At 68.7% G+C, this 55,826-nt stretch carries 55 protein-coding genes (2 of these 55 cut by a window edge); 26 read left to right on the plus strand and 29 right to left on the minus strand.

From position 1 onward, the window contains the following. The 9 genes from hprK to kdsD all read right to left on the minus strand — a co-directional run. A protein-coding gene (gene hprK, locus E9536_RS26420; protein ID WP_011353227.1) for an HPr(Ser) kinase/phosphatase crosses the window boundary here: on the minus strand, window positions 1–849 show its 5' portion. The gene continues 120 nt to the left of window position 1, outside the view; only the first 849 of its 969 coding nucleotides appear in the window; the start codon lies at window positions 847–849; the stop codon falls past the left edge of the window. Window positions 850–980: 131 nt separating this feature from the next. Next, window positions 981–1,520 carry a PTS sugar transporter subunit IIA gene (locus E9536_RS26425; RefSeq protein WP_034195946.1) on the minus strand — a complete coding sequence of 180 codons (540 nt, stop codon included), beginning with the start codon at window positions 1,518–1,520 and terminating at the stop codon, window positions 981–983. Between the two features lie 168 nt (window positions 1,521–1,688). Next, window positions 1,689–2,048, minus strand: coding sequence for a ribosome-associated translation inhibitor RaiA (gene raiA, locus E9536_RS26430; protein WP_006477786.1), 360 nt, complete (start codon window positions 2,046–2,048; stop codon window positions 1,689–1,691). Between the two features lie 158 nt (window positions 2,049–2,206). Beyond that, window positions 2,207–3,712 carry an RNA polymerase factor sigma-54 gene (locus E9536_RS26435; protein ID WP_042977154.1) on the minus strand — a complete coding sequence of 502 codons (1,506 nt, stop codon included), beginning with the start codon at window positions 3,710–3,712 and terminating at the stop codon, window positions 2,207–2,209. A 171-nt stretch (window positions 3,713–3,883) separates the two neighbouring features. After that, window positions 3,884–4,660, minus strand: coding sequence for an LPS export ABC transporter ATP-binding protein (lptB, locus tag E9536_RS26440; protein ID WP_021162599.1), 777 nt, complete (start codon window positions 4,658–4,660; stop codon window positions 3,884–3,886). Then, window positions 4,657–5,322 carry a lipopolysaccharide transport periplasmic protein LptA gene (gene lptA / locus E9536_RS26445; RefSeq protein WP_021162598.1) on the minus strand — a complete coding sequence of 222 codons (666 nt, stop codon included), beginning with the start codon at window positions 5,320–5,322 and terminating at the stop codon, window positions 4,657–4,659. Before lptA ends, lptB begins: the two co-directional genes overlap by 4 nt. Before the next feature lie 20 nt (window positions 5,323–5,342). Then, window positions 5,343–5,957 (minus strand): LPS export ABC transporter periplasmic protein LptC, encoded by a 615-nt coding sequence (gene lptC / locus E9536_RS26450; protein ID WP_027789105.1) that lies wholly within the window; start codon window positions 5,955–5,957, stop codon window positions 5,343–5,345. A gap of 3 nt (window positions 5,958–5,960) precedes the next feature. Continuing rightward, a complete protein-coding gene (locus E9536_RS26455) occupies window positions 5,961–6,497 on the minus strand; it encodes an HAD family hydrolase (protein ID WP_060084186.1) in 537 nt (178 codons plus the stop codon). Beyond that, window positions 6,497–7,480, minus strand: coding sequence for an arabinose 5-phosphate isomerase KdsD (kdsD, locus tag E9536_RS26460; RefSeq protein WP_027789106.1), 984 nt, complete (start codon window positions 7,478–7,480; stop codon window positions 6,497–6,499). The genes E9536_RS26455 and kdsD overlap by 1 nt, the downstream gene beginning before the upstream one ends. A 126-nt stretch (window positions 7,481–7,606) precedes the next feature. On the opposite strand from kdsD, the gene E9536_RS26465 reads away from it, so the two are divergent. The 5 genes from E9536_RS26465 (at window position 7,607) to purU (ending at window position 12,748) form a co-directional block, all read left to right on the plus strand. Beyond that, window positions 7,607–9,613: a monovalent cation:proton antiporter family protein gene (locus tag E9536_RS26465; protein ID WP_027789107.1), complete on the plus strand. Its 2,007-nt coding sequence runs from the start codon at window positions 7,607–7,609 to the stop codon at window positions 9,611–9,613. Between the two features lie 82 nt (window positions 9,614–9,695). Next, the gene (locus E9536_RS26470; RefSeq protein ID WP_011353218.1) at window positions 9,696–10,262 is read left to right on the plus strand and encodes an adenine phosphoribosyltransferase; all 567 of its coding nucleotides are present in this window, start codon (window positions 9,696–9,698) and stop codon (window positions 10,260–10,262) included. 41 nt (window positions 10,263–10,303) lie between these two features. Next, the gene (locus E9536_RS26475; protein ID WP_021162592.1) at window positions 10,304–10,918 is read left to right on the plus strand and encodes a LysE family translocator; all 615 of its coding nucleotides are present in this window, start codon (window positions 10,304–10,306) and stop codon (window positions 10,916–10,918) included. Window positions 10,919–10,923: 5 nt separating this feature from the next. Next, on the plus strand, window positions 10,924–11,790 hold the full coding sequence (locus tag E9536_RS26480; RefSeq protein WP_136471196.1) for a DUF4743 domain-containing protein: 867 nt from the start codon (window positions 10,924–10,926) through the stop codon (window positions 11,788–11,790). 73 nt (window positions 11,791–11,863) lie between these two features. After that, window positions 11,864–12,748, plus strand: a complete 885-nt coding sequence (gene purU, locus E9536_RS26485) for a formyltetrahydrofolate deformylase (RefSeq protein ID WP_021162590.1) — start codon at window positions 11,864–11,866, stop codon at window positions 12,746–12,748. 85 nt (window positions 12,749–12,833) lie between these two features. Here purU and E9536_RS26490 read toward each other — a convergent pair whose 3' ends face one another. After that, entirely contained in the window at window positions 12,834–13,919 is a 1,086-nt protein-coding gene (locus E9536_RS26490; RefSeq protein ID WP_027789110.1) for an AI-2E family transporter, read from the minus strand. 253 nt (window positions 13,920–14,172) lie between these two features. Then, the gene (gene uvrA, locus E9536_RS26495) at window positions 14,173–17,058 is read right to left on the minus strand and encodes an excinuclease ABC subunit UvrA (protein WP_027789111.1); all 2,886 of its coding nucleotides are present in this window, start codon (window positions 17,056–17,058) and stop codon (window positions 14,173–14,175) included. Between the two features lie 264 nt (window positions 17,059–17,322). Between uvrA and E9536_RS26505 the strand changes: the two genes are divergently transcribed. From E9536_RS26505 to E9536_RS26525, 5 genes are all read left to right on the plus strand, one after another. After that, entirely contained in the window at window positions 17,323–18,510 is a 1,188-nt protein-coding gene (locus E9536_RS26505; RefSeq protein WP_027789112.1) for an MFS transporter, read from the plus strand. 101 nt (window positions 18,511–18,611) lie between these two features. Next, window positions 18,612–19,169 (plus strand): single-stranded DNA-binding protein, encoded by a 558-nt coding sequence (locus E9536_RS26510; RefSeq protein ID WP_021162583.1) that lies wholly within the window; start codon window positions 18,612–18,614, stop codon window positions 19,167–19,169. A gap of 120 nt (window positions 19,170–19,289) precedes the next feature. Beyond that, window positions 19,290–19,838: a G/U mismatch-specific DNA glycosylase gene (gene mug, locus E9536_RS26515; RefSeq protein WP_136471198.1), complete on the plus strand. Its 549-nt coding sequence runs from the start codon at window positions 19,290–19,292 to the stop codon at window positions 19,836–19,838. Continuing rightward, a complete protein-coding gene (locus E9536_RS26520) occupies window positions 19,825–20,448 on the plus strand; it encodes a DNA-3-methyladenine glycosylase (protein WP_124918475.1) in 624 nt (207 codons plus the stop codon). The genes mug and E9536_RS26520 overlap by 14 nt, the downstream gene beginning before the upstream one ends. Before the next feature lie 101 nt (window positions 20,449–20,549). Beyond that, a complete protein-coding gene (locus tag E9536_RS26525) occupies window positions 20,550–21,314 on the plus strand; it encodes a ParA family protein (protein WP_027789114.1) in 765 nt (254 codons plus the stop codon). A 34-nt stretch (window positions 21,315–21,348) separates the two neighbouring features. Here E9536_RS26525 and E9536_RS26530 read toward each other — a convergent pair whose 3' ends face one another. Beyond that, window positions 21,349–21,534, minus strand: coding sequence for a hypothetical protein (locus tag E9536_RS26530; protein WP_124544371.1), 186 nt, complete (start codon window positions 21,532–21,534; stop codon window positions 21,349–21,351). A 285-nt stretch (window positions 21,535–21,819) separates the two neighbouring features. On the opposite strand from E9536_RS26530, the gene phaP reads away from it, so the two are divergent. The 4 genes from phaP (at window position 21,820) to E9536_RS26555 (ending at window position 25,151) form a co-directional block, all read left to right on the plus strand. After that, window positions 21,820–22,404, plus strand: a complete 585-nt coding sequence (gene phaP, locus E9536_RS26540) for a TIGR01841 family phasin (protein ID WP_136471200.1) — start codon at window positions 21,820–21,822, stop codon at window positions 22,402–22,404. Window positions 22,405–22,695: 291 nt separating this feature from the next. Further along, window positions 22,696–23,877 (plus strand): acetyl-CoA C-acetyltransferase, encoded by a 1,182-nt coding sequence (locus tag E9536_RS26545; RefSeq protein WP_069253953.1) that lies wholly within the window; start codon window positions 22,696–22,698, stop codon window positions 23,875–23,877. 216 nt (window positions 23,878–24,093) lie between these two features. Further along, window positions 24,094–24,837, plus strand: a complete 744-nt coding sequence (phbB, locus tag E9536_RS26550; protein WP_027789117.1) for an acetoacetyl-CoA reductase — start codon at window positions 24,094–24,096, stop codon at window positions 24,835–24,837. Between the two features lie 107 nt (window positions 24,838–24,944). Next, window positions 24,945–25,151 carry a hypothetical protein gene (locus tag E9536_RS26555; RefSeq protein ID WP_059699863.1) on the plus strand — a complete coding sequence of 69 codons (207 nt, stop codon included), beginning with the start codon at window positions 24,945–24,947 and terminating at the stop codon, window positions 25,149–25,151. Between the two features lie 99 nt (window positions 25,152–25,250). Here E9536_RS26555 and E9536_RS26560 read toward each other — a convergent pair whose 3' ends face one another. The 10 genes from E9536_RS26560 to E9536_RS26605 form a co-directional block, all read right to left on the minus strand. After that, window positions 25,251–25,598: a hypothetical protein gene (locus E9536_RS26560; protein ID WP_049096912.1), complete on the minus strand. Its 348-nt coding sequence runs from the start codon at window positions 25,596–25,598 to the stop codon at window positions 25,251–25,253. Then, the gene (locus tag E9536_RS26565; RefSeq protein ID WP_124532970.1) at window positions 25,582–26,085 is read right to left on the minus strand and encodes a hotdog family protein; all 504 of its coding nucleotides are present in this window, start codon (window positions 26,083–26,085) and stop codon (window positions 25,582–25,584) included. The genes E9536_RS26560 and E9536_RS26565 overlap by 17 nt, the downstream gene beginning before the upstream one ends. Next, entirely contained in the window at window positions 26,085–26,900 is an 816-nt protein-coding gene (locus E9536_RS26570) for a beta-ketoacyl synthase chain length factor (protein ID WP_124918477.1), read from the minus strand. The genes E9536_RS26565 and E9536_RS26570 overlap by 1 nt, the downstream gene beginning before the upstream one ends. An 8-nt stretch (window positions 26,901–26,908) precedes the next feature. Further along, on the minus strand, window positions 26,909–28,120 hold the full coding sequence (locus E9536_RS26575; protein ID WP_060313543.1) for a beta-ketoacyl-[acyl-carrier-protein] synthase family protein: 1,212 nt from the start codon (window positions 28,118–28,120) through the stop codon (window positions 26,909–26,911). Window positions 28,121–28,183: 63 nt separating this feature from the next. Beyond that, the gene (locus E9536_RS26580; protein WP_136471202.1) at window positions 28,184–29,077 is read right to left on the minus strand and encodes a polysaccharide deacetylase family protein; all 894 of its coding nucleotides are present in this window, start codon (window positions 29,075–29,077) and stop codon (window positions 28,184–28,186) included. Continuing rightward, complete coding sequence (locus E9536_RS26585) at window positions 29,074–31,557, minus strand: MMPL family transporter (protein WP_136471204.1); 2,484 nt, start codon at window positions 31,555–31,557, stop codon at window positions 29,074–29,076. The genes E9536_RS26580 and E9536_RS26585 overlap by 4 nt, the downstream gene beginning before the upstream one ends. Continuing rightward, window positions 31,557–32,216: an outer membrane lipoprotein carrier protein LolA gene (locus E9536_RS26590; protein ID WP_027789125.1), complete on the minus strand. Its 660-nt coding sequence runs from the start codon at window positions 32,214–32,216 to the stop codon at window positions 31,557–31,559. Before E9536_RS26590 ends, E9536_RS26585 begins: the two co-directional genes overlap by 1 nt. Beyond that, entirely contained in the window at window positions 32,213–33,196 is a 984-nt protein-coding gene (locus E9536_RS26595) for an acyl-CoA synthetase (protein ID WP_060194472.1), read from the minus strand. Before E9536_RS26595 ends, E9536_RS26590 begins: the two co-directional genes overlap by 4 nt. Further along, on the minus strand, window positions 33,193–34,953 hold the full coding sequence (locus tag E9536_RS26600; RefSeq protein WP_136471206.1) for an acyl-CoA synthetase family protein: 1,761 nt from the start codon (window positions 34,951–34,953) through the stop codon (window positions 33,193–33,195). Before E9536_RS26600 ends, E9536_RS26595 begins: the two co-directional genes overlap by 4 nt. Before the next feature lie 64 nt (window positions 34,954–35,017). Further along, window positions 35,018–35,671: a membrane protein gene (locus E9536_RS26605; protein WP_027789128.1), complete on the minus strand. Its 654-nt coding sequence runs from the start codon at window positions 35,669–35,671 to the stop codon at window positions 35,018–35,020. 570 nt (window positions 35,672–36,241) lie between these two features. Here E9536_RS26605 and E9536_RS26610 point away from each other — a divergent pair. From E9536_RS26610 to E9536_RS26630, 5 genes are all read left to right on the plus strand, one after another. Continuing rightward, window positions 36,242–36,502 carry a phosphopantetheine-binding protein gene (locus tag E9536_RS26610; protein WP_027789129.1) on the plus strand — a complete coding sequence of 87 codons (261 nt, stop codon included), beginning with the start codon at window positions 36,242–36,244 and terminating at the stop codon, window positions 36,500–36,502. A 110-nt stretch (window positions 36,503–36,612) separates the two neighbouring features. Continuing rightward, window positions 36,613–37,329: a 3-oxoacyl-ACP reductase FabG gene (gene fabG / locus E9536_RS26615; protein WP_059699991.1), complete on the plus strand. Its 717-nt coding sequence runs from the start codon at window positions 36,613–36,615 to the stop codon at window positions 37,327–37,329. Window positions 37,330–37,431: 102 nt separating this feature from the next. After that, entirely contained in the window at window positions 37,432–38,736 is a 1,305-nt protein-coding gene (locus tag E9536_RS26620) for an endoribonuclease L-PSP (protein ID WP_247873509.1), read from the plus strand. A 125-nt stretch (window positions 38,737–38,861) separates the two neighbouring features. Further along, on the plus strand, window positions 38,862–39,644 hold the full coding sequence (locus E9536_RS26625) for a glycosyltransferase family 2 protein (protein WP_119339031.1): 783 nt from the start codon (window positions 38,862–38,864) through the stop codon (window positions 39,642–39,644). Between the two features lie 195 nt (window positions 39,645–39,839). Next, window positions 39,840–40,601, plus strand: coding sequence for a M48 family metalloprotease (locus E9536_RS26630; RefSeq protein WP_021160648.1), 762 nt, complete (start codon window positions 39,840–39,842; stop codon window positions 40,599–40,601). Window positions 40,602–40,711: 110 nt separating this feature from the next. Here E9536_RS26630 and E9536_RS26635 read toward each other — a convergent pair whose 3' ends face one another. From E9536_RS26635 to E9536_RS26650, 4 genes are read right to left on the minus strand one after another with little or no spacing between them, the layout of a single operon-like run. Beyond that, window positions 40,712–42,424, minus strand: a complete 1,713-nt coding sequence (locus E9536_RS26635) for a lactate permease LctP family transporter (protein ID WP_136471209.1) — start codon at window positions 42,422–42,424, stop codon at window positions 40,712–40,714. Between the two features lie 57 nt (window positions 42,425–42,481). Then, window positions 42,482–43,927, minus strand: coding sequence for a LutB/LldF family L-lactate oxidation iron-sulfur protein (locus E9536_RS26640; RefSeq protein WP_136471210.1), 1,446 nt, complete (start codon window positions 43,925–43,927; stop codon window positions 42,482–42,484). After that, on the minus strand, window positions 43,924–44,652 hold the full coding sequence (locus tag E9536_RS26645; protein ID WP_136471212.1) for a lactate utilization protein C: 729 nt from the start codon (window positions 44,650–44,652) through the stop codon (window positions 43,924–43,926). Before E9536_RS26645 ends, E9536_RS26640 begins: the two co-directional genes overlap by 4 nt. Then, on the minus strand, window positions 44,649–45,449 hold the full coding sequence (locus E9536_RS26650; RefSeq protein ID WP_119338896.1) for a (Fe-S)-binding protein: 801 nt from the start codon (window positions 45,447–45,449) through the stop codon (window positions 44,649–44,651). Before E9536_RS26650 ends, E9536_RS26645 begins: the two co-directional genes overlap by 4 nt. Before the next feature lie 134 nt (window positions 45,450–45,583). Here E9536_RS26650 and E9536_RS26655 point away from each other — a divergent pair, with 134 nt between their 5' ends. The 5 genes from E9536_RS26655 (at window position 45,584) to E9536_RS26675 (ending at window position 50,891) form a co-directional block, all read left to right on the plus strand. Beyond that, window positions 45,584–46,300: a FadR/GntR family transcriptional regulator gene (locus tag E9536_RS26655; RefSeq protein ID WP_027789137.1), complete on the plus strand. Its 717-nt coding sequence runs from the start codon at window positions 45,584–45,586 to the stop codon at window positions 46,298–46,300. Window positions 46,301–46,521: 221 nt separating this feature from the next. Continuing rightward, the gene (locus E9536_RS26660; protein WP_091923622.1) at window positions 46,522–48,144 is read left to right on the plus strand and encodes a phospholipase D family protein; all 1,623 of its coding nucleotides are present in this window, start codon (window positions 46,522–46,524) and stop codon (window positions 48,142–48,144) included. Window positions 48,145–48,292: 148 nt separating this feature from the next. After that, window positions 48,293–49,066: a class II aldolase/adducin family protein gene (locus tag E9536_RS26665; protein WP_006497398.1), complete on the plus strand. Its 774-nt coding sequence runs from the start codon at window positions 48,293–48,295 to the stop codon at window positions 49,064–49,066. A 338-nt stretch (window positions 49,067–49,404) separates the two neighbouring features. Continuing rightward, window positions 49,405–49,839, plus strand: coding sequence for a CHRD domain-containing protein (locus E9536_RS26670; RefSeq protein WP_060357036.1), 435 nt, complete (start codon window positions 49,405–49,407; stop codon window positions 49,837–49,839). Window positions 49,840–49,928: 89 nt separating this feature from the next. Continuing rightward, complete coding sequence (locus E9536_RS26675; RefSeq protein ID WP_136471214.1) at window positions 49,929–50,891, plus strand: alpha/beta hydrolase; 963 nt, start codon at window positions 49,929–49,931, stop codon at window positions 50,889–50,891. Here E9536_RS26675 and E9536_RS26680 read toward each other — a convergent pair. Continuing rightward, on the minus strand, window positions 50,861–51,703 hold the full coding sequence (locus E9536_RS26680) for an EcsC family protein (protein ID WP_027789140.1): 843 nt from the start codon (window positions 51,701–51,703) through the stop codon (window positions 50,861–50,863). The two genes, E9536_RS26675 and E9536_RS26680, sit on opposite strands and share 31 nt — an antisense overlap. 107 nt (window positions 51,704–51,810) lie before the next feature. Here E9536_RS26680 and E9536_RS26685 point away from each other — a divergent pair, with 107 nt between their 5' ends. Both E9536_RS26685 and E9536_RS26690 read left to right on the plus strand, forming a co-directional pair. After that, window positions 51,811–53,406 (plus strand): MDR family MFS transporter, encoded by a 1,596-nt coding sequence (locus tag E9536_RS26685; protein WP_059699892.1) that lies wholly within the window; start codon window positions 51,811–51,813, stop codon window positions 53,404–53,406. Between the two features lie 26 nt (window positions 53,407–53,432). Next, window positions 53,433–53,879 carry a MarR family transcriptional regulator gene (locus E9536_RS26690; RefSeq protein WP_021161333.1) on the plus strand — a complete coding sequence of 149 codons (447 nt, stop codon included), beginning with the start codon at window positions 53,433–53,435 and terminating at the stop codon, window positions 53,877–53,879. Between the two features lie 81 nt (window positions 53,880–53,960). Here E9536_RS26690 and E9536_RS26695 read toward each other — a convergent pair whose 3' ends face one another. Then, window positions 53,961–54,542: a DJ-1/PfpI family protein gene (locus tag E9536_RS26695; RefSeq protein ID WP_021161332.1), complete on the minus strand. Its 582-nt coding sequence runs from the start codon at window positions 54,540–54,542 to the stop codon at window positions 53,961–53,963. A 157-nt stretch (window positions 54,543–54,699) separates the two neighbouring features. After that, window positions 54,700–55,826 carry the 3' portion of an amino acid deaminase gene (locus E9536_RS26700; protein WP_048023194.1) on the minus strand. Its footprint extends 154 nt past the window's final position, so the window shows 1,127 of its 1,281 coding nt (coding positions 155–1,281); its start codon lies off the right edge, out of view; the stop codon is at window positions 54,700–54,702.

Below are 55,826 nucleotides of genomic sequence, written 5' to 3' on the forward strand. Positions count from 1 at the left end.
CTCGACGAGCACCGCGAGGTTGCGGCCGGCCGCAACCTGGATCGTGACCTTGCTGATCGGCAAGCCGAGCACGTCGACGGTCTGGCTTTCGAGCGGCAGGCGCTGGAATTCGCCGTCGGGGCGCCGCACGAGCTGGACGATCAGCTTCAGCTTCATTTTCCGCCGCACGGCGGTTTCGCCGAAGATCGTCTTGATGTCGAGCAGGCCGAGGCCGCGCACTTCGAGCAGGTTCTGCAGCAGCGGCGGGCAGCGCCCTTCGACGAAATCGGGGCCAAGTCGGACGAAATCGACCGCGTCGTCGGCGACGAGGCCGTGGCCGCGGCTGATCAGCTCGAGGCCGAGTTCGCTCTTGCCGAGGCCCGAATCGCCGGTCAGCAGCACGCCCATCCCGAGGATGTCGATGAACACGCCGTGCAGCGTCGCGCGCGGCGCGAGGATCCGCGACATGTAGAGCCGCAGGCTGTCGATCACCGCAGCGGCCGACATCGGCGTCGTGAACAGCGGGGTCGACGAGCGTGTACAACGCAGCACGAGTTCGGGCGGGGCGGCGGCGCCGCCCGCGACGACGAGGAACGGCGGTTCGAGGGCGATCAGCTCGGCCATGTGGCGCGAGCGGTCTTCGTCGGTCTGCCGCTGGTAGTAGTCGATTTCGGCTTCGCCGAGCACCTGGATCCGGTTCGGGTGGATCAGGTTCAGGTGGCCGACGAGGTCGGCGCTCGAGGTTGCATTGCCGACGGTGTCGGCCGAAAAGCCGCGTTCCCAGCCTTCATGCCCCGTCAGCCAGCTCAGTTTCAGCGTGGCCGCGTTGTCGTCGAAGATGCTCTGGGCGTTGATGCTGGACGTATCCATGACTGCTCCGTCACTCCAATGGGCCGGTGCATGCGCGCGGCGACGGACGTCGCCATGCCGGGCCGGCGCCGGGCGGCCCTGGACGGCGGCGTGCGCCGCCTCGTACGGGAAAATAATCCGCCCGGATCAACTCAAGGTTGCCACTGAGTGAGCAGGCGATGCAACTCGGCGATGTCCGTTTCGTTGTGCAGACGCTCGCGCGCGTCGCGATCGGACAGCAGTTGCGCGATTTCCGACAGGATCTCGAGGTGTTGCTGGGTGGCTTGCTCGGGCACGAGCAGGAAGATCAGGAGGCCGACCGGCTGGCCGTCGGGGGCTTCGAACGGGATCGCATCGGCGAGCCGGACGAACGCGGCGAGCGGGTGCTTGAGACCCTTGATGCGTCCGTGCGGAATCGCGACGCCTTCGCCGAGCCCGGTCGAGCCGAGGCGCTCGCGCGCGAACAGGTTGTCCGTGACGGTGCTGCGGGCGATGCCGTTCTGATTCTCGAACATCAGCCCGGCTTGTTCGAACACGCGTTTCTTGCTGGTGACTGAGAGGTCGATGACGACGTTCTCTATGGGCAGGATTTTGGCTAGGCGATTCATGTTGGCAGGCGATTGGGCGGCCTGGGGTCTCCTTGCGGCGGCAGACTGATCATCCATGTTCGGCGATATCAAGGCGTTCTGCATCGGCAATCTGCAAGGCAGCTACCGCATCCAGCGCCCCCCGGCGATAACCGGAACATTATAGAGCACAGCTGCGTGCGTGGCGCAGCGTGGACGGACCGGTTGCACCACCGCGAGGATTCGCAAAAAAAACGCCCGGCGAGCCGGGCGACGTGTGTGTTGCGGTGAAGGTTACTGCGGCGGCAGTTCGATCTGGTCGATCGACGGTTGAAGCTTGATCGGGTCGTGCGCGTGCGTTTGCAGGCGCTCCATGTGCTTGACGACCTGACGGTCCAGCTTGTCGATCAGCAGGTCAATCGCCGCATACAGGTTACCGTTCGCGCTTTCGACGAAGATGTCCTTGCCCTTCAGATGCAGATTGATTTCCGCGCGCTGCTGCTTGTCCTTTTCCTTGTGATTGTCGACCGAGAGGATCACAGTGCCATCGATCACCTGATCGCTATGCCGTAGCACCCGGTCCAGCTTGGTGATCACGTATTCGCGAATTGCAGGCGTGACTTCGAGATGATGTCCACTGATCTTCAGGTTCATAGTGCTTCTCCAAGCGAGTGACCACCCGGCCGCATCGAGGCGGCGCTCCGGTCGACTTGCCCGTGCCGCACGAGGCGGCGTATCGCGGACAGGTCGCCCGGCCTGTTCCCCGTGTGCGCGGTGGCCGGAACACGCCTGCCGCCGGGCAGGCAGCAGGCTTAAAGAGACTTGCGCAGATTCACTGCCGGGATCTTGAGGGCTTCGCGATACTTCGCAACCGTGCGGCGCGCGACCACGAACCCCTGTTCTGCCAGCAGCTCGGCAATGCGGCTGTCCGAAAGTGGCGATTTTGGGTCTTCAGCTCCTATCAGTTGCTTGATGAGGGCTCGGATGGCGGTCGACGAGGCGGCGCCACCGGTGTCGGTCGAAACGTGAGATCCGAAGAAGTACTTAAATTCAAGCGTCCCGAACGGGGTCAGCATGTACTTCCCGGTTGTCACACGGCTGACAGTCGACTCGTGTAGGCCCAGCGTATCAGCTATTTCCCGCAAAACCAAGGGGCGCATGGCAATTTCACCGTGCGCAAAGAAGTTCTTTTGACGCTCGACAATCGCCTGCGCGACACGCAGGATCGTGTCGAATCGCTGCTGGATGTTCTTGATCAGCCAGCGTGCTTCCTGGAGCTGCTGCTTGAGCGAGCCGGCCGACGGATCGCCGCGGCTGTTGCGCAGGATGTTCGCGTAGAGGTTGTTGATCCGCAGGCGCGGCACGACCTCCGGATTGAGCTCCGCGAGCCATCCCTGGCCGGCCTTCTTCACGATGATGTCGGGCACGACGTAGTCGGCCTCGGCCTTGCCGTATGCGGCGCCGGGGAACGGCTCCAGCGAGCGGATCAGCGTGTGCGCGTCGCGCAGCGCGTCGTCGCTCGCCTTCAGGTGCTTGCGCAGCCGCGTGAAGTCGCGGGCGGCGAGCAGTTCGAGATGCTGCGACACGATCTCGAGTGCGAGCGTGCGTGTCGGGGACGGATCGAGGCGCAGCAACTGCAGCTTCAGGCATTCGGATGCCGAGCGGGCGCCGACCCCGGCCGGGTCGAAGCTGTGCAGCAGCGCGAGCGCCGCGTTCAGTTCGTCGCAGTCGATTTCCAGCTCGGGCGGCAGGTCGGCGAGCACTTCGTCGAGCGTGGCGGTCAGGTAGCCGTCGTCGTCGAGCGATTCGATCAGGAACATCACGAGCGCGCGATCGCGCGGGCTGGCCTGCGTGACGCGCAACTGCGCGGACAGGTGGTCGCGCAGCGACGTCGCCGCTTCCTGCACCTGCAGCGGCGGGAGGTCGTCGTCGTCGGACGCGCCGCTCGCGCGGCCGAATTCGTCGAGATTCCACTGCGGGCCGTCGTTGCCGTCGCCGGACGCGTAACCGTCGTATTCGTCCGCGCCGGCCGGTTCGTCGCGCTCGGCGCGCTCGCTCGACGAACTGCTGCTGTTTGTCGCAGCGGGCTCGGTGTTCTGGGCGGGAGGCGTCTGCGCGATCAACGATCCGTCCGCTGCGACACGCAGCGGGCTCGCTATCCATTCGTCGTCGTTCTCGAGCAGCGGGTTCTGCGCGACGGCCATCGCGACTTCCTGCTGCAATTCGAGCGTCGACAACTGCAGGAGCCGGATCGACTGCTGTAGCTGGGGCGTCAGCGCCAGATGTTGCGACAGGCGGAGTTGAAGGCTGGCTTTCATGGCAAGGAGGGAGTCATACCGGCAGTTTGCCACGACCCAGGCGCGTTGAGCCATCCGCGATTACGCGCGGCGCGCCGCCCGGCCGCGGGCACGGCCGCGGGCGTGGTTGCAAAGCAGGACGCGGCCCCGCGCGGCGATGCCGGGCGGGGTGCAGCCAGCCACGAAGGGGAGTTACATCCGGAAGTGTTCGCCGAGGTACACGCGGCGCACGCTTTCGTTTTCGATGATTTCGCTCGGCGCACCGGCGGCGAGCACCGAACCGTCGCTGATGATGTATGCGTGGTCGCAGATGCCGAGCGTTTCGCGGACGTTGTGATCGGTAATCAGCACGCCGATGTTGCGCTGCTTCAGGAACTTGACGATCTTCTGGATCTCGAGCACCGCGATCGGGTCGACGCCGGCGAACGGTTCGTCGAGCAGGATGAAGTTCGGGTTGGTCGCGAGCGCGCGCGCGATTTCGACCCGGCGCCGCTCGCCGCCCGACAGCGACAGCGCGGGGTTCTCGCGCAGGTGGCCGATCTGCAGCTCGTCGAGCAGCGCTTCGGTGCGCGACGCGATCGCGTCCTTCGACAGCCGCTTGCCGTCTTCGCCGTGCTGCAACTCGAGCACCGCGCGGATGTTTTCCTCGACGGTCAGCTTGCGGAACACCGACGCTTCCTGCGGCAGGTACGACAGGCCGAGCGATGCGCGCTTGTGGATCGGCAGCAGGCTGATCGAGCTGCCGTTCAGCGAGATCTCGCCCGCGTCGAGCGGCACGAGGCCGACGATCATGTAGAACGACGTGGTCTTGCCGGCACCGTTCGGGCCGAGCAGGCCGACGACTTCGCCGCTCTTCACGTCGAGCGACACGTCCTTGACGACCGTGCGCGAGCCGTAGCGCTTCTTCAGGTTGCGGACCACGAGCGAGCTCGTGGTGCCGGCCGGCTGGCGGTTCGGTAGTGCGTTCATTGGCCCGGCGCCCCCTGGATCGTGGTCGACGGCGACAGCTTCGCCGGCGCGCCGTTCAGCGGCGCGGGGCCGCCGTTCTTCGGCGACAGCATCGCGCGCACGCGGCCGTTCGGGTTGCCCGGTGCGGCGACGTCCTTGCCGCCCTTCGCGGTGTAGAAGTCGCGCTGGCCGTCGTACGTGATCACGCTGCCGTGCACGGTATCGGCGACGGTCGACGTGCCCTGCAGGCGGCGCACGGTCGCGGCGGTGGTCAGCGTGGTCAGGTCCTGCTTGCCGTCGTAGTCGATGCGCTCGGCGTCGCCGTCGATGTACTCGTCGAGGCCTTCGCGCTTCTGGCGGAACGTCGCGTGCTTCTTGCCGCTGCCGAACGAGGTGGCGTACTGATAGCCCTCCGGGTCCTGGCGCACTTCGACGCGATCGCCCTTGATGATGATCGTGCCCTTCGTGATCACGACGTTGCCGGTCGCGACCGTGACCTGCTTCAGGTCGTCATAGGTCAGGTTGTCGGCCTCGACGTTGATCGGCTTGTTCTGGTCGGCCTTCTCGGCATGGGCGAGCGGCGCCAGCCCGGCCAGCGGGAGCGCCACGAGCGCCGCGGCAAGCGCGGCGCGGACGGCGCGCGCAGCGCCGCCGGAATTCTGTCGAGGGAACGGTTCGTTCATGCAGTCACGTGAGGGATGCGTCACTTGGGTTGACCTTTCGAGCCGCCGGACGTGTCCGCCGCGGCGATCGTGCCGCGCACGTTGCCGTAAAGCTCGATGACCCGGGTGACGTTGTTGTACTTCATGCCGTCGGTCGCGTTGACGAGCGACAGGCCGCGCTGAAGTTTAACCGGCTTTTCGGTCTGGATCACATCGTCATTGACGAAGATCCGGAAATGCTGGGAATCGGCCTGCATCTGCGGATCGCCGCCGCCGGCCGCGCGCAGGATGCGCGCGTCGTCGTACAAGTCGACGATCGACACGTCGCCGTTGACGATGCCGCGCTTCGCGGTGGTCGTCACGACCGGCTTGCCGGGCTGGAACGCGCGCATGGCCGGATCGGTCAGGTCGCTGTTTTCGGTGTCTTCGTAGTGGATCAGCTTCGCGGCCGTCAGCCGGTACTGGGTCGTGCCGGACTGGTCGAGCTCGGTGACCGAGAAGTTGTCCGCGAAATAGTCGGGCGTATGGCGCTTCGGCTGCGCGGTGCCCTCGCCGGGCGGCGGCAGCGTGGCCTGCAGCAGCCACCAGGTGATGCCCGCGAGCGCGGCGACCGCGACGAGCGGCAGCAGCTGGGTCCAGCGGAAATGCGTGTTCATCCGTCAGGCTCCGCAGGCGGCCGCGAGCAGCGCGTCGTAGCGGCGCTGCGCGCGCAGGATCGCGTCGCAGACTTCGCGTACGGCGCCCTGGCCGCCGCGGGCCTCGGCCACCCAGTGCGCGCGGGCGATCACCTCGGGGTGCGCATTCGCGGGGGCAGTCGCGAAGCCGCAGCGCAGCATCACGGGCAGGTCGGGCCAGTCGTCGCCCATGTAGCCGCATTGGTCGGCGGCGAGGCCGAGCGATGCGATGAGATCGGCGAACACGGCAAGCTTGTTCTCGACGCCCTGGAACAGGTGCGCGATCTTCATTTCCTTCGCGCGTGCCGCGACGATTTCCGAGCGGCGGCCCGTGATGATCGCGGTTGCGATGCCGGCTTCGCCGAGCAGCTTCACGCCGTGGCCGTCGAGGGAATTGAACGACTTCATCGTGTCGCCGGCCGCCGTAAACAGCAGGCCGCCGTCGGTCAGCACGCCGTCGACGTCGAAAATCATCAGCTTCACGCGGCTCGCGCGTTCGGCCGCAGTCAGCGCTGCGCTCATCAGATCACCTTCTTCGAAAACAGGTCGTGCATGTTCAGCGCGCCGATCAGCACGCCGTCGGCATCGACCACCAGCATCTGGTTGATCCGGTGGCGCTCCATCAGTTCCACGGCCTCGACCGCCAGGTGATCCGGTGCGATCGTGCGCGGGTCGCGCGTCATCACGTCGGTGATCGACAACGTGCGGAAGTCGCCGTCGCGCGCGAGCACGCGGCGCAGGTCGCCGTCGGTGAAGATGCCGGCGACCTTGCCGTCGGCGTCGACCACGGCGGTCATGCCGAGGCGCTTCGCGGTGATCTGGAACAGCGCGTCCGACAGCGTCGCGTCGAGCCCGACGGACGGGACGTCGTCACCCGAGCGCATCACGTCGCGCACGTAGGTGAGCAGGCGCCGGCCGAGCGCGCCGCCCGGGTGCGAGCGCGCGAAATCTTCCGAACCGAAGCCGCGCGCGTCGAGCACCGCAACGGCGAGCGCGTCGCCGAGCGCGAGCGCGGCGGTCGTGCTCGCGGTGGGCGCGAGGTTCAGCGGGCAGGCCTCTTTCGAGACCGCGGCGTTCAGGTTCACGTCGGCGAGCGTGCCGAGGCTCGATCCCGCGCGGCCCGTGATCGCGATCAGTTTCGCGCCGATCCGCTTCACGAGCGGCAGGATCGCGACGAGTTCTTCCGATTCGCCGGAATAGGAGATGCCGATGAAGACGTCGTCGGAGGTGACCATCCCGAGGTCGCCGTGGCTGGCCTCGGCGGGGTGGACGAAGAAGGCCGGCGTGCCGGTGCTGGCCAGCGTGGCCGCGATCTTGCGGGCGATATGCCCCGATTTGCCGATACCGGACACCACCACGCGGCCGCGGCAGCCGAGCAGCAGCGCGACGGCCTGGACGAAGCCGCCGTCGAGCTGGTCGCGCAGCGCGCGCACGGCGTCCGCCTCGATGTCGAGCACGTCGCGGGCGAGCGCGAGCGCCCGATCATCATTGATTTTCGCTATCATGCGCGGAGTATAGCAAAGGCGTTTGTTCGCCGCGCCGGGCCTTCGGACTCGTCCGATGTCGCCTGTCCACCGCCACCCTGCCGCGCCCGCTTTCCCGTGGCCCCGACGAACGAGGACGCTTTGCCCGTGATTTCCCCGCTCGAAATGACGCTCCTGCTGCTGCTGGCATCGGTGGTGGGCGTCGTCGTATTCCGCTCGCTGAACCTGCCGCCGATGCTCGGCTACCTGACCGTCGGCATCCTGGTCGGCCCGCACGCCTTCGGCATCGCGGCCGACCTCGAGCGCGCGGAGCATCTCGCGGAATTCGGCGTGGTGTTCCTGATGTTTTCGATCGGCCTCGAGTTCTCGCTGGCGAAGCTGAGGGCGATGCAGCGGCTTGTGTTCGGGCTCGGGCTGCTGCAGGTCGTCGCGACACTCGTGCTCGCGCTCGTGCTCGGCATGCTGTTCGAGCACTGGGTACACATCACGTGGCAGGGCAGCATCGCGCTCGGCGGCGCGCTCGCGATGTCGTCGACGGCGATCGTGTCGAAAATGCTCGCCGAGCGGCTCGAGATCGAGACCGAACACGGCCGCAACATCTTCGGCGTGCTGCTGTTCCAGGATCTCGCGGTGGTGCCGCTGCTGATCGTGATCGCCGCGTTCGGCGCCGAATCGTCGAAGGACCTCGCGCTCACGCTCGGCTTCGCGGCCGTCAAGATCGTCATCGCGCTCACGCTGCTGCTGGTCATCGGCCAGCGTTTCATGACGCGCTGGCTCAACGTCGTCGCGCGGCGCCGCTCGCAGGAGCTGTTCGTGCTGAACCTGCTGCTCGTCACGCTCGGCGCCGCGTTCATCACCGACCGCTTCGGCCTGTCGCTCGCGCTCGGCGCGTTCATCGCGGGGATGCTCATTTCCGAGACGCCGTTCCGCCATCAGGTGGAAGAGGACATCAAGCCGTTCCGCGACGTGCTGCTCGGCCTGTTCTTCGTGACGACGGGGATGCTGCTCGATCCGCGCGTGATCTGGGAGCACCCGTTCCTCGTGCTCGGTTTCTTCGTCGGGCAGATCCTGTTCAAGGGGACGATGATCGCCGGGCTCGCACGGCTGTTCGGCGCGACGCCGGGTGTCGCGATGCGCACCGGCATCGGGCTCGCGCAGGCCGGGGAATTCGGCTTCGTGCTGCTGAACCTGATCCTCGACCGGCATCTCGTCGATTCGACGCTGCTGCAGGCGATCCTCGCGTCGATGCTGCTGTCGATGCTCGCCGCGCCGTTCCTGATCCAGAACGCCGACCGGATCGTGATGCGGCTTTCGTCTACGGAATGGATGCAGCAGTCGCTGCAGATGACGCGGATCGCGACGCAAAGCCTCAAGCAGCGCGGCCACGTGATCATCTGCGGCTATGGCCGCGCGGGCCAGAACCTGGCGCGGATGCTCGAACAGGAAGGCATTTCGTACGTCGCGCTCGACCTCGACCCCGATCGCGTGAGCGCGGCGGCGACGGCCGGCGAATCGGTCGTGTTCGGCGACGCGGCGCGCCGCGAGTCGCTGCTCGCGGCCGGTATCCATCGCGCGGCGGCGGTGGCGATCACCTATGCGAACACGCCGTCCGCGCTGCGCGTGCTTCACCACGTACACGAACTCGAGCCGACGCTGCCCGCGATCGTGCGTACCGTCGACGATGCCGATCTCGAGAAGCTGCTCGCGGCCGGTGCGACCGAGGTGATTCCGGAGATCGTCGAGGGCAGCCTGATGCTCGCGTCGCACACGCTGGTGCTGGTGGGCGTGCCGATGCGCAAGGTCGTGCGGCGCGTCGAGGAAATGCGCGACGAGCGCTACAGCCTGCTGCGCGGCTATTTCCGCGGCGCGGACGATGCGGACGACGACGACCACGAGCAGGTGCGGCTACAATCGGTGCCGGTCGATGCGCGCGCGGACGCGGTCGGGCGTTCGCTGGAAGAACTCGGGCTGTATGTACTCGGGCTCGAAGTCACGGCGATCCGCCGGCACGGCATCCGCGGCGTCGAACCCGATCCGCAGACCAAGCTGCGCGCGAGCGACATCGTCGTGCTGCGCGGGCTGCCCGAGGCACTCGCGCTCGCGGAGGAGCGGCTGTCGCGCCATCGGCGCGATCCGCCGGCCGCGGCAGCCTGAGCCGCGCATGGATTGATAACCTGACCCGTATTTATTCGAAACGGTGCCCGATCTTCGCGCACCGTTTTTTTCGGAGAGTTTCATGCCGCATTCGTCGTCGGGCGCACCGCTCGATCCGGTCGCCTTCATCCACAGCCAGATCCGCACGGTGCCCGACTGGCCGCAGCCGGGCGTGATGTTCCGCGACATTACGACGCTGCTGCAGAGCCCGAAGGCGTTGCGCATCCTCGTCGACCTGTTCGTCGAGCGTTATGTCGATGCGAAGCTCGACTACGTCGCGGGTCTCGACGCGCGCGGCTTCATCATCGCGCCGATCGTCGCGTACGAGCTGAGCGTCGGCTTCGTGCCGATCCGCAAGGTCGGCAAGCTGCCGTACAAGACGCGCTCGGAATCGTACGACCTCGAATACGGCAGCGCGACGGTCGAGATCCATGAAGACGCGTGCCGCCCCGGCGACCGCGTGATCATCATGGACGACCTGATCGCGACCGGCGGCACGATGATGGCGGGGCGCAACCTGCTGCAGCGGCTCGGCGCGGAGGTCGTCGAAGGCGCGGCGATCATCGACCTGCCCGATCTCGGCGGCTCGGCGCTGCTGCGCAACGCGGGATTGCCGGTTTATACCGTCACCGAATTCGCCGGCCACTGAGCGCCGGCACGCCTGATTCCACGTCACACAGCGAGGTCTCGATGCCCAACTTCATGCTGTTTCTCGCCACGTCGATCGCGATTACGTTCGCGCCGGGTCCCGACAACCTGCAGGTGCTCGCACGCGGCATCTCGCAGGGCCGCGCGGCCGGTTTCGTCGCCGCGCTCGGCTTCACCGCCGGGATCCTGTTCCACACGACGCTCGCGGCGCTCGGCGTCGCGGCCGTGCTGCGTTCGTCGCCGGTCGCGTTCGAGATCCTGAAGCTCGCGGGCGCCGCGTACCTCGTGTGGATCGGCATCAAGGCGCTGCGCAGCCAGGGCCTCGCGAACGCGCACGAGCGCCCGCCGCAGCCGCTCGGCACGATCTTCCGGCAGAGCGTGATCGGCAACCTGATGAACCCGAAGGTCACGCTGTTCTTTGTCGTGTTCCTGCCGCAGTTCGTCGATCCGCACGGCGGGCAGGGCGTGACGTTGCAGATGTTCGAACTCGGCGCGCTGTTCATGCTGCAGACGGCCGTGGTGTTCTCGCTGTTCGGCGTCGGCGCGGGCATGATCGGTGCGTGGCTGAAGCGCCGCCCGAAGGCCGGCGTGTGGCTCGACCGGATCGCCGGTGCGACGTTCATCGCGATCGGCATCCGCGTGGCGCTGAAGGACTGACGACGATGACGTTTCCGTGCATTGCGGCCGCGCGCCGTTTCGACCCGGCCGCGCACCTGCGTTTCGAGATGGCCGGCCAGGCGGTCGGCTGGGTGCGCCGCCAGGATGTCGCGATGCTCGCCCGCTGGCCCGACGTGTTCGAGCTGACCGACGAGCGCGTCGTGCTGGCGGCGCGCTACGACTCGGTCGACGCACGCAGCATGGCGCTGGCGAGTGCCATCGGCGCGCTCGCGGCCGAAGGCGCGATTCCCGGCTGGCGCGACGAGATCTACGCGATCCGCAACCGCTTCGACGATCCGCCGCTCGCGTACATCGAGCGCGCCGCGTCGCGCTTTTTCGGCACGCAGACTTACGCGGTGCATCTGAACGGCATCGTAGAATATGCGGCTGCGCCGGGCGAGCCGCCCGCCGCGGCCGTCCCGCAGATGTGGCTCGGCCGCCGCAGCGAGACCAAGGCAACCGACCCCGGCATGCTCGACAACGTCGTCGCGGGCGGGATCGGCTGGGGCCTGGGCGTTCACGAGACGCTCGCGAAGGAATGCTGGGAAGAAGCCGGCATTCCCGCCGAACTGGCCGCGCGCGCGATCGCGGGCCGCGCGGTGCAGGTGCTGTGCTCGCTGCCGGAAGGCACGCAGTCCGAACTGATCTTCGTGTACGACCTGCCGCTGCCGCGCGACTTCGCGCCGCGCAACCAGGACGGCGAAGTGGCCGAGCACCTGCTGGCCGGCGTGCCCGAGGTGATCGGCTGGCTGCGCGCCGGCCGCGCGACGATGGATGCGAGCCTCGCGACGCTCGACACGCTGCTGCGCCACCGCTGGATCCCGGCGGCCGACGCGGCGGGCATCGACGCCCTGTTCGCACCGGCCGCGTGACGCGTGCCGCGCACGCAGTCCGGCGGCGCGAACGGGCAATTTGACGAATACGGAAACGAAGGGAGTAGCGGTCATGCCGACCGATCACAGCTTTATCTTGAAACTGTCGTGCCCCGACCGGCACGGCATCGTCCATGCGGTCTCGGGCTTCCTGTTCGAGCGCAGCAACAACATCCTCGATTCGGCGCAGTTCGGCGACAGCCGCACCAGCGAATTCTTCATGCGCGTGCACTTCGAGCAGGACGGCGGCGGAGCGGATGCCGCGACGGCGCTCGACACGCTTCGCAAGGAATTCGCGCCGCTCGCCGAGCAGTTCTCGATGCGCTGGGAGCTGCATGACGCGGCCGTGAAGCCGCGCGTCGTGATCATGGTGTCGAAGATCGGCCACTGCCTGAACGACCTGCTGTTCCGCTATCGCACCGGCCAGCTGCCGATCGAGATCCCGGCGATCGTGTCGAACCACAAGGAGTTCTACCAGCTCGCCGCGAGCTACAACATCCCGTTCCATCACTTTCCGCTGATCGGCGGCTCGTCCGATGCCGCGAAGGCCGCGCAGGAAGCGCGCGTGCTGGAAGTGATCGACGAGCACCAGGCCGATCTCGTCGTGCTCGCGCGCTACATGCAGATCCTGTCGCCGAACATGTGCGAACAGCTCGCCGGGCGCGCGATCAACATCCACCATTCGTTCCTGCCGAGCTTCAAGGGGGCGAAGCCTTATTACCAGGCGTTCGATCGCGGCGTGAAGCTGATCGGCGCGACCGCGCACTACGTGACGACCGATCTCGACGAAGGCCCGATCATCGAGCAGGAAGTCGAGCGGGTCGACCACAGCATGACGCCCGACCAGCTGACCGCGATCGGCCGCGACGTCGAGTGCGTGACGCTCGCGCGCGCGGTGAAGTGGCACGTCGAGCACCGGATCGTGCTGAACGGGACGAAGACGGTCGTGTTCCGCTGATTCGCCGGCGCAGGCCCGGACAAGCAAAAACGCCGCACCCTTTACGGGGTGCGGCGTTTTTTGTTGCCTGAGCGCGCAGGCTGCTTCAGATCAGCCGCAGCAGGTACAACTCGCGCTTCAGGTACGCGTAGAAGATCGGCGCGGCGATCACGCCGGGCAGCCCGAACGCGGCTTCCATGATCAGCATCGCGAGCAGCAGCTCCCACGCGCGCGACTCGATCTGGCCGCCGATGATCTTCGCGTTCAGGAAATATTCGAGCTTGTGGATGACCACGAGGAATGCAAGCGACGCGATAGCGGTGCCCATGCTGACCGACAGCGACACGGCGACGATCAGCGTGTTCGAGATCAGGTTGCCGATCACGGGCAGCAGGCCGACGATGAACGTGACGAGCACGAGCGTTTTCGACAGCGGCAGCCGCTGGTGGAAGATCGGCAGCGCGACGAGCAGGTAGATGCCGGTGAACACCGCGTTGATCGCCGAGATCTTGATCTGCGCGAACACGATCCGGCGGAATGCGTCGGCGAAGCGCGACACGCGCGTGACGAGCGCGGTGGACAGCGGCCGGCGCACCTTGCCGTGCTCGACGCCGATCGCGATCATCGCGCCGATGATCATCCCGAACAGCACGTGGCCGAACCCGCGCGCGACGCTCTTGCCGCTTTGCTGAAGCTGGTCCATGTGCGAGTGCATCAGCACGGCGGCCTTCGTCTTCATCTGCTCGACGTCGACGGGCAGCAGGTTCGCGATCCAGGCCGGCGTGCGCGCGCGGGTCTGCTCGACGATCTGCATCAGCTGGTCGAGCAGGCTCTGCAGGTTCGGCACCGTGCGTTCGAAGTGCTCGATGATGCCGATCGTCAGGCCCGTCAGCGCGCCGACGATCGCGATGGCCAGCAGCACGACGGCGACCCAGCGCGCGCGCATGCTCGTGGTGTGACGTTCGATCACGGGGGCGATCGTGTGGATCAGCTGGTAGACGAGCAGGCCGGCCAGCAGCCCGCCGAGCAACTTGAGCTCGATCACGAGCCACATCGCGAGGATCGCAACCGCATAGCTGCCGATCTCGAGTGCCGACAGCTTCGGCAGGCTGAAGTCGCTCGTCAGCCGCACGCTGCGCAGGTGCGGTTCGCGATTCTGCGTATCGCGAGACGAGTCTGGTTGCTTCTCCATCGTGGATTCCTGTCGTTCGTGTGTCATGCCGCGGAATGCGCGGCAGAGCCGTGTTCGCCCGGCGCCGCACCGGATTGGTGCGTACGGCGAACCTTACGACCGTAAAGTATAGCCGCCATTATGGGCCGCAACGGGGCCGTTTGGCGCATGGTGTAAACGCAGAAGGGAAAACGAGAGGAGGCCGGTTGCGCGGTGCGCGCAGGCGCGCGCGGCCGGGCGGCCGCGCGCGGGAGGGACAGGGCGGCGCGAAGCGTCAGCCCGCCGCGACCTTGCGGGTCGGGCGCTTGAGCAGCGGCGCGAGGTACTTGCCGGTAAAGCTCGCTTTCGTCTTCGCGACCTGCTCGGGCGTGCCCTGCGCGATGATCTGGCCGCCGCCGGCGCCGCCTTCGGGGCCGAGGTCGATCACCCAGTCGGCCGTCTTGATCACGTCGAGGTTGTGCTCGATGATCACGACCGTGTTGCCCTGGTCGCGCAGCCGGTGGATCACTTCCAGCAGCAGCGCGATGTCGTGGAAGTGCAGGCCGGTGGTCGGCTCGTCGAGGATGTACAACGTGCGGCCGGTGTCGCGCTTGGAGAGTTCGAGCGACAGCTTCACGCGCTGCGCCTCGCCGCCCGACAGCGTCGTGGCCGACTGGCCGAGGCGGATGTAGCCGAGGCCGACGTCGAGCAGCGTCTTCAGCTTGCGCGCAATGACCGGCACCGCATTGAAGAACGCATACGCGTGCTCGACGGTCATGTCGAGCACTTCGCTGATGTTCTTGCCCTTGTACTGCACTTCGAGCGTTTCGCGGTTGTAGCGCTTGCCGTGGCACACGTCGCACGGCACGTAGACGTCCGGCAGGAAGTGCATCTCGACCTTCAGCACGCCGTCGCCCTGGCACGACTCGCAGCGGCCGCCCTTCACGTTGAACGAGAAGCGGCCCGGATCGTAGCCGCGTTCCTTCGAGGTCGGCACGCCCGAGAACAGCTCGCGGATCGGCGTGAACAGGCCCGTATAGGTGGCCGGGTTCGAGCGCGGCGTGCGGCCGATCGGCGACTGGTCGACGTTGATCACCTTGTCGAAGTGCTCGAGGCCCTCGATCGCCTCGTGCGGCGCCGGTTCGGCCGACGAGCCGTACAGGTGGCGCGCGACCGCGTGATACAGCGTGTCGTTGATCAACGTCGACTTGCCGGAGCCCGACACGCCGGTGATGCAGGTCAGCAGGCCGACCGGCAGCTCGAGATCGACGTGCTTCAGGTTGTTGCCGTGCGCGTCGACGATGCGCAGCATCCGCTCGGGATCGGGCGCGAGCCGCTCGTCCGGGTACTCGATCGTGCGCTTGCCGACCAGGTACTGGCCGGTGAGCGACTGCGGATTCGACTGCACCTGCTTCGGCGTGCCTTCGGCCACGATCACGCCGCCGTGCTCGCCGGCGCCCGGGCCCATGTCGACGACGTAGTCGGCCGTGCGGATCATGTCCTCGTCGTGCTCGACGACGATCACCGAGTTGCCGAGGTCGCGCAGGTGCTTGAGCGTCGCGATCAGGCGGTCGTTGTCGCGCTGGTGCAGGCCGATCGACGGCTCGTCGAGCACGTACATCACGCCCGTCAGGCCCGAGCCGATCTGCGACGCGAGCCGGATGCGCTGCGCCTCGCCGCCCGACAGGGTCTCGGCGCTGCGCTCGAGCGACAGGTAGTCGAGGCCGACGTTATTCAGGAACGTCAGGCGCGCGACGATTTCCTTGATCACCTTGTCGGCGATCTCGCGCTTCGCGCCTTCGAGCGTCAGGCCGTCGAAATAGCCGAGCGCGTCGCGCAGCGGCCAGCCGCTGATTTCATAGATGCCGCGCGCGTGGTCGCCGGTGCCGATGCGCACGTGGCGCGCCTCGCGGCGCAGGCGTGTGCCTTCGCACGACGGGCACGGCTGGTTGTTCTGGTACTTCGACAGCTCTTCGCGCACCGCGACCGAATCGGTCTCGCGGTAGCGGCGCTCGAGGTTCGGGATGATCCCTTCGAACACGTGCTCGCGGATCGTCGTGCGGCCGCGCTCGTTGATGTACGAGAACGGGATCGTCTGCTTGCCCGAGCCGAACAGCAGCACCTTCCGGATCTTTTCCGGCAGGTCCTCGAACGCGGCGTCGATGTCGAATTCGTAGAAGGCCGCGAGACTCTGCAGCATCTGGAAGTAGAACTGGTTGCGGCGGTCCCAGCCCTTCACGGCACCGGCCGCGAGCGACAGCGACGGGTGCGCGACGACCCGCTTCGGGTCGAAGAACGTGATCTGGCCGAGGCCGTCGCATTCCGGGCACGCGCCCATCGGGTTGTTGAACGAGAACAGGCGCGGCTCGAGCTCCTGCAGCGAGTACGAGCAGATCGGGCACGCGAACTTCGAGCTGAACAGGTGCTCGTGGTCGGTATCCATTTCCAGCGCGATCGCGCGGCCGTCGGCGAGGCGCAGCGCCGTCTCGAACGATTCGGCGAGGCGCTGCTTCATGTCCGGCCGCACCTTGAGACGATCGACGACGACGTCGATCGTGTGCTTGTCGTTCTTCTTCAGCTTCGGCAGCGACTCGACCTCGTAGATCTTCGCGACGCCTTCGTTCGCGGCGCCGCCGCCCGAGCGCACGCGAAAGCGCACGAAACCCTGCGCCTGCATGTCCTCGAACAGCTCCGCGTGCTCGCCCTTGCGGTTCGCGATGACGGGCGCGAGGATCATCAGCTTGGTGTCCTCGGGCAGCGCGAGCGCCGCGTCGACCATCTGCGACACGCTCTGCGCTTCCAGCGGGATGTCGTGATCGGGGCAGTACGGCGTACCGACACGTGCGTACAAAAGTCGCAGGTAGTCGTGGATTTCCGTGACCGTGCCGACGGTCGAACGCGGGTTGTGGGACGTCGCCTTCTGCTCGATCGAGATCGCGGGCGACAGACCCTCGATCAGGTCGACGTCGGGTTTCTCCATCAGTTGCAGGAACTGGCGGGCATACGCGGACAGGCTTTCGACGTAGCGGCGCTGGCCCTCGGCATAAAGGGTGTCGAACGCGAGCGACGACTTGCCCGACCCGGACAACCCGGTAATCACGATCAGCTTGTGGCGCGGCAGGTCGAGATTGACGTTTTTCAGGTTGTGGGTACGTGCCCCACGGATACGGATCTGTTCCATGAACCTGGCGAAAATGGAGGGAACCAAACCTGCTACTATAACGGCTTTTCGAGGCCGTCGTTTGGGGCCCCCGGCCTTGGCCGCAGGTGGCAGCAAGGCGGCGCCTGCGCCGGGAAAGCGGCCGCGCCGCGCGGTTCCGGGTGGCCCGCGGGCTGCCTGAATCCTTCCCCGACGTGTCGCCCGCCAAGCCTCCCGGGCCGCTGGTCCTGATCTTCCGCCGCCCGGTGTCGGGCGGTCATCCCGATCATTCGAAATACATTCCCGATGTCCAATCCGTCTGCCACGTCTTCCCGCATGACTGCGCCCGAATTGCGCGCGACCACGTCGCTCGCGGCGATCTTCGCGCTGCGCATGCTCGGCCTGTTCATGATCATGCCGGTGTTCTCGGTCTACGCGAAAACCATCCCGGGCGGCGACAACGTGCTGCTCGTCGGCATCGCGCTCGGGGCCTACGGCGTCACGCAGTCGCTGTTCTACATCTTCTACGGCTGGGCGTCGGACAAGTTCGGCCGCAAGCCGGTGATCGCCACGGGCCTCGTGATCTTCGCGATCGGCAGCTTCGTCGCCGCGTTCGCGCACGACATCACGTGGATCATCGTCGGCCGCGTGATCCAGGGGATGGGCGCGGTTTCGTCCGCGGTGCTCGCGTTCATCGCCGACCTGACCTCCGAGCAGAACCGCACGAAGGCGATGGCGATGGTCGGCGGCTCGATCGGCGTGTCGTTCGCGGTCGCGATCGTCGGTGCGCCGATCGTATTCCACTGGGTCGGGATGAGCGGGCTGTTCACGATCGTCGGCGTACTGTCGATCCTCGCGATCGGCGTCGTGCTGTGGATCGTGCCCGATGCGGCGAAGCCCGTGCACGTGCCCGCGCCGTTCGCCGAGGTGCTGCACAACGTCGAGCTGCTGCGCCTGAACTTCGGCGTGCTGGTGCTGCACGCGACGCAGACGGCGCTGTTCCTCGTCGTGCCGCGCCTGCTCGTCGACGGCGGCCTGCCGGTCGCCGCGCACTGGAAGGTTTACCTGCCGGTGATGGGGCTCGCGTTCGTGATGATGGTTCCGGCGATCATCGTCGCGGAAAAACGGGGCAAGATGAAGCCGGTGCTGCTCGGCGGCATTCTGGCTATCCTGATCGGTCAATTGCTGCTGGGCAGCGCGCCGCATACCATCCTGATTGTGGCGGCGATTCTGTTCATCTACTTTCTCGGTTTCAACATCCTGGAAGCGTCGCAGCCGTCGCTCGTGTCGAAGCTCGCGCCCGGTTCGCGCAAGGGTGCGGCCACGGGTGTCTACAACACCACGCAGTCGATCGGGCTCGCGCTCGGCGGCATCGTGGGCGGCTGGCTGCTGAAGCACGGGGGCGCCAACACGGTGTTCTACACGTGCTCGGGGCTCGTTGCCGCGTGGCTTATAATCGCGGCCAGCATGAAAGCGCCGCCGCGCAAGGCCTGAACTTACTTCGGGCAGGCACCGGCGGCGTTCGCCGGCTTGCCCGGCGGGCCGCACCGGCAGCGTGAGCGGGCGGCCCGGCATCGAATTTACTGGAGAAACACATGGCATCCGTCAACAAGGTCATCCTCGTCGGCAATCTCGGCGCCGATCCTGAAGTCCGTTACCTGCCGAGCGGCGACGCGGTTGCGAACATCCGTCTCGCGACGACCGACCGCTACAAGGACAAGGCAAGCGGCGATTTCAAGGAAATGACCGAGTGGCATCGCGTCGCGTTCTTCGGCCGTCTGGCGGAAATCGTCAGCGAATACCTGAAGAAGGGGTCGTCGGTCTATATCGAAGGCCGCATCCGCACGCGCAAGTGGCAGGGCCAGGACGGCCAGGATCGTTACTCGACCGAAATCGTCGCCGACCAGATGCAGATGCTCGGCGGCCGCGGCGGTGCGGGCGGCGGCGGTGGCGGCGGTGACGAAGGCGGTTACGGCGGCGGCTACGGTGGTGGCGGCGGCGGTGGTCGCGGCGAACAGATGGAACGCGGCGGTGGCGGCGGCGGTCGTGCCGGCGGCGCGGCGCGTGGCGGTGCTGGCGGCGGCGCGCAAAGCCGTCCGAGCGCACCGGCAGGTGGCGGCTTCGACGAAATGGACGACGATATCCCGTTCTGATCGGCACGCCGGTATCCCGCGTCACGATGGGCCCGAATGTCCGAGTCAAGCCGGTTGCTTGGCCCGGGTCTTCGGGCCTTATTTCGTTTACGTCGATCTTTCTTGCACGCCAGGCAAATCGTGGCTGACGAACTTCCCGACCTCATCGCGGAGCATCTCGACGTGCTGTTCTGCGGGATCAACCCCGGCCTGACCGCGGCCGAGACCGGGCATCACTTCGCCGGGAGGAGCAACCGCTTCTGGCGCGTGATCCATCTCGCGGGCTTCACGCCGGCGGAAATTTCGCCGCAGGACGATCGCGCGATACTCGGCCATGGCTGCGGCCTGACGGCGGTGGTGAAGCGGCCGACCGCAAGCGCCGATCAGCTTTCTCGCGCGGAATTCATGGCCGCGGCCGCGGGGTTCGAGCAAAAGGTGGCGCGTTATCGGCCGCGCTTCGTTGCCTTTCTCGGCAAGGCGGCGTACTCGGCGCTTTCCGGCCAGCGTGAGGTCGGGTGGGGCTTGCAGCCGGCCCGCATGCAGGGGGCAGGTGTCTGGGTGCTGCCCAATCCCAGCGGGAGAAATCTCGCGTTCGGCCTCGACGATCTGGTCGATGCCTACCGTCAACTGCGTCTGCACGCGAAGGCCGGTTCCGGTCTTCAACCGGAGAGGCGGGATGCGGCGCAGTGAACCCGCGCCTGCGTGGCCGGGCGCCGTGCTGCCCCGCGCGTTCTTCGACCGCACGGCCACCGACGTCGCGCCGCAACTGCTCAACAAGATCCTCGCGGCCGCGGACGGCCGGGCAGGGCGGATCGTCGAAGTGGAAGCCTATGCCGGCGCGATCGACCCGGCCGCGCATACCTATCGCGGCAAGACGCCGCGCAACGCGACGATGTTCGGGCCGCCGGGGCACCTGTACGTCTATTTCACGTACGGCATGCACTGGTGCTGCAACTGCGTGTGCGGCCCGGACGGCACGGGAACGGGCGTGCTGATCCGTGCGCTCGAGCCGGTGCACGGGATCGAACGGATGCGCGCGGCACGGCCGCCGCAGACGCGCGATCGCGACCTGTGCCGCGGGCCGGCGCGGCTGACGCAGGCGATGGGCATCGGCGGTGCGCAGGATGGCGTCGATCTCGTCGCTGCGCGCGAAGGGTTCGCGATCGTCGACGACGGCACGCCGCCGCCCGCGAACCTAGCGGGCGGGCCGCGCATCGGCATTCGCGTCGGCATGGACTTCCCGTGGCGGTGGTGCGTGCCCGGCAGCCGGTACGTGTCGGGGGCGCTGCCGCGCACCTGATGCGTGCCGTATACAAATCGCACGCAATTCGACCTGCGTCACGCGGTCGCCATTATTGACCGGCTAAGCTGCTCTTTTCGACGTTCGATCGAGGGGGCACCATGCGGCGGGTCGTATTCAACCAGAAGGGCGGCGTGGGCAAGTCGACGATCGTCTGCAACCTGGCGGCGATCAGCGCGAGCGAAGGATTGCGCACGCTCGTCATCGACCTCGACGCACAGGCGAACTCCACACGCTACCTGCTCGGCGACGCCGCGGCCGACGCGCAGCCGGGTGTCGCCGATTTCTTCGAAACTGCGCTGACCTTCAACTTTCGTCCGGTCGACGTCGCGTCGTTCGTCCATCCGACCCCGTTCGAAGGGCTCGACGTGATGCCCGCGCATCCGGATCTCGACACGCTGCATGGCAAGCTCGAATCGCGTTACAAGATCTACAAGCTACGCGACGCGCTGAACGAGCTCGATGCCTACGACGCCGTGTACATCGACACGCCGCCCGCGCTGAATTTCTATACGCGCTCGGCGCTGATCGCGGTCGAGCGCTGCCTGATTCCGTTCGACTGCGACGATTTTTCACGTCGCGCGCTGTACACGCTGCTCGAGAACGTGAAGGAGATCCAGCAGGACCACAACGCGGCGCTCGAGGTGGAAGGGATCGTGATCAACCAGTTCCAGCCGCGAGCGAGCCTGCCGCAGCGGCTCGTCGACGAACTCGTCGAAGAAGGGCTGCCGGTGCTCGCGTCGAGGCTGTCGGCCTCGGTGAAGATCCGCGAGTCGCATCAGCAGTCCAGGCCGGTGATCCATCTGGAGCCCGGGCACAAGCTCGCGCAGGAGTTCCTCGCGCTGCATCGAGAACTGGCCGGCTGATCTTCCCTGCCTGCCTGACCAGCACGCGGCCGCATCATGCGGCCGTTTTTTTATTGCGACCCGCAATTCGTCCGATCATTGATTTTGTCATTAATAATCCCGAAAACGATTTCATAATAAATCCGCAAAAAACGATTACATAAGCGACTGCTCCATTTTCAATGTGCGCCGGTTTTCTAATAAACGGAATAATGAATTGGTAAATGTTGCGCGACGTCATGATCGGCTATCCTGTAAAAAGGTAGAAATGCATTGCGGGACAGAGTGAAGCGCCGTCTCGTCTGCGATGTCGGCGCATCACGGGTTCCAGCGGTCGCCCGGAATTAAGATAAGGGTTTACACCTAGTATTAATGCCATTTAATTGACAATTAATCGATCTAGAATGGGCTCCTTCAACTTCCCGTACTCAAACAAGTGACGGGTTGTCAATAAGGAAGTCTGCTGTCGAACCGGCTTCCGATTTTCCTTACGTCGTCTCTCGCATTGCCAACAGGAGCGTGCCCGATGTCCGTATTTGCCCCCGAAAAACTCAATGCCGATTATCAGTCCGGTATCGCCGCGTGGTTTGCGATCGCCCGTCCGGCTATCCAAGGTTTCGAGGCTGTCGTCGAACTCAACCTGCAAGCGGCCCGGACGGCGCTCGATGAATACGAAGACAAGCTGAAGAACGCGTTCAACAGCAGCAATCCGGCCGTGGGCTTCGCGCAGCAGATCGCCGTGCCGCAGGAAGCGGCCGGCAAAGCCGTGTCCTACGGCCGCCACCTGTTCGACATCGCGGTGTCGACGCAGTCCGAATGGGCAAAGGTCGCGCAAGCCCAATACGAACAGAACGACAAGCGCCTGAAGGACGTGCTGGGCGAGCTGTCGAAGCACGCGCCGGCCGGCTCGGCGCCGGTGGTGGCCGCGCTGAACTCGGCGCTGTCCGCGGCGACCGCCGCGGCCGACTCCGTACGCGCAGCGACGGGGCAGGCGATCGAAGCCGCCCAGAGCGGTTTCGACGCGGTCACCGAAACGGCAACGCGTGGCGCGAAGCAAACGGCCGCCGCCGCGCGCAAGGACGCCGCGGCCGCCCGCGAATCGGCTGCATGATCGCTTAGCCGCGCAAGCATGTGTCGCGCACGGGCGCGACACGATTGATCGGCGCCGGATGGCACTGGACGCCGCGTGTGCCGCGCGGTGCCCGGCTCACGTCCGGTTTGCCGCAGCGCGCCGGTGCCCGGCGAGCCGTGCGGGTGTGCCGCCCGTGCGGACGGGTGCGGTTCGCCGTACGGAGGCATGCGACCGCTACCGCGCCGGATGGCCCGGGGAGCGCGTTCGCCGGCCGAGACCGGCTCGCACCGGCGTCGGAACGACGAACTGATTTCAATGCAGGAACTGGACATGACGGACGTAGTGATCGTATCGGCCGCGCGGACCGCGGTCGGCAAATTCGGCGGTTCGCTTGCGAAGATTGCAGCACCCGAACTGGGCGCGACGGTGATCCGCGCAGTGCTGGAGCGCGCGGGCGTGAAGCCCGAGCAGGTGAGCGAAGTGATCATGGGCCAGGTGCTGACGGCCGGCTCGGGCCAGAACCCGGCGCGGCAGTCGCTGATCAAGGCCGGGCTGCCGACGGCAGTGCCGGGGATGACGATCAACAAGGTGTGCGGCTCGGGCCTGAAGGCCGTGATGCTGGCAGCAAACGCGATCGTCGCGGGCGACGCGGACATCGTGATCGCGGGCGGCCAGGAGAACATGAGCGCGTCGCCGCACGTGCTGCCGGGCTCGCGTGACGGCTTCCGGATGGGCGACGCAAAGCTGGTCGACACGATGATCGTCGACGGCCTGTGGGATGTGTACAACCAGTACCACATGGGCATCACGGCGGAGAACGTCGCGAAGGAATACGGGATCACGCGCGAGGAGCAGGATGCGTTCGCGGCGCTGTCGCAGAACAAGGCGGAAGCCGCGCAGAAGGCCGGCCGCTTCGACGACGAGATCGTGCCGGTGTCGATCCCGCAACGCAAGGGCGAGCCGCTGCAGTTCGCGACCGACGAATTCGTGCGTCACGGCGTGACGGCGGAGTCACTGGCGGGGCTGAAGCCGGCGTTCTCGAAGGACGGCTCGGTGACGGCGGCGAACGCGTCGGGGCTGAACGACGGCGCGGCGGCGGTGCTGGTGATGTCGGCGCAGAAGGCGGCGGCGCTGGGTCTGACGCCGCTGGCGAAGATCAAGGCCTACGCGAACGCGGGTGTCGATCCGAGCGTGATGGGGATGGGCCCGGTGCCGGCATCGCGCCGGTGCCTGGAGCGCGCGGGCTGGACGCCGGGCGACCTGGACCTGATGGAGATCAACGAGGCGTTCGCGGCGCAGGCGCTGGCGGTGCACAAGCAGATGGGCTGGGACACGTCGAAGGTGAACGTGAACGGCGGGGCGATCGCGATCGGTCACCCGATCGGTGCGTCGGGCTGCCGGATCCTGGTGACGCTGCTGCACGAGATGGCCAAGCGCGACGCGAAGCGCGGGCTGGCGTCGCTGTGCATCGGCGGCGGGATGGGCGTCGCGCTCGCGGTCGAGCGCGCCTGAGCGGGGCCTGACGATTCGTCCCGCTGCGGCGCCGGTGGGCGCCGCACGCGGGTGAAGCGGTTTTCGCGCACGACAAGTGGCCAACAACAAGCGCGAGGTGCCGGTGCGTGCCGTGCCCGCGACGCGGGCGGCTGCGCATCGAAGCGGTGGGGCGGCAGCATGTGCGATGCCGTCGCCCCGCTTTCATCGATTACTTTTTTGTCGGTAATTTACAGGATGACTAAGCGAATTGCAGTTGTGACTGGTGGAATGGGCGGCCTCGGCGAAGCGGTCAGCATCAGGTTGAACGACGCGGGCCACCGGGTAGTCGTCACGTATTCGCCGAGCAACACCGGCGCGGACCGCTGGCTGACCGAGATGCATGCGGCTGGCCGCGAGTTCCTCGCGTATCCGGTGGACGTGGCCGACCACGATTCGTGCCAGCAATGCATCGAGAAGATCGCCCGGGACGTCGGCCCGGTCGACATTCTCGTGAACAACGCGGGCATCACGCGCGACATGACGCTGCGCAAGCTCGACAAGGTCAACTGGGACGCGGTGATCCGCACGAACCTCGATTCCGTGTTCAACATGACGAAGCCGGTCTGCGAAAGCATGGTCGAGCGCGGCTGGGGCCGTATCGTCAACATCTCGTCGGTGAACGGCTCGAAGGGTTCGGTCGGCCAGACCAACTACGCGGCCGCGAAGGCCGGCATGCACGGCTTCACGAAATCGCTCGCGCTCGAGATCGCGCGCAAGGGCGTGACGGTGAACACCGTGTCGCCGGGCTACCTCGCGACGAAGATGGTCACGGCGATCCCGCAGGACATCCTCGACTCGAAGATCCTCCCGCAGATTCCGGCGGGCCGGCTCGGCAAGCCCGAGGAAGTCGCGGCGCTGGTCGCTTACCTGTGCTCGGAGGAGGCCGGCTTCGTGACGGGCTCCAACATCGCGATCAACGGCGGCCAGCACATGCACTGACGCACGGCGGCCCGGACGGCGTACAGCCCGTGCCGGGCCGTGTTCCGCTGGTTCCAGTGCCGCAGCGGCACAGGTGTGCCGGTGCGGCCCCGCATTCCGGAGAAGGCATGAGCGACACCTGGATGGGACTCGCGATCGGCTGCGCGGCACTGGCCGTCGCGCTGGCGATGGCGATCTCGCTCTTCTGGCTCGAGCGGCGCCGCGCGCGGCTGCTGCGGAACTTCGATCATCGCGATTGCTGGCTCGTCGCTTACGGCAAGTGTTTCGCGCGCGTGCGGGCCAGGCCGGCACGCCGCATGCGCGGCGCGCGTTGACGGCAGCGGCATGGCGGCAGTCATGCGTCACCGTCGACGCGCGGCCACGCATCGCGTGCATGCCGCAAGGCGGTGCGCGCGATGCCCGTCGTCAATCGCTCAATCGCTCTTTTCGCTCTTTCCACCCGACTCGCCGGAGCCGTTCTTGTGGAAGATCCGCTTCGTCGTGCGCTTGGTGGCATCCCAGCCTTCGCGCGACGCATGCGCGACCCCGTGCCCGACCGCCTTCGCGGCACTCGCGGTCGCGTGGCCGAAGCTGCGGGCCGCCTCGCCGGTCTTGTGCGCGGCTTCCTTCGAATCGCGCTTGATGTCCTGCTTCACTTCCGACATGTCCGCGTGCGCGATCGGGCTGATCAGCGCCAGAACGAGCGCGGTACCAATGAACTGACGAACTTTCACGACCTGGTTTCCTTCCGTTGAACAAGCCTCTTCAGCGAGGATTCGCATCGCCGGCGGGCGCCGGGCGAAACACGCCGGCCGCCGATGCGTCGAGCATCACCGCGGCGCGGCCGGACAGCAGCACGCGCTCGCCGCAGCGCAGCGCGAAGCCGTACAGCACCGAGCGGGCGTCGCCGCTCACGCGTTCCGCTTCGACGACGAGCGGCTGCGCGAACGTGTCGAGCCGGTCGACGAACGCGTCGACGTTGCGCACGCTCGCCAGATAACCGACGCGCGGGCGCGCTTCGTGCGCACCGAGCAACGCGCCGTGCACGGCCATCGCCTGCGCCGCATATTCGATCCCGCAGACGGACGCGAGCCGGCCGTGCGCGCGCAGCGGGTTGTGCGGATCGCGGTGGCTCGTCGCGGTGCAGCGGATGCGGGCGGCATCCCACGCATCGACCGTATCGAGCACGCACATCGCGCCGTCGTGCGGAATGTGCGCGGCGATCCACGCGTGGTCGAGCGGCGGCGCGAGCGGGATCGTCGCGGTCATCACGCACGCTCCGCGAACGTATCCGGCATCGCGACATCGACCTGCACGCGTGTATCGGCCAGGTAGTCGAGCACGACGCGTGTCGAACGCCGTGCGGCGAGCGCCTCGAGCAGCGGCAGCACGCGCGCGGCCGGATTGCCGGCGCGCAGCGCGTCGAGCCCGGCGTGCGCGAGCGTCGTGGCGGGTGTGTCGGTGAGTTGCACGTCGATGCGGGCGAGCGCGTGTTCGCTTGCTTCCGGCGCGAGCACGAGCGCGACGCCGAACGCATCGTCGATCGGCCGCACCGCGCGCAGCGGTTCCGGATAGTCGGTGTCGTACGCGATCAGCAGCGTCGGCACGCGATCGACGACGACCTGGCACAGGCTCTCGAGCAGCCCGGCGGCAAAGCTGCCGTCGTGCGCGCACAGCACGTTCGACGTCGCCATCGCGCGGGTCGCGATGCTCCAGTAGCCGGCCGGCGCGTTGTGCACGGAGTTGTGGAAGCGGGTCGGCGACAACTGGCGATCGTCGCCGGCGAGGGTTTCGCAGATCGCGTGGCAGTTCTGGCCGTCGCCGCCCGACGCGCTGAACACGGTCGCGAGCGTCGCGGCGTCGCGTGCGCTCGCGGCCACCGCTTCGTGGCCGGCCGCGAGCGCCGTGCGCACGACGGGGCCCGTGCGGCGCCGCTCGGCCGACGGCAGGCCGGCCGGCGGCGGCAGCTCGGTGCGGGCGGGCGCATACGGCGCGCGGCCCGCGAGCACGTCGGCCGCGTGCGGCCAGCCGTTCAATCCCGGGCCGACGAGGCCGATGCTTTCGATGAAGGCGGTCAGTGTCATGGCGGGCCTCAACGGCGGGCGTGGTCGGCGCGGCCGAGGATCAGGCTGCAATTCGTGCCGCCGAAGCCGAACGAATTGGAGAGGACGGCGCGCACGCGCGCATCGCGGCTCGCGAGCACGTAGTCGGCGACGAGTGTCGGGTCGGGCTGCGTCGTGTTGACGCCGGCCGGCACGAACTGTTCGCGCAGCGCGAGCGCGGCGACGACTGCCTCGAGCGCGCCCGCCGCGCCGAGCGTATGGCCGGTCGCGCCCTTCGTCGAGCTGCACGGCGTGCCGGCGAACAGCGCGCCGATCGCGCGGCTTTCGGCCGCGTCGTTGCTCGGCGTCGCGGTGCCGTGCAGGTTCACGTAGTCGATGTCGTTCGCGCCGAGGCCGGCGGATGCCAGCGCCTGCTCGATGGCGACGCGCGCGCCGAGCCCGTCCGGATGCGGCGACGACATGTGATGCGCGTCGCTCGATTCGCCGATGCCGAGCAGCAGGATCGCATCGGCGTCGAGCGGGGCGGGCGGGTCGGGCACGCGTTCGACGAGCGCGAACGCGGCGGCCTCGCCGATCGAGATGCCGTCGCGCGCGACGTCGAACGGACGGCACGGCCGGCGCGACAGCAGTTCGAGCGAATTGAAGCCGTACAGCGTCGTCAGGCACAGCGAATCGACGCCGCCGACGACGGCCGCATCGATCAATCCCGCCTCGATCATGCGGCGCGCGGAGCCGAACACTTTCGCGCCGGACGAGCATGCGGACGAGATCGCCATCGCCGGCCCGCGCAGCGCGAAAAACGCGCGCACGAACGCGGCCGGCGAATACGGGTTGTGCGTGTGGGCGTAGCGGAAGTCGGCGGGCAGTGCGCCGCTCGCCGGATCGCGGCGCTGGTATGCATGCTCGGTCTCGAGGATGCCGGCCGTGCTCGTGCCGACGAACACGCCGACGCGTGCCGCGCCATGGCGCGCGACGGCCGCCGCGACGCGTGCGTCGAAGCCGTCCTGCGTGAGGCCGAGCTGCGCGAGGCGGTTGTTGCGGCACTCGAAGTCGGCGAGGTCGGCGCGCACGGGCTGCGCATCGACGCCGTCCACCGCGCCGATCCACGTGTCGAGATCCGCACGCTCGAAGTCGCAGGGCGTGAGCCCGCCGCGCGCGTGGCGCAGTGCATCGAGGGTCGCGTCGAGGCCGCGGCCGATGCAGCTGGTGGCGGTGAAGTGCGAGAGCAGGAGAGGTTTCACGAGGGTCGCATCCGGTGGCCGGAACGGGCGCCGCAGCAGGGCTGGCAGGCGCGCCGCTCGAGGTCAGATTTTATCAAACGGGGGGGCCGAACCGGCCGGCTCGCGTGGCCCGGCCGGCGGTTCGGGCGCGAGCGCCGCGCGCAGCGTGACCCAGTGCAGCTGCGCGTCGGCGGCCGCGCGCAGCACCGTTTGCAGCACGTCGAGCACGACCGGTTCACCGCGCGCGTCGCGCGCCGCGTGGCCGTCGTGCACGAGCAGGATGTCGCGCGGCGCGAGACCGTGCAGCAGGCGGCGCGTGACGGTCGCGGCATCGTGCGTGCGCGTGTCGAAACCGCGCCGCGTCCAGCTCGCCAGCTGCAGGCCGAGCTCGCACAGCACCGGTTCGAGGAACGGATTGCGCAGGCCGGCCGGCGCGCGGAAGAACAGCGGGCGCGTACCGGCGATCTCGGTCAGCGTCCGTTGCGCGGCCGAGATCTCGCGCCGCAGCGCGGCGGGCCCCGACAGCGAGAACGTATGCCGGTGCCGCTGGCTGTGGTTCTCGATCGCGTGACCACGCGCGACGATCGCCTCGATCCAGCGCGGATGACGGCGCGCGAGATCGCCGATGCAGAAGAACGTCGCGCGCGCGTCGTAACGGTCGAGCAGGTCGAGCACGCGCGGCGTGACGTCGGGGTCCGGGCCGTCGTCGATCGTCAATGCGATGCGGCGGCCGGCGCCGGGCGGCAGGCGCGTCCAGTTCGGCCCGAGCAGTGCGCTGCGCGGCCACAGGCCGGCGGCGGTCAGCGCGAGATGCGACGCGACCACGCCGCCGACCGCCCACGGCCACACGGCCGGCTGCGCGACGACGGCGGCTGCCGCGCCCGCGTGCAGCGCGGCGGTGCCCGCGATCAGCGGCGCGGGCTGCCAGCGGCGCGCATCGCCGGGCTGTCGGTGCGGAATGGACGACGGTGCATTCATGCGCGGCTTCCTTGATGACGGTTGCCGGCTGCGGCCGCGCGCGGCGCGAGAATCGCCGCGAACGCGAGCGCGAGCATCGCGCCCGGGCCGACGGTCAGCCCGAAGGTTTCGAGCAGCGGCACGCGCGACAGCGCCAGCAGCCCGAAGCCGGCGACCGTCGCGAGGTTCGCGATCAGCAGCGATACGAGCGTGTGGGGCGTGACGGGCTGCGCGTCGTCGCGCTTGCAGAAGAACAGCGCGTAGTTCGAGCCGACCGCGACGATCAGCAGCATCCCGACGAGGTGCAGGATCGTCAGCGGCACGCCGGCGAGCGCGAAGCCGGCCGTCACGACCAGCACGGCCGCGACGAGCGGGGCGAGTGCGCGCACGACACGGCGCGGCGAGCGCAGGGCGATCAGCAGCAGCACGGCGATCGCGGCGAAACCCGCGAGCGACAGCCGGATGTCCTCGTGCACGTAGCTCACGTACAGGCGATCGGCTTCGGCCTTCATGTCGACGAACAGCGCATCGGGCACGCCCGCGCGCGCGACGGCCGCGCGGATCGGTGTCGCATCGAGACTCGATGCCGGTTGCGCGGTGCGGGCGGCGTCCGGCGCGCGCAGCGGCAGCATCGCGCTCCAGCGGCCGTCGCGTTCGGTCAGCAGCGCATCGACGGCGAGCGCCATCGACGTGCCGCGCAGGTCCGCGCGCTTCAGCAGCCGCGCGTGGCGCGCGGCTTCGACGTCGGCGATGAACGGCGCGAACAGGTCGGGCCTGACCGCGATCGGCTGGTTCGCGACGGCGTCGCGCATCCGCGCGGCGAGCGCATCGGCATCCGGCAGGCTCGCGAGGCGCGCGCGCTGCGCGGCGTCGCTCGGCAGGAAGCGCGTGGGGGTTTCGAAACCCGCGAGCGCGCCCCGGTCGACGAGCGGCTGCAACTGCGCGGCGACCCGTTCCGCGCGTTCGAGCGCGGCCTGTTCGGTCGGCGCGGCAATTACGACGAGGTAGCGCACGTCGGGCGCGCCGACATCGGCGCGCAGCCGTGCGTCGAGCGCCTGCGCTTGCGCGGGCACGGGGCTCAGCGCGGCGAGTTCGCGGCTCCACAGGCCGTCGCGATGCAGCACGAGCGTCGCGCCCGCGGCGATCACCAGCACGGCGAGCGGCCAGCGCAGCCGCGGCGCGGCGTCGGCCGCGCGCGCGAGCACGGCGCCGATGCGCGACACGTCGCGGATCGCGACATGCTCGCCGCGCAGGTGCGGCAGCACGAAGCGCGTGACGAGCGCGGCGGCCGTCAGCCCGACGATCGAATACAGCCCGAGCTGCACGAGGCCGGGGAACCCGGAGAACAGCATCGACGCGAAACCGCACACGGACGTCAGCACGCCGAGCCGGATCGTCGGCCAGTACGCGGCGACCCAGGCGCGCGTCGCGTCGGCCGGTCGCGCCGCGCCGCGCGTGCCGGCCTGCGCCGATTGCACGAACAGGTAGATCGAATAGTCGACGGCTTCGCCGATCAGCGTCGTACCGAAACCGAGCGTCAGCCCGTGGACCGTGCCGAACGCGACGCTGACCGCCGCGATTCCCGCCGCGACGCCCGTCAGCACCGGCAGCAAGCCGAGCGCGAGCGTGCGCGGCGAACGGTACAGCGTCAGCAGCAACGCGACGATCAGCACGACGCTCGCCGTCGACAGCCGTTCGACGTCGTGCCGGATCGTGTCGCGCGTGTCGACCGAGAACACGCCGGGGCCTGTCATCGCGAGCGTGGCGGCGGCGGCGTTCGGCATGGCCTGCTTCGAGGCCTGCTTCGAGGCGGCGAACGCGCGGCGCACCGCGTCGATCGCACGGGCCTGGGCATCGGTATCGGAACCGGCGGCGGCCGTCTGCACGACGAGTACCGCGCGGGTGCCGTCGCGCGACGCCCACACGCCGTCGCGGCTCGCCGGTTGCGCCGCGCCGTCGAGCTGGTCGACGAGCGCGGCGACTTCGCCGGTCGGGTCGCGCGGCAGCAGCGCCTTGGCCACGAGGCCGGCCGACGAGCTCAGCAGGTCGAGGCTGTCGCCGAGCGCCTGGTGCAGGCCGTCGGCGCTGAAGCGCTGCGGCGTGACGGCCGGGCTCAGCAGATAGCGGTGATCGAAGATGAACTGCCGGTCGCGCGCGTCGTTCGCCGCTTCGCCGTTGTGAACCGCGGCGAACTGCGGATCGGCGCGCAGCGTGCCGGCCACGCGCCGCGACAGCGCGGCGCGCGTGGCTGCATCGCCGCCGTCGATCGCGACGAGGATCAGCCGTGACACGATGCCGTCGCGCAACTGGTCGACGAGCACGCGCTGCCCGGCGCTCGGCGAACTCGGCAGGAACGCGGACAGGTCGGCCGTGAAGTGCGCGCGCCCGATTGCGATGCCGCACGCGACGAGCGCGAGCAGCCACACGAGCACCGCGCGCTGCCGCAGCGCGTGCAGGCGGCGGGCGACCGGCGAAGACGGGGGCCGGGTGCGTTCGTCCATCAGTTCGGGTTCGCCGGAACGGGTTGCAGGCGCATCACCGAACGGTCGCCGTCGGCCTGCCGGATCGCGACGCTGCGCAACAGGTCGCGCGTGCCGTCGAGCGTGATCGTGCTGACGACCTTCAGCATCCGCGAGTCGAGCGGCGTGAGCGTCAGCGTCCAGTCGTCGCCGCGCCCGGCGAGTGCGACCTTGTAGACCTGTTCGAGCGCGAAGCGGTTGCCGGCGAGCGTCGCGCGGATGCTGTCGATGAACGCGCCGAGTTCCGGATAGCGCGCGAGCGCGAGCGTGTACTTGCGGCTGTTGCGCTCGACGGTGAGCATGTCGCCGTCGACGACGAGGTGTTCGGGCTTCGGGCTCAGCGTGTGCTTCTCGAGATGGTCCGGCGCGACGAACACGAGTTCGCCGGACGATTCGACCGGCTGCGTCGCGATCGACAGGTACTTCGTCTCGGTGAACGTCGCACGCCCCGACTTGTGCTGCGCGAGCGTCGACATCAGCCGGTCGAGGGTCCACGCCGGCGCCGCGTCGGCCGCCCGCGCGGGCGCGGCGGCCAGCGCGATCGCGGCGGTGCTTGCGGCGACGGCGATGGCGGCGGCCAGCGTGCGGACGGCGCGACGCAGGGCGGGCGTGAGCGTGGGCAGGCGGCGAACGGCGGTCATGCGTCGGAATCCCTCGTGGCGGACAGGCCGGCACCGGCGCACGCGGCGTCGCCGCGCGCGACCGCGGTCGCGGCATCGCCGCCGTGCCAGAAGTCGAAATAGTTGAACCAGTTGTACGGTGCCGAGCGACAGTACCTGTCGAGCAGCGCGACGTAGCGCGCGAGTGCCGCGTCGACGGCCGCCGCGCGCGCGTCGCGCCGCACGTCGGAGAAATCGGCGAGCGTCTCGAAGTGCACGTCGTAGCGGTTGCCGTCGCGATAGAGGCCCGTCATGAAGATCACCGGGCGCCGCAGCATCGCGGCCATGTAGAGCGGCCCGAGCGGGAACGCGGCCGGCGCGCCGAGCAGCGGCAGCCGCCGCAGCGACGCGGCCGCGTCGTCGAGCAGCGTGCGGTCGGCGAGCATGCCGACCATGCAGTTCGCGTCGAGGCGCTCGCGCACCTTCAGCATCGAGTCGACTTGCCCGAGCGGAATCACTTCCGGCTGCGCGGCGGGGTTCACCGCGGCGAGCGTCGCGTTGATCTTGCGCGCGTTCTTCTCGTACATCGTCACGACGACGCGCAGGTCCGGGTGCGTGCGGCCGATCGCGCGCACGACCTCGAAGCTGCCGAGATGCGCGCCCATCAGGAACGCGCCGCGTCCGCCCGCGAGCGCTTCGTCTACCAGCGTCTCGCCGTGCAGCCGGATGTCGAACAGGTCGAAGCGCCCGTTCATCAGGTAGATGCGGTCGTGGATCGTCGCCGCGAACGTGAACACGTGCCGGTACACGTCGCGCCAGCGCGCGGGGCGGCCGAGCACGCGGCGCAGGTAGTCGCGCGACGCCGCGCACGCGACCGGCGAAAACAGCACGAAATACGTCGCGATCAGGTGCAGCACGACGCGCGCGCGCTGCCGGCCGAAGCGCAGCGAGATCCACGTCATCGCGCGCAGCAAGCCCGCATTGCTGCGCTCCTGGCGTTCGGCCCACGCGGTGCGCTTCATGGCTGCGCGCCGTCCTGCGCGGCCGGCGGCGCGGACAGCACGCCGCTCGCGACGTCGCGCGCCCCGGCGCGCAGCGTGAAGCGGATCGCACCGCCGGCCGCGGCGTCGTACGCGAGATCGAGCGGCTCGCCGGGCGCGACCGGGCTCAGGAATTTCGCGGACCCGAGCCGCCACGCATGCAGCGGGCGGTTCAGCGCGGTGCCGAGCGCATGGATCGCGTGATCGAGCAGCACGACGCCCGGCACGACCGGATGGCCGGGGAAGTGGCCGGGCAGTGCCGGGTGATCGGCGGGGATCGTGAACCCGAGTGCGGGCGTGCCGGCCGGATCGGGCACGGGCACGGGCACGGGCACGGGCACAGGCACGGCCGCGGGGCGCGCATGTTGCGCAACGAGTGCGGCGAGCACGTCGCGCGGCAGCTTGCCGGTTTCGTTGCGCGGCAGCGCGTCGACGAACACGAGCGGGCGCGGCATGAACGCGGGATCGATCCGCTCGCGCAGCGCGCGCTGCAGACCGGCTGCCGTGAGCGTCGGCGCGACGACGAGCGCGACGAGGCGCGTGACCGGCTCGAGGCGGGTGTCGTCGTGTGCCGCCGCGGCTTCGTCGGGCATGAAGAATACGCCGTCGACCACCTGCGGAATCGCGTTGAGCTGATGGTTCAGGTACGCGAGCGACGTGCGCTTGCCGGCGATGTTGACGAGGTCGGCCTTGCGGCCGTGCAGCAGGAACCGGCCGTCGCCGAGCAGTTCGAGTGCATCGCCCATCGGCACGGGTGCCTCCACATGTCCGCCCGACACCCACACGGTCGGGCCGCTGTCGTCGTCGTCCGGTTCGGCGCGCGCGTCGAGGCGGATGTCCGGGAACAGTTCCCATGCCGCGCCCTGCGACGTGCGGCGGGTGGCGATCTGGCCGGTCTCGGTGCTGCCGTAGATCTCGACGAGCGGCGCGTCGAGCGCGGCCTCGGCTTCGCACGCGAGCTTTTCCGACAGCGGCGCGGTGGCCGACAGCACGAGCGCCGCGCGCGGCAGCGCATGGCCGGCCGCCAGCAGCGCACGCAGGTGGATCGGCGACGTGACGAGCACGCGCGGTTGCGGGATCGCGTCGAGTTCGTCGCGAATGTCGACCGGGTAGAACGGCTGGCGGTTGCTGAACGCGAGGCCGCCGATCAGCGCGAGCAGCACCGTCGACTCGAAGCCGTACATGTGCTGCGCGGGCACCGTGCCGATCAGCGTGGCCGCGCGGCCGTCGAGTAGCCCGAGGCGGTCGGCCGCCGCGCGCACGCAGCCGACCAGGAAGCCCCAGGTCTTGCGGTGCGGCACCGGCGCGCCGGTCGAGCCGGACGTGAACACGTAGGCCATGATCCGCGCCGCATCGATCTGCGGCACGGCGAACGGCGCATCGTCCGCGAGTGCGCCGGGGGCGGCATCGGGGTACGCGAAGCGCGGCAGGTCGATCGTGCAGTCGGGCGCGTCGTGCAGGCAGAACGCGTCGGGCGCGAACGACGCGAGCTGGCGGACCATTTCCGGCGTATGCGTCGACGGCAGCAGGCTGACCTTGCCGGCAACGAGCGCGGCGCACAGGCTGACCGCGAAGCGGTAGCGGTCGCGGCACACGTTGAACACGTGCGCGCCGGCGGGCAGCGCGGCGGCCACGCGCGCGACGTCGGCGACGAACGTGCGCACGGTGACGGGCGCGCCGTCGCGCCAGGCGATCGTCTGGTCGGGCGACGAATGGAAAACCAGCGGGTGAGTCGGCATAAATCGGTCGAAACAGGAGCGAAGGCCGGCGCGGCCGCGTTGCGGCGCCGCGCCGGCCGTGAATTCATCGTGATGCCTGCGACGCGTGTGTCGTCGCGCGATACGCGCGCACCGCGTCGACCATGCGCGGCCGCGGTTCGTGCGGCAGGGCGAAGCGTCGGCACGCATGCTCGGCCGCGAACATCACGGCGACGAGCGGCAGCGACAGGTAGTTCGCGAACGTCGACCACGTGACGATCGGCGCGGTCGCGAACAGCAGCGTCGACACGGCGGCGATCGCGACGAAGAACAGCGTCCACGCGAGCGTGATCTGCCGCGTGTAGTGCGCGACGGCCGGCGTGATCGCGCCGTGGATCATCGTCGCGAAATGCGTGCACAGCGGCACCTTGCCGGCCGCGAGCGTACGGCCGAACAGCAGCGCCATCGCGAGGTTGAAACTCGCGTGTTCCAGGTACAGGCCCCATTCGAAGTGCCGCGCGAGCGGCACGCGCGCGGCCCACAGCGCGGCGGCGGCAAGCAGCCATGCGGACACGAACCCGATGCGGTGCGGCGAGCGCAGCGCCGCGCCGAGCGCGAGCAGCAGCGGCGGCACGAGCGCCATCGCGAGGCCGAGGCCGTGCGCGCCGGGCGTCGCGGCCGCGTAGTGCGCGCCGGCCTGGTATGCCGCGACGGCGCCGACCGCGGCGATGCCGCGTGCGACAGGCAGCAGCCGGCTCATCGGCGGCCTCCGCGCGCACGGCGCGGGTACCCGTCACCGGCGGCCGGGCGGCGGCGGGCGGACGGGCGAACCGGAACGGAGCGGAAGGACGGGCGCGGCATGACTGGCGACATCGGGCGGATCGTGGCCGGACGCGAGGGTCGGGCCGTCAAACATCAGATGAAAGGCGGCCGGGACAGGTCCGGGCCGGTGGTCGGGCACGCTCATTTTAGGGCCGCGGCACCGCGTGTTCGGAGCGGACGCGAACGGGTTTTGTAACCGATTGTATGGCGCCGGACGAACGGTTTCGCGGGGTCGGTCCATTTCCATCCAAAGCGGCTCAAGCATCTGGTGCATTCGGGTCCCGCAACGGGGCGCCGCGCCGGCCCGCCAGTCTGTAACCATTGGCGGTATACGGCCCGATACCCGTTCGTCTAGAATCCGCGTAACTTTTACAAACGATCCCCAAAAAACGCAGGCGGGGAAGCCGGCAGACGCCGGAGGGACGGAGATTCGCACGCGCCGGGCGTGCATGGCGATTGCCGTTTCCGGGCGCCTTCCGCTGCCACGGGCCGCCTGCCCGCACGCATGATGAACGCACTGGAACAAGAGCTCGCCACGCTGATCATCGGCGAACTGAATCTCGAAGACGTCCCGCTCGAAACAGTGACGGCCGACACCCCGCTGTACGGCGAGGGTTTCGGGCTCGACTCCATCGACATCCTGGAAATCGCGCTGCTGATCTCGAAGAAATTCGGCTTCGAGCTGCGTTCGGACAATCCGGACAACCAGAAGATCTTCGCGACGCTCGGTGCACTGGCTGCGTACGTCGCCGCGCACCGCACGAAGTAACGGCGTCGCGCACGGGCGCGGCGCGCAGATGAGGACGGCACGCGGCCGCGATCGGCAGACGATACGCGGCCGCGTCGATCGAGGTGAAACGCGATGAACGGAGCAATTCGATGCGGGCGCTCGTGACGGGCGGCAGCGGCGCACTCGGGCAGGCGATCTGCACGGCGCTCGCGCAGGCCGGCCATGAAGTGTGGGTGCATGCGAACCGCCATCTCGCGCAGGCGGAAGCGGTCGCGCAGCAGATCGTCGCGGCCGGCGGCACCGCGCGCGCGATCGCGTTCGACGTGACCGACGCCGATGCGACGCTCGCCGCGCTGGCGCCGCTGGCCGACGATGCGCCGGTGCAGATCCTCGTCAACAACGCGGGCATTCACGACGATGCGCCGATGGCCGGCATGTCGCGCCGGCAGTGGCACAGCGTGATCGACGTGACGCTCAACGGCTTCTTCAACGTCACGCAGCCGCTGTTGCTGCCGATGATCCGCACGCGGCGCGGACGGATCGTCAACATCGCGTCGGTGGCCGGCGTGACCGGCAATCGCGGGCAGGTCAACTACGCGGCCGCGAAGGCGGGGCTGATCGGCGCGACGAAGTCGCTGTCGCTGGAGCTCGCGTCGCGCGGCATCACCGTGAACGCGGTCGCGCCCGGCATCATCGAATCGCCGATGGCCGAACAGGCGTTTCCCGTCGAACGCATCAAGCAGCTCGTGCCCGCGCAGCGCGCGGGCCGGCCCGACGAAGTCGCGGCGATGGTCGCGTACCTGGTGTCCGACGCCGCGGCCTATGTGACGGGGCAGGTGCTGTCCGTCAACGGCGGGCTCGCATGACGAGGCGCGCGGCGTCGGCGTGACGTAATGCAACGCGGCATGACGCAACGCAGCGCATGCCGCGAGGTTGCGCGGCCAGCGCCGCATAGTGAGGAAATCGAAGTGTCCGTGCATCCAGTCGACGCCGAACGGCGCCCGTGTTCCCTGTCGTCCTCTGCTGCGCCGTTCGCGCGCGGGCAGGCGGCGGCCGGGCCGGCCGCATCGCGACCGGGCGTGCCGCTCGCGCACGACGAGGGCCGCGCGCTGCGGCTCGTCCGGATGAGCCATGCCCGGCTCGCCGCGTTGCTGCACGATGCACGCGGCCGTGGCGACGGATTCGACCGCGTGTTGCCCGGCGCACTGGGCGCGGTGTGCATCGGCGCGGGCGAGCTGCAGCGTGCATCCCGAACCGGCTCGCACGCGGACGCGGCGGCGCGGATGCTGGCCGAAGTCGTGCCCGACCTGCCGGTCGCGCCGGTGCCGATGGCGCTGCTCGGCGCCGGCATCGCGCCGGACGACGCCGTCTGCGAAATCTGGCAATGCCATGCGCGCGACCTGCGCAGCGAACGACACGGCGCGCTGCACTATCGCTACAGCGAAACGGCGGGTCTCGTGTTCGGCAGCATCGTCGTGCACGAGCACGACACGCCCGACGCGCATCGCGACGGCGGCACGCCGCTCGAACGCGCGACGCACGATGCGTACCGCGCGCTGTTCGACGTGCTCGATTCGCTCGGCATGCCGCATCCGCTGCGCATCTGGAATACGGTGCCGGCGATCAATGCGGTGCAGTTCGGGATCGAGCGCTATCGTCAGTTCAATATCGGCCGCCAGCATGCGTTCGACGCGTGCCGCCGCGCGCTGACGGGCGGCGTGCCGGCCGCATGCGCGCTCGGTTCGGTCGTGCCGGTCGCGGGCGATGCATCGCCCGCCGCGCCGCTCGCGATCCATTTCCTCGCGAGCCGCACGCCGGCCGATCCGGTCGAGAACCCGCGCCAGGTCAGCGCGTATCACTATCCGGCGCAGTACGGCCCGCGGGCACCGACGTTCGCGCGTGCAGCCGCATGGCCGGCGGGCGATGGCGCGCCGGTGCTGTTCGTGTCGGGCACCGCGAGCATCGTCGGGCATCGCACCGTGCATCTCGGCGACGTCGTCGCGCAAACGCGCGAGACGGTCGCGAACCTCGCGGCCGTGCTCGAGCAGGCCGCGCGCCAGGGGCACGGCCCGTTCACGCTCGCCGACCTGAGCTATCGCGTCTACGTGCGCGACGCCGGCGATGCCGCGGCGCTGGCCGCGATCGGGCAGGTGCTGCGCGATGCGGCTGGCCCCGGCGTGCGGCCGCTCGTCGTCCATGCGGACGTGTGCCGCGACGACCTGCTGGTCGAGATCGAGGCCAGCGCGGGTCATGAGGAGGCGTGGCTGTCATGAAGCGCGAGAGCCTCACGATCCGGCAACCGGCTCCGCATTCGGGCGGCGTCGACAAAGCCTGCCGGCGTTCGCCGGCAAGTCATACACTTTTGTCAGGACCCCCGTCTTCGCAATCGGCCGTTTCCATGTCCAAGCAGCACGCCTCGTCCACCCATCTCGTCCTGATTCCGAGCTACAACCCGGGCACCAAGGTCGACACGACCGTGCGCAATGCGCGAGCGCAGTGGAATCCGGTGTGGGTCGTCGTCGACGGCAGCACCGACGGCAGCGCCGAACGGCTGCAGGCCATGGCCGAACGCGACCCGGGGTTGCGCGTGATCGTGCTGCCCGAGAACCGCGGCAAGGGCGCGGCGGTGCTCGCCGGGCTCGACGCGGCAGCCGCGAGCGGCTTCACGCATGTGTTGACGATGGATTCCGACGGCCAGCATCCGGCCGACCTGATTCCCGCTTTCATGGCCGCGTCGCAGGCCGCCCCCGACGCGATGGTGCTGGGCGTGCCGAAGTTCGATGCGAGCGCGCCGCAGTTGCGCGTGCAGGGCCGCCGGCTGTCGAACGCGTGGGCCGACCTCGAGACGCTGTGGGCGGGAATCGGCGATTCGTTGTACGGGTTTCGCGTGTACCCGGTCGCGCCGCTGGCCGCGATCATGCGCCGCCAGCCGTGGATGCGCGGCTTCGACTTCGATCCCGAGGCGGCCGTGCGGCTGTGCTGGGCCGGCGTGCGTCCGATCCGCATCGACGCGCCGGTGCGCTATTTCGGCCGTCACGAGGGCGGCGTCTCGCACTTCCACTACGGCCGCGACAACGCGCTGCTCGCGTGGATGCACCTGCGTCTTTTCACCGGCTTCGTGGTGCGGCTGCCGATGCTGGTCGCGCGACGGTTGGCGCGACGCCACGATCAGACGGCCTGAGCACACCCGATTTCCATGCCGATCGTCGCCCGGTCGCGGCGATTGCCCCGTTTTTTGTCGTCAATCCCGCGCCGGCGCACCGCTTCATTCCAGTTCGCTGAGTAATGAACGTGTCATCCGATGTAAACATCTGGTAATTTTCTGCCGGATTATGCAAAATCGCCGCTCCCAAATAAAACTATCGAGGGATCCGGGATGCAACTCAAGAAAGCGGTGGCAGCGTGTGGCGTGGCGTTTCTGTTGAGCGCGTGCGGCGGGGTACAGAGCCTTGACGCGAACAGCCTGACGTCGGCGGGGACGAGCCTGTACAAGGCAGCGACGTTGTCGGATGCCGACATCGCCGCGCTGTCGAACGATTCGTGCAAGTCGAGCGATGCGGAATCGAAGGTCGCGCCGGCGAACAGCGCGTACTCGAAGCGTCTGACGAAAGTGATGAAGGGCTTCGGCGACATGACGCTGAACGGCCAGAAGATCAACTACAAGGTCTACATGACCAAGGACGTCAACGCGTGGGCGATGGGCAACGGCTGCGTGCGCGTGTACAGCGGCCTGATGGACATGATGAACGACGACGAGCTGCGCGGCGTGATCGGCCATGAAATGGGCCACGTCGCGCTGGGGCACTCGAAGAAGGCGATGCAGACGGCTTACGCGGTCAGCGCGGCGCGCACCGCGGCCGGCGCGGCATCGCCGGGCGTGGCGGCGCTGACGAGCTCGCAGCTCGGCGACATCACCGAGAAGTTCATCAACGCGCAGTTCTCGCAGACGCAGGAAAGCGCGGCCGACGACTACTCGTTCGACCTGATGAAGCAGAAGAACATGAACCAGAAGGGTCTCGTCACCGCATTCCAGAAGCTCGCGCAGCTCGATGGCGGCAAGAGCTCGATGATGAGCTCGCACCCGTCGTCGTCGAGCCGGGCGCAGCACATCCAGGATCGCATCGCGAAGGGCAGCTGATCGCCGCCCGATGCGCCGGCTCCGTCCGGCGCCCTGGATGAACGAAACCCCACGCTTTGCGGCGTGGGGTTTTTGTTTTTCGGGGAACCGGAAAACGGCCGATCGCTTGCTTACGGCACCATCCCCGGCAACACGTACGCCTGCACGAGCGTGATCACCCCGACGATCACCGCGAACAGCAGGCTGTGCCTTACCGTGAAGCGGAACAGCTCCGACTCCTTGCCGACGAGGCCCGTTGCCGCGCAGGCCACCGCGATCGACTGCGGCGAGATCATCTTCGCGGTCACGCCGCCCGTCGTGTTCGCGGCCACCGCGAGCGTCTCGGGTACGCCGAGCTGGTGCGCGGTGGCCTGCTGCAGCGAGCAGAACAGCGCATTCGACGACGTGTCCGAGCCCGTCAGGAACACCCCGAGCCAGCCGAGGAACGGCGAGAAGAACGGGAACGCGGCGCCGGTCGCGGCGAGCATCAGCGCGAGCGTCGACGACATCCCCGAATAGTTCGCGACGAACGCGAATGCGAGCACGAGGCCGATCGACAGGATCGGGCGGGTCAGTTCCTTCAGCGTCTCGCCGAACGTGACGAGCGCGTCGCGCGGCTTCATCCGCAGCAGCACCATCGAGATCAGCGCGGTCACGAGGATCGCGCTGCCCACTGCCGACACGAGATCGATCTTCAGCACGGCGTCGAGCGCCTTCGGCGTCGCGGCGATCGGTGCGGTCTTCACGACGAGCTGGTCGAGCCCTGCCACGTGGAATTTCAGCACGGTCGACGCGAGCGCGCCGTGGGCGGCGAACAGCGCCTTGAACGGCGCGATGCTCCACACGGTGACGACGGCCGTCAGGATCAGGAACGGCGACCATGCGCGCACGGTCTGCGCGAGCGTGTATGGCGATGCCTGCCGGCTGGTGCCCGCGCCGAAGCCGTTGCGCGAGCCCGCGCCGCCGAAGCCCGCGAGCGCGGCGCCGCCGCCCGACGCGACGACGCTGCCGGCCGTCTGCTTCGCGGTGCGCGGCTGCCAGACCTTCAGGAACGCGGCGAGCGCGACGAGGCTGACGAGCGACGACGTGATGTCCGGCAGCTCGGGCCCGATGTGGTTCGACGTGAAGTATTGCGTCACCGCGAAGCTGCCGCCCGCGACGAGCGCGGCCGGCCAGGTCTGCCGCACGCCGCGCAGCCCGTCCATCATGAACACGAGCCAGAACGGCACCGCGAGCGACAGCAGCGGCAACTGGCGGCCGGCCATCGCGCCGATATGGAATGGGTCGATGCCCGTCACCTGTCCGGCGACGATGATCGGGATCCCCATCGCACCGAACGCGACCGGCGCGGTGTTTGCAATCAGACACAGTCCAGCCGCGTGCAGCGGCTTGAAGCCGAGCCCGACGAGCAGCGCGGCCGTGATCGCGACGGGCGCGCCGAAGCCGGCCGCGCCTTCGAGGAACGCGCCGAACGAGAAGCCGATCAGCAGCATCTGCAGGCGCTGGTCGTCGGTGATCGACAGCACGGACGCGCGGATGATGTCGAACTGGCCGGTCTTCACGACGATCTTGTACAGGAACACGGCCGCGACGATGATCCACGCGATTGGCCACAGGCCGTATGCGAAGCCGAAACCGGCTGCCGCGAGCGCCTGCGGCACGGGCATCCCGTATGCGAGGATCGCGACACCGAGCGACAGCAGCAGCGTGATCGCCGCGGCGACGTGCCCCTTGAGCCGCAGCGCGGCCAGCGCGACGAAAAAGAAAATGATCGGGATTGCGGCGACGAACGCCGACAGCCCGAGGCTGCCGAGCGGCGTATAGATCTGGTGCCAAACCTGCATGGGTGTCTCCTCCATCTGTGTCTGTCTATCTATGGGTATGGGTGGGTAAAGCGGGGGCTACTCGGGCTGGCCGCGTGCGCGCAGCAGGTCGGACAGGCTGCGCGGTGCCGGTTCGAGCGGCGTGCGGTGCTGCGTCCAGCCCATCTGTTTCGCGGGTGTCAGCGCACGCAGGCGCGTCGCGGTCCAGCGGAACGCGCGGTATGCGCGCGGATGCGCGAACGCGCCCGACCAGAAGCGCCACACGAGGTCTTCCGCGCGGGTGTAGTTCGCGCCCTGGCCGCGCAGCGGATGCGCGACGGGTTCGTCGGGCTGGCGGTTCGCCTCGGTACGCAGCCGCACGAGCAGTTGCGGGATCGGGATCCGCACCGGGCACACCTCGCCGCATGCGCCGCACAGCGTCGACGCGGTCGGCAGGTCGGCCGTCGCGTCGAGGCCGAGCAGGTGCGGCGAGATGATCTTGCCGATCGGGCCCGGATAGGTCGTGCCGTACGCGTGACCGCCGATGCGCGTGTAGACGGGGCAGTGGTTCATGCACGCGCCGCAGCGGATGCACTGCAGCGTCGCGCGCAGCTGTTCGTCCGCATAGGCCTGCGTGCGGCCGTTGTCGAGCAGCACGAGATGCAGCTCGCGCGGGCCGTCGCGTTCGCCGTCGCGGCGCGGGCCCGAGATCAGGTTGAAGTAGGTCGTGATCGCCTGGCCGGTGGCCGAGCGCGTGAGCAGGCTCGACAGCGGCACGATGTGCTCGAGTTTCTCGACGACCTTCTCGATTCCCATGATCGCGACGTGCGTGTCGGGCACCGTCGTCGACAGGCGGCCGTTGCCTTCGTTCTCGACGAGCCACAGCGTGCCGGTGTCGGCCGCCGCGAAGTTCACGCCGGACAGGCCGATGTCCGCATCGGCGAACGCGCGCCGCAGGGCGCGCCGGCCGGTCTGGATCAGTTCGTCGACGTCTTCCGTGTAACGCGTGCCGGGGATGTGTGCCTCGAACAGTTCGGCGATGTCGCCGCGCGTCTTGTGGATCGCCGGCATCACGATATGCGACGGCTTCTCGCCCGCGAGCTGCACGATGAATTCGCCCATGTCGGATTCGATGCAGTCGACGCCGTGCTCCGCGAGGTAATGGTTCAGCTCGATTTCCTCGCTCGCCATCGACTTGCCCTTGATCACGCGGCGCGCCTTCTTCGCCTGCGCGATGCCGAGCACGATCGCGTTCGCGTCGGCGGCCGTCTCGGCCCAGTGCACGTGCACGCCGGCCTCGGTGAGCTTCGTCTCGAGCCGTTCGAGCAGCGCGGGCAACTGCGCGAGCGCGTGCTGACGTACGGCTTCGCCGAGGTCGCGCAGCTGCTGCAGCTCGGCGTCGTCGGGGAACTGCGTCGCGCGCTTGCCCTGCAGGAAGTCCATCGCGCCGCGAAAGCTCCGGCGTAATGCGGGATCGTCGAGCGCGGCGCGCGCGCGGGCCTTGAAGTCGCCGGGGGCGACGAAGTGCAGCGTGTGGTCGCTCATTGCGGGAGGTCCTCGCGGGCGGTTGCAGCCGGCCGGGCGGCGGAATCGGTGACGATCACGACCCACAGGCGGCGCGGGCCGTGTGCGCCATAGGCGAGCGTCTGCTGGATGTCGGACGTCTTCGACGGGCCCGACACCAGCACCAGGTTGGTCGGCATGCCGGCGTGCCAGCGCTCCGCGTGGACGGCCGCGTGCAGGTCGGGATGCAGCGTGCTCGCATGGACGAGCGCGACATGCAGCGGCGGCACCAGCGACACCGTGCGCGGCGTGCCGGCATCGGGGGCGAGCACGACGGTGCCGGTGGCCGCGATGCCCGAACGCGCGACGGTGAAGCCCGCGTCGATCGTGTCGAACAGGTCGGCCTTCCACGCGTCGATCGGCCGGTCAAACGGCACGGGCGCGACCGTGTCGGGCAGCGCGCGGGCGAGCGCCGCGGATTCGGCGCGGGCCGGGTCGAGCAGCAGCCGGCGCACGCCGGCTTCGGCGAGCCGCGCGGCGAGTTGCGCGGGCCATGCGTCGCCGGTCGCGCACCAGGCGTCCGCGTGCGACGCGGCGAGCGCGGCCTGCATCGTGCGGGCGAGCGTGTGCGGATCCGCGGTCCCGGCCTGCGAGCGGCGCGTGTCGTAATGCGTGTCGATGCGTGCGTCGAGCGTGCGGCCCGACGTTGCGGCGACGCCCGGCGCGGCGGCGCGCAGCCGCGCGAGGATCGAGTCGCGCGCGCTCATCGCTGGTCTCCGCGCAGCGACGGGGCGTTCGCGGTGCGCCGCCACAGGAAGCTGGCGAGGTGTTCGACCGGCAGCGGCGCGCCGGCCTTGGCTGCCGCGTGGCCGATGTTCAGCAGGCAACCGCAGTCGGCGGACACGAGCCGGTCGCAGCCCGTCGCGCAGGCCGACGCGACCTTGTCGCGCACCATCGCGCCGGAGATGTCGGGATGCTTCAGCGAGAACGTGCCGCCGAAGCCGCAGCATTCGGATTCGCGTTCGTGTTCGACGCGCGTCACGCCCGGCAGTGCGTCGACGAGCGCGACGCCGTGCCCGCGCGTGCCCATCTCGCGCCGCGCCGCGCACGACGTGTGCAGCACGACGCGTTCGTCGGGCCCGGCGCCGGCCGTCGCCGCGTCGAGCCGCACGTCGAGCACGTGGACGAGGAATTCGGCGAGTTCATAGGTCCGCTCCGCGATCGCGCGGGCTTGCGGGCCGTACACGGGGTCGTCGGCGAACAGCGCCGGCCAATGGTGGCGGATCATCCCCGCGCACGAGCCGGAGGGCACGATCACGGGCCACGCTTGCGCGAACAGGTCGAGCTGCGCGGCCGCGACGCGGCGCGCTTCGTCGGGATTGCCGCTGCTGTAGGCCGGCTGCCCGCAGCAGCTCTGGCCGCGCGGATAGTGGACGGTCAGGCCTTCGCGTTCCAGCAGGCGGACCGCGTCGAGCCCGGCTTCGGGGACGAACAGGTCGACCAGGCAGGTCGCGAACAGATAGACGTGCGCGGGGGCGGCGGCGGGGTATTGCCTTTCGTTCATGTCTCGCTCCAGTGGCGACGGCCCGGCATGCGGATGCGGGACGACGATTTCGCTGCATAATTCCCGCGACGGCGCTGCGGCTCAAATTGGTTGGGCCAATCGGCGCGGCACGCAATGAGCGGGGAGACGCGAAGATGGCAGCGATGACGGCACGGGGCCGAACCGAAGGGGTGATGCGCAAGATCGAGACGGCACTGCTCGACGGCACGTGGCCGGCCGGCGCACGCCTGCCGGCCGAGCGCGTGCTCGCGCAGCAGTACGGGGTTGCGCGCAATACGGTGCGCGAGGCGACCCAGCGGCTCGTCGCGCGCGGGCTGCTGCAGAGCCGGCGCGGCGCGGGCGTCTACGTGACGGACCAGTTGCGCGCCGGCATCGCGTCGCCGTGGGGGCAACTGGTCGCCGATCACCCCGCGCTGCGCGACGACATCCTCGAATTCCGCCGCGTGCTCGAGGGCGCGACCGCGTATTTCGCCGCGCTGCGCGCCGACGCACACGACCGGCGCCGGATCCGTGCGCTGCTGCGCGAGCTCGAAACCGCGCACGCGAACGGCGCGGCGGCCGTCGAAGCCGCGACCGACGCGAAGCTGCACGAGGCGATCGCGCTCGCGTCGCACAACACGATGTTCCTGCACCTGCATACGAGCGTGATCGGGATGCTGCGCGAGCACATCTCGATCAACGTGGCGGGCATGACGACGCACGACGAGCACGCGTCCGAACTCCTGCTGCTGCAGCACCGCGTCGTGTGCGACGCGATCTGCGCGCAGCGGCCCGAAGAGGCGCGCACCGCGATGCAGACCCATATCGACTACGTGCGCAGCCATTTCGAGCGCAGCGGCGACGAGGCCTGAGATTGGTCGGACTACTTCGGTGCGAGGCCCGCCCGGCGGGCACTTTCGGTGCGGCGGGTCTCGATGCCCGGCACGCGCGCACGCCTGCGGTTCGAGGCCGTCGGTGCCGCCCGCGCGATTGACCGGTTCATCGGGCGCCTACTAGAATCGGCCGGAACCGCGCGCCAGCCGCGCGCCGCGGCGCATGCGGGCCCTGTGTTCCGCCAGTCGAGGAAGTCTTCGTGTTCACGTCCCTGATCCGGCGCGCACCGGCCGCGCTGTCGTGGCGCGCCGCATGCCGCCCGGCCCGCGCGCTGGCCGCCGGCGTACTCCTGTCGCTCGTCGCCGCGTGCGCGACGCATCCGCCCGCCACCACGCTCGATCGCCCGGTCTCCCATGCGTTGCCGCCCGATACCGCGACGCCGTTGCGCGATGCGCTGGCCGCGCCCGAGGCCGCGCATCCGGGCCAGTCGGGTTTCCGGCTGCTGGCCGACGGCGCGCAGGCGTTGCAGATGCGCATCGCGCTCGCGCGCGCCGCGACGAAGACGCTCGACATGCAGTACTACATCGCGACCGAGGACACGACCGGCAAGCTGCTGCTCGCCGCGGCGCTCTACGCGGCCGATCGCGGCGTGCGCGTGCGGATGCTGGTCGACGACCTGAATTTCCGCGACATCGATCGCGTGATGGCCGCGCTGAACACGCACCCGAACGTCGAGATCCGCGTGTTCAACCCGTTCGGCGCGTCACAGGGGATGGTCGAGCGCACGGCCAACTTCTTCACGCGCATCGACAGCTTCACGCGCCGGATGCACAACAAGGCGATGATCGCGGACAACCAGATCGCGATCGTCGGCGGCCGCAACCTCGGCGACGAATACTTCAGCGCGAGCCAGACGCTGCAGTTCCGCGATCTCGACGTGCTCGCCGCGGGGCCCGTGACGAACGACATCTCGGCGAGCTTCGACACTTACTGGTCGAGCGCGAGCAGCTATCCGCTGCGCGTGCTGAATCATCAGTCGTTCGATACGAAGGATCTCGACGCGATGCGCGACGAGCTGCGCGACCACTGGCGCAAGAATGCCGATCCGTACAACGCGAAGCCGCTGAACGCGACGCCGCTCTCGCGGCAGATCGCGCGCGACGAGCTCGGGCTCGTGTGGGCGCCGGCCGAGTTCACGGCCGACGCGCCCGACAAGGTCGCGCAGCCGACCGACGCGTACGTGAGCCCGCCGATGCAGCGCCTCGTCGAACTCACACGCGGTGCGCAGCGGGAATTCCTCGCGTTTTCGCCGTATTTCGTGCCGCACGACGCGGGCGTGAAGATCCTCGGCGACACGACCGCGCGCGGCGTGCGTGTCGCGATCCTGACCAATTCGCTCGCCGCGACCGACGCGGTCGCCGTGCAGGCCGGCTACGGACCGTACCGTGTGCCGCTGCTGCAGCACGGCGTCGAGTTGTACGAGTTCAAGGCGCAGCCGGGGCGCCAGCGTCCGCGCCTGTTCGGGTCGCGTTCGCGCGCGAGCCTGCACGCGAAGGCGTACGTGATCGACCGGAAGATCCTCGTGATCGGCTCGATGAACCTCGATCCGCGTTCCGCGCACCTGAACACCGAACTGGCGCTGGTGATCCATAGCCCGGCGCTCGCCGAGCAGGTCGCGCAAATCTTCGCGCGCGCGACGCAGCCGGACGAAAGCTACCGCGTGAGCCTCGTGACGCCGGCGGGCGGCGGCACGCCCGAACTCGAATGGACGGGCACGGACGACGGCAAGCCGGCCGTCTATCACGTCGATCCGCACGCGGGGCTGCTGCGCAACCTGATGACCGGCGTCTTCATGCTGCTGCCGGTCGACGACCAGCTTTAGGGGCCGGAAGCGCTCCGGCTAAACCCGCGTTTCCGGTGCGCGGGCAAAGGTGATATGGTTGTGCGCGCAACGAGTGTGGCGCGCAGGGCGCCGCCGCCGGGCGGCCCGCGCCACGCGGGCCGCGCACATCCGCAACCGGAGTTCCCCCATGCAACGTGTCCCGAACCAGCCGTTCACGCGTCCCGCCCGTTTCTCCGAAGCCGAATGGCAGGCGCGCGTGCAGCTCGCGGCGGCGTACCGCATCTTCGACCATCTCGGCTGGACCGAGCTGATCTACAACCATATCTCGCTGCGCGTGCCGGGCGAGGACGGGCATTTCCTGATTAACCCGTTCGGGCTCCATTACCGCGAGGTGTGCGCGTCGAACCTCGTGAAGATCGACATCGACGGCAACGTGATCGGTCATTCCGACTGGCCGATCAATCCCGCCGGCTTCACGTTCCACAGTGCGATCCATGCGGCGCTGCCCGATGCGCACTGCGTGATGCACGTGCACACGACGCCGACGATGGCCGTGTGCTGTTCGCGCGACGGGCTGTCGTTCTCGAATTTCTATTCGGCGCAGCTGTACGGGAAGATCGCGTATCACGACTTCGAGGGCATCACCGTGCATCTCGAAGAGGGGCGGCGCATCGTCGAGAGCGCGGGCGGGCGGCCCGTGCTGCTGTTGCGCAACCATGGGCCCGTGACGATCGGCGCGACGCTCGCGCAGACGTTCTCGCTGATGTGGCTGCTCAATCGCGCGTGCGAGGTGCAGGTCGCCACGCACGCGATCGGCGACGCACTGCCGATCGCGCCGCCCGTGCTCGAAGGGTGCGTGCGCGATTCGCTGAATTTCGATCCGAAGCATGGCGCGGGGCAGGATGCGTTCGACGCGCTGCAGCGTATCGTCGATCGCATCGATCCCGGCTATCGGGCGTGACGCGGGGCGGCGTGATCGCTTCGTCGTGCTCGATGCGGCAGGCTCCGAATCTGGCGGCGGGCAAAAAAAACGCGGCCGGGTGGCCGCGTGAATACTCGCAGACTCCTTCGGACGAAGGAAACAAGCAACTGTGAGATGAAGTGTAGCGAAAGGCCGCACGCGGATTCAGCCGTCAGGCTGCAAAGGTCCATTCCAGCCTGAGGCAGACTGGCCTGCCGAGCGCGCTGCGGCGTTTTGCGGCATGGCCGTTCGACGGGCTCCCGGATCGGCGGCGATCGACTACCATCATGTGTGGCGCCGCCGTTCGGTCGGCGTACAACGTCGTACAAGGAGAGTCCATGCTCAAGCTGCGTTTGCTCCAGGTCGCGTTACTCGCGGGTGTGCTGGCCGCCGGCACCGCCGCCGCCGAAACGGTGCGCCTGTCCGCCAATCTCCAGCCGTCGAGCGAGGTGCCGCCGACGGCGACCAAGGGCTCGGGCGACGTCGAGGCCACCTACGACACGGCAACGCACATGCTGCAGTGGATGGTCCGTTACGAACACCTCACCGGCCCGGCCACCGCCGCGCATTTCCACGGGCCCGCGCCGGTCGGCCAGAACGCGGGCGTGCAGGTGCCGATTCCAAAGGACGAGCTGGCGAGCCCGATCAAGGGTTCGAAGGCACTCACCGACGCGCAGGTCACCGACCTGATGGGCGGCAAGTGGTATTTCAACGTCCATACGAAGGAGCACCCGGCCGGCGAGATCCGCGGCCAGGTGATGCCGGCGAACTGAGCGCCGGCGTTTGATATGGCGGCACCCGTCGAGCGGTGCGGGAACGATCGCACGTACCGTCGTCACACTGCGAATACGGAGTGCGTCCGATGAGTTGGCAAAGCAAGTTCGCCTGCTGGCTGCTGCGCTGGCAGTTCCGTCCCGAGACCACGCGCGAGGTGCTCGATCCCGCCCGCGCACGGCGCTTTACCGACCTGCGGATCATGGTGCCGCGCCGCGTGCCGTCGGGCTACCGGTTGCGCCGGTGCTACGGCGCGGGCGACGCGCCGCTGCGCGGCGAATGGCTCGAGCGCACCGACGCGGGCGCGGGGCGCGGGCCGGGCCGCACGCTGCTGTACTTCCATGGCGGCGGCTATTACTTCTGTTCGACGAAGACCCACCGGCCGCTGGTGTTCGGCCTGACGAAGCGCGCGGGCGTGCGCTCGTTCTCGCTCGACTACCGGCTTGCGCCCGAAAACCGTTTCCCGGCCGCGCTCGACGACGCGCTGGCCGCGTACCGCCAGCTGCTGGCGCTCGGCACGCCGCCCGAGTCGATCGTGCTCGGCGGCGATTCGGCGGGCGGCGGCCTCGCGCTCGCGACGCTCGTTGCGCTGCGCGATCGCGGCGAGCCGCTGCCGGCCGGCGCGATCCTGTTCTCGCCATGGACCGACCTGGCCGCCACCGGCGCCACGCTGCGCACGAACGACGGCGCCGATCCGATGTTCGCGGGCGCGGCGCTGCCGAAGGCCGCGAAGCTGTACCTCGGCGACGAGCCGGGGACGAATCCGTACGCGTCGCCGCTCTATGCAGATTTCGCGGGCCTGCCGCCGCTGTATATCCAGGTCGGCAGCACCGAGGTGCTGCTCGACGATTCGCGCCGCGTCGCCGAGAAGGCGAAGGCCGCCGGGGTGGCGGTGGAGATCGAGGTGTGGCCGGACATGCCGCACGTGTGGCAGCTGTACGCGCCGATGGTGCCGGAAGCACGCGACGCGCTCGACCGCGCGGCCGCGTTCCTGCGCCGCGTCGCGGTCGAGCGCGCGGTTCAGCGCGCCGGCGAGACGTCGATTGCCTGATAGGCGGCCTTGACGGCCGCCGAGCCGTACTTGCGCTCGAGCCGGCGGACGGTGAAGTGGCCGTGCGCCATCTGCTGGAAGTGGTCGATGAACAGCGTATTGACGGTCGCGCCGAGCACGGCGCCGATCGCCGGAATCGACTTCGCGGCCATCTGCTCGGTCACTTGCACCGAGAAACGCGACGCCACCGTCTGCACGAGCTTGAACACGGCCGCCGAGCTGTGCGCGGCGATGCCCTTCGTCGTGATGTCGGACGATGCCTTCGAGATCGCCTGCGCGAGCGCGCCGCGCAGCACGAAATAACCGAGATCGGCGTCCTCTTCCTGCTTGTCCGGGTTGCCGCCCATGCCGAGCACGGCCAGGCATTGCAGTTGCGTATCGACCGAGCCCAGGTCTTCACCCTCGCTGCGCGCGATGTCGCACACGGAGCGGAAGATCAGCGTCGTCGTCACCGGCAGCTCAACCGGCAGCGCGAGAAAGCCGAACGCGCCGCCCGCCGCGCCGGTCGTCGCGACCGCGAGTTTGTGCAGCAGGTTGCTCGGCTTGTCGGGTTCGGCGTCCGGCGCGGGCGGCTTGCCGAGCGTGCGCAGCGCGATGTTCAGGCACTTGCGCAGCGCGAGCTGCGTCGCGTCGTTGATCTTGCCGGTCGCGAAATCCGGCAGCCGGGCGATCATTTTCTCGACCGGTGCGCCCAGCATGCCCGTCAGCTTCATCGTCAGCGACGGGCTTTCCAGCACCTGCTTCGCGCGCCACAGCGCGTCCCGATCGTCCTGCGACAGCATGGTGGCGGGGGGAATTGAAATCGGTTCCATCTTTCTCCTTGGCGGTCTGGGCCGGTTTGACCGTCGCCAGCCTAGATTACTCCCGCATGCTAGAATTTTGAGATTGTTTGACTCGTCAAAAGTTGCGCCAACAAAAAATGGCCGTCCATACCGCCGCCCACCATTCGAGCGGGCAAGTCCTGCCGTTCCGCGAATCGCTGCTGGCGATGATCGGGATCTCGTTCGTCACCATGCTCGTCGCGCTCGACCAGACCGTCGTCGGCACCGCGTTGCCGACCATCGTCGCCGAGCTTCGGGGGTTCGACCTGTACGCGTGGGTCGCGACCTCGTACCTGCTCAGTTCCGTGATCACGGTGCCGATCTTCGGCCGGCTCGGCGACTATTACGGGCGCAAGCCGTTCGTCATCGTGTCGATCGTCGTGTTCACCGGCGCGTCCGTGCTGTGCGGGATGGCGAACGACATGCTGATGCTCGTGCTCGCGCGCGGGCTGCAGGGGATCGGCGGCGGAATGCTGGTCGGCACCGCGTTCGCGTGCATTCCCGACCTGTTCCCCGATTCCGTCGTGCGGTTGCGCTGGCAGGTGCTGATGAGCTCCGCGTTCGGCATCGCGAACGCGGTCGGCCCGTCGCTCGGCGGCGTGCTGACCCAGTCGTTCGGCTGGCGCTCGGTGTTCTACGTGAACCTGCCGATCGGCCTGCTGTCGCTGCTGTTCGTGTGGCGTTACCTGCCGCACCTGCGCCACGTCGAGCACGATCGCAAGATGCGGCTCGACTGGCCGGGCGCGCTGCTGATCGCGCTGTCGCTCGGCGCGCTGCAGCTGTTCGTCGAATGGCTGCCGAAGTACGGCGTCGCGAGCTGGGCGTCGCTGCTGCTCGTCGTCGCGGTCGCGGCCGGTTTCGGCCTGTGGCACTGGGAGAAGCGCTGCGCGCAGCCGATCTTGCCGTTCGACATGTTCGGCAACCGCGCGCTGTCGGCGCTCTTCGTGCTGGCGATCCTCGCCGGCTTCTCGATGTTCTCGCTGCTGTTCTACGCGCCGCTGCTGTTCCAGGGCGGCTTCGGGATGTCGCCGAAGGAGGCGGGGCTCGTGATCACGCCGCTCGTCGTGTTCATCACGATCGGCAGCATCATGAACGGCCGTGTCGTCACGCGCATCCGCAATCCGAATGCGATGCTGCACGTCGGCTTCGTGCTGTTCGCGATCACCTGCGCGGGCGTCGTCGTGTCGACCCACACGACGCCGAAGTGGCTGCTGATGGCGCTGATGGTCGCGGGCGGCATCGGGCTCGGCTTCGTGCTGCCGAACCTCACCGTATTCGCGCAGCAGACGGCCGGCCGCGAGCACCTCGGCATCGCCACGGCGCTGCTGCAGTCGCTGCGGATGGTCGGCGGGATGATCGGCACCGCGCTGACCGGCACGCTCGTCAACCAGATGTACTCGGCCGGCGTGCGCGATGCGCTGTCGGCCGATCACGCGATGCAGTGGCACGCGCAGCTCGCCGATCCGCAGATCCTGATCGATCGCGCCGCGCAGGGCGGCCTTGTCGCGGAGCTGACCCGTGCCGGGCATAATGGCGCGCTGCTGCTGGAAGCGGCCCGCGAATCGCTCGTCGGCGCGATTCACGTGGGTGTCGCGATGGCGGCCGTCGTCGCCGTGGTGTCGGTGTGGCAGTGCCGCCGCGTGCCGCCGATCGCGCTGCGGCGCAAGATCGAACCGCATGTCGCGGCCGATTGAACGATTGAACGAGTAGAACTGAGCGCATGGAAGAACAGGACCGCGTCGCGATCTTGCAGCAATTCGGACGGACGTATCGCGCGTTCATGACCGCATTCGAGACGCACGTCGGGCAACCGATGCCGCGCTGGCGCATCATGGTCGCGTTGCACACGATGGGCGGGCATTCGTCGCAGAAGAAGCTCGTCGAAGTGCTGCGCATCGATCCGGGCGCGCTCACGCGCCAGTTGAAATCGCTCGACGCGCTCGGCTGGATCGAGCGCGAGTCCGACGCACGCGACAATCGCGTGACCAACGTGACGCTGACGGACGCCGGCCGCGCCGCGTTCGACGCATGCCTGCCGCGCCGCAAGGCGTTTCTCGAACAGACGATGGCGCAATTGCCGGACGACGTGCTGAATGCGCTGTCGGGCGCGCTGGCGATGCTGGAGTCGCGGATCGCGGACGTCGGCTCGACGCCGGCCGCGCGTTGAAGCACGGGGCAGGGCGGCGCCGGTCGGCGTGAATACGCCGCGCCGCCCCGGCACTTCATCTCATCTCGATTCCCTGCGGGTTCAAAGCTCGATGCGCGTGCCCAGCAGCGCGAGGAACTGCGCGAGCCAGGCCGGATGCGCGGGCCACGCGGGCGCGGTGACGAACGGCGCGTCGGTCACGGCCGCGTCGACCGGGATGTCCGCGTATTCGCCGCCCGCGAGCTTCACCTCGGGCGCGCAGGCCGGGTAGGCCGAGATGCGCTTGCCGCGGATCACGTCGGCGGCCGCGAGCAGTTGCGCCGCGTGGCAGATCGCGGCGATCGGCTTGCCGGCTTCGGCGAACTCGCGCACGAGCGAGATCACCTTCGGATCGAGTCGCAGGTATTCGGGGGCACGGCCGCCCGCGATCGCGAGCGCGTCGTAGCGCGAGGCGTCGACGTCGTCGAATGCCGCGTTCAGCGTGAACTGGTGGCCGGGCTTCTCGGTGTAGGTCTGGTCGCCTTCGAAATCGTGGATCGCGGTCTTGATCTTGTCGCCCGCGCGTTTGCCCGGGCACACTGCATCGACGTGGTGGCCGACGGCCTGCAGCGCCTGGAACGGCACCATCGTTTCGTAGTCTTCGGCGAAATCGCCGGTCAGGAACAGGATCTTCTTCGCGGCCATGGCTTTCTCCAGTGGAGCTGCGTTGAGGGCCCGCCGCGGATGACGAATGCCATGCCCGCCCGGGGCCCCGAGGACGAAAGCGCAGTGTACTCCGGCCGCTTGAAGCGCGCGTGACGGCCGCCCCGCGCGCGCGGCGGGGCGGTGCGCGCGACCTGCGTCAGAAGAAGGTTTCGACGACTTCCGTCACGCGGAACTGCGGATCGAGCACGAGCACCTGGCGCCACTTGTCGAACGTCAGGCACGGGTGCGAGATGTCGAACGCGACCATGTCGCCGACCTTCACGTCCGCGCCCGGCGGGATCTGCAGGTACGCGTGCTGGTCCATCATTCCGGTGACGGCCCAGCCTTCGGCGGCGGCGACGTCGCGCGGGGCGGTGTCGCGGCCCGGGCGGAAGTGGCGCGCCGGCTCCGGCAGCCCCGCGTCGAACGCCGCGTCGCGCTTGCCGAGCGCGACGATCGCACGGTCGGCCTCGGGCACCGACTGCACGTAGGCCCACAACTGCAGCGCGGGCAGCAGCCCTTCGCCCATCGTGCGTGCGATCGGGTTGCGCGCGAACACGTCGGTCTGCGCCTTCTTGTAGATGCCGACATCGTGCGTCAGGTAGCAGCCCGGACGCAGCACGACTTCCGCGAAGCCCGCGTCGGACGCCTTCGCGAATTCTTCCGCGACCACGTCGTACCACGCCGAACCGGCGCCGGACAGGATCGCCGGCGTACGCGCGAAGCGGCCCGCCTCGGCCAGTTCGCGCGTGAGCGCGACCGCTTCCTGCAGGAACGTGCGGATCTCGCCTTCCTCCTTCAGCACGCCTTCGTAGAGTTCGATGCCGGCCAGCTTCAGCGTGTCCGGATAGCGCGCGATCGCGGCGAGCACGGCCTCGCGCTGCGCGGCATCGCGCACGCCCGCGCGGCCGCCCGGCACGCCGAGCTCGAGCAGCACGTTCAGCGGCTTCTTCAGTGCGCCGAAGAAGCGGCCGAGCTGGTCGACGCTCTCCGCGGAATCGACGAGGCAGAAGAATTCGAAGTCGGGATCGGACAGCAGCCCCGCGATGATCGTCATGTTCTGGCGGCCGACCAGCTGGTTCGCGAGCAGCACGCGCCGCACGCCGCCGTGATACGCGGCCTGCGTCTGGTGCGCGGTCGCGAGCGTGATGCCCCACGCGCCGGCGTCGAGCTGGCGGCGGAACAGTTGCGGCGCCATCGTCGTCTTGCCGTGCGGCGCAAACTTGACGCCGTACTTCTGGACGAATGCCTGCATCCAGTTCAGGTTGTGTTCGATGCGATCCT

Origin of the sequence: Burkholderia sp. LS-044, from assembly GCF_004803625.1 — a bacterium.
Classification (GTDB): domain Bacteria; phylum Pseudomonadota; class Gammaproteobacteria; order Burkholderiales; family Burkholderiaceae; genus Burkholderia; species Burkholderia cepacia.

Bases quoted from the DNA above. Each gene is read 5' to 3' on its own strand.
- E9536_RS26425 (WP_034195946.1), bottom strand. From the start codon at position 1,520: ATGCAGAACGCCTTGATATCGCCGAACATGGATGATCAGTCTGCCGCC.
- raiA (WP_006477786.1), bottom strand. From the start codon at position 2,048: ATGAACCTGAAGATCAGTGGACATCATCTCGAAGTCACGCCTGCAATT.
- E9536_RS26435 (WP_042977154.1), bottom strand. From the start codon at position 3,712: ATGAAAGCCAGCCTTCAACTCCGCCTGTCGCAACATCTGGCGCTGACG.
- lptB (WP_021162599.1), bottom strand. From the start codon at position 4,660: ATGAACGCACTACCGAACCGCCAGCCGGCCGGCACCACGAGCTCGCTC.
- lptA (WP_021162598.1), bottom strand. From the start codon at position 5,322: ATGAACGAACCGTTCCCTCGACAGAATTCCGGCGGCGCTGCGCGCGCC.
- lptC (WP_027789105.1), bottom strand. From the start codon at position 5,957: ATGAACACGCATTTCCGCTGGACCCAGCTGCTGCCGCTCGTCGCGGTC.
- E9536_RS26455 (WP_060084186.1), bottom strand. From the start codon at position 6,497: ATGAGCGCAGCGCTGACTGCGGCCGAACGCGCGAGCCGCGTGAAGCTG.
- kdsD (WP_027789106.1), bottom strand. From the start codon at position 7,480: ATGATAGCGAAAATCAATGATGATCGGGCGCTCGCGCTCGCCCGCGAC.
- E9536_RS26470 (WP_011353218.1), top strand. From the start codon at position 9,696: ATGCCGCATTCGTCGTCGGGCGCACCGCTCGATCCGGTCGCCTTCATC.
- E9536_RS26475 (WP_021162592.1), top strand. From the start codon at position 10,304: ATGCCCAACTTCATGCTGTTTCTCGCCACGTCGATCGCGATTACGTTC.
- E9536_RS26480 (WP_136471196.1), top strand. From the start codon at position 10,924: ATGACGTTTCCGTGCATTGCGGCCGCGCGCCGTTTCGACCCGGCCGCG.
- purU (WP_021162590.1), top strand. From the start codon at position 11,864: ATGCCGACCGATCACAGCTTTATCTTGAAACTGTCGTGCCCCGACCGG.
- E9536_RS26490 (WP_027789110.1), bottom strand. From the start codon at position 13,919: ATGGAGAAGCAACCAGACTCGTCTCGCGATACGCAGAATCGCGAACCG.
- uvrA (WP_027789111.1), bottom strand. From the start codon at position 17,058: ATGGAACAGATCCGTATCCGTGGGGCACGTACCCACAACCTGAAAAAC.
- E9536_RS26505 (WP_027789112.1), top strand. From the start codon at position 17,323: ATGTCCAATCCGTCTGCCACGTCTTCCCGCATGACTGCGCCCGAATTG.
- E9536_RS26510 (WP_021162583.1), top strand. From the start codon at position 18,612: ATGGCATCCGTCAACAAGGTCATCCTCGTCGGCAATCTCGGCGCCGAT.
- E9536_RS26520 (WP_124918475.1), top strand. From the start codon at position 19,825: ATGCGGCGCAGTGAACCCGCGCCTGCGTGGCCGGGCGCCGTGCTGCCC.
- E9536_RS26525 (WP_027789114.1), top strand. From the start codon at position 20,550: ATGCGGCGGGTCGTATTCAACCAGAAGGGCGGCGTGGGCAAGTCGACG.
- E9536_RS26530 (WP_124544371.1), bottom strand. From the start codon at position 21,534: ATGACGTCGCGCAACATTTACCAATTCATTATTCCGTTTATTAGAAAA.
- phaP (WP_136471200.1), top strand. From the start codon at position 21,820: ATGTCCGTATTTGCCCCCGAAAAACTCAATGCCGATTATCAGTCCGGT.
- E9536_RS26545 (WP_069253953.1), top strand. From the start codon at position 22,696: ATGACGGACGTAGTGATCGTATCGGCCGCGCGGACCGCGGTCGGCAAA.
- phbB (WP_027789117.1), top strand. From the start codon at position 24,094: ATGACTAAGCGAATTGCAGTTGTGACTGGTGGAATGGGCGGCCTCGGC.
- E9536_RS26555 (WP_059699863.1), top strand. From the start codon at position 24,945: ATGAGCGACACCTGGATGGGACTCGCGATCGGCTGCGCGGCACTGGCC.
- E9536_RS26560 (WP_049096912.1), bottom strand. From the start codon at position 25,598: ATGCGAATCCTCGCTGAAGAGGCTTGTTCAACGGAAGGAAACCAGGTC.
- E9536_RS26565 (WP_124532970.1), bottom strand. From the start codon at position 26,085: ATGACCGCGACGATCCCGCTCGCGCCGCCGCTCGACCACGCGTGGATC.
- E9536_RS26570 (WP_124918477.1), bottom strand. From the start codon at position 26,900: ATGACACTGACCGCCTTCATCGAAAGCATCGGCCTCGTCGGCCCGGGA.
- E9536_RS26580 (WP_136471202.1), bottom strand. From the start codon at position 29,077: ATGAATGCACCGTCGTCCATTCCGCACCGACAGCCCGGCGATGCGCGC.
- E9536_RS26585 (WP_136471204.1), bottom strand. From the start codon at position 31,557: ATGGACGAACGCACCCGGCCCCCGTCTTCGCCGGTCGCCCGCCGCCTG.
- E9536_RS26590 (WP_027789125.1), bottom strand. From the start codon at position 32,216: ATGACCGCCGTTCGCCGCCTGCCCACGCTCACGCCCGCCCTGCGTCGC.
- E9536_RS26595 (WP_060194472.1), bottom strand. From the start codon at position 33,196: ATGAAGCGCACCGCGTGGGCCGAACGCCAGGAGCGCAGCAATGCGGGC.
- E9536_RS26600 (WP_136471206.1), bottom strand. From the start codon at position 34,953: ATGCCGACTCACCCGCTGGTTTTCCATTCGTCGCCCGACCAGACGATC.
- E9536_RS26605 (WP_027789128.1), bottom strand. From the start codon at position 35,671: ATGAGCCGGCTGCTGCCTGTCGCACGCGGCATCGCCGCGGTCGGCGCC.
- E9536_RS26610 (WP_027789129.1), top strand. From the start codon at position 36,242: ATGAACGCACTGGAACAAGAGCTCGCCACGCTGATCATCGGCGAACTG.
- fabG (WP_059699991.1), top strand. From the start codon at position 36,613: ATGCGGGCGCTCGTGACGGGCGGCAGCGGCGCACTCGGGCAGGCGATC.
- E9536_RS26625 (WP_119339031.1), top strand. From the start codon at position 38,862: ATGTCCAAGCAGCACGCCTCGTCCACCCATCTCGTCCTGATTCCGAGC.
- E9536_RS26630 (WP_021160648.1), top strand. From the start codon at position 39,840: ATGCAACTCAAGAAAGCGGTGGCAGCGTGTGGCGTGGCGTTTCTGTTG.
- E9536_RS26635 (WP_136471209.1), bottom strand. From the start codon at position 42,424: ATGCAGGTTTGGCACCAGATCTATACGCCGCTCGGCAGCCTCGGGCTG.
- E9536_RS26640 (WP_136471210.1), bottom strand. From the start codon at position 43,927: ATGAGCGACCACACGCTGCACTTCGTCGCCCCCGGCGACTTCAAGGCC.
- E9536_RS26645 (WP_136471212.1), bottom strand. From the start codon at position 44,652: ATGAGCGCGCGCGACTCGATCCTCGCGCGGCTGCGCGCCGCCGCGCCG.
- E9536_RS26650 (WP_119338896.1), bottom strand. From the start codon at position 45,449: ATGAACGAAAGGCAATACCCCGCCGCCGCCCCCGCGCACGTCTATCTG.
- E9536_RS26655 (WP_027789137.1), top strand. From the start codon at position 45,584: ATGGCAGCGATGACGGCACGGGGCCGAACCGAAGGGGTGATGCGCAAG.
- E9536_RS26665 (WP_006497398.1), top strand. From the start codon at position 48,293: ATGCAACGTGTCCCGAACCAGCCGTTCACGCGTCCCGCCCGTTTCTCC.
- E9536_RS26670 (WP_060357036.1), top strand. From the start codon at position 49,405: ATGCTCAAGCTGCGTTTGCTCCAGGTCGCGTTACTCGCGGGTGTGCTG.
- E9536_RS26675 (WP_136471214.1), top strand. From the start codon at position 49,929: ATGAGTTGGCAAAGCAAGTTCGCCTGCTGGCTGCTGCGCTGGCAGTTC.
- E9536_RS26680 (WP_027789140.1), bottom strand. From the start codon at position 51,703: ATGGAACCGATTTCAATTCCCCCCGCCACCATGCTGTCGCAGGACGAT.
- E9536_RS26685 (WP_059699892.1), top strand. From the start codon at position 51,811: ATGGCCGTCCATACCGCCGCCCACCATTCGAGCGGGCAAGTCCTGCCG.
- E9536_RS26690 (WP_021161333.1), top strand. From the start codon at position 53,433: ATGGAAGAACAGGACCGCGTCGCGATCTTGCAGCAATTCGGACGGACG.
- E9536_RS26695 (WP_021161332.1), bottom strand. From the start codon at position 54,542: ATGGCCGCGAAGAAGATCCTGTTCCTGACCGGCGATTTCGCCGAAGAC.